The organism is Pedobacter sp. 01N310 (assembly GCF_056399805.1).
The window spans coordinates 57,672-115,342 of sequence record NZ_JBFTSB010000009.1 but is presented as its reverse complement, the minus strand read 5'-3'; the positions used below and the strand labels follow the sequence as shown (position 1 = coordinate 115,342).

Sequence of the window (57,671 nt, the reverse complement as noted above, 5' to 3'; positions counted from 1 at the left end):
TATCATGGTATCATCCCCCCTACTTTACATTGTGATGAACCTGTAGCACAACTGGCCGAAACCCGTTTTTCTGCCGTGCAAAAAGCGATAGACTGGAACCAATCGGGTTTGCCAAAACTGGCAGCTGTAAATGCATTCGGTTTTGGTGGAATAAATGCCCATGTGGTATTAACCGCTTATGATACGCCTAAAAAAGATGAAGTATTGGTCATCGCAAGGCCAAGTCATGATGCCTTGATCGAATCGCTCGAAAATGGAGATTATAGCATTGGGAATGGGAATTTCCGTTTAGTGTTATTTAATCCAAGTCCCGAAAGGTTCAAAAAAGCCTTAAAAATTGTGGCTAAAAATTCTCCCTGGAGAAATAAACAGGACATTTGGTACACCAATGCGCCACTATTGGCGAACGATGGAAAAATAGCATTTGTTTTTCCGGGTTTAGATGGACTTGCAGGTGGCGAAATCAAATCGGTAGCCGATTATTTCAACATCAGTATCGACGAAAACGAAAAACAGGACGGTCTTTTAAGCGAGGCCCTGAACACACTCAATAAAAGCAGTGTTTTAGATCAGGCTTTAAAACAATTGGGCATTAAATCTGATATGAATGCAGGGCACAGCCTTGGCGAATGGCTTGCAGCAAGATCTTCAGAACTGGCAGAAGAAAGTTCGGTAATGAATTTACTGAATGTGCTTAACCCCGAAACTTTTGAACTGAAAGATTCGCGTTTTATTGCCGTGGGCTGCGGTTTAGACACCCTTCAACCCATAATCGAAAGCATTCCCGATTTATATCTTTCTAACGATAATTGCCCGCAACAGGTCATCCTTTGCGGCAGCAAAATAGCACTCGATGAACTGGTTCCGATATTAAAGGTCAAACAGATCTTTCATCAAGTTTTGCCTTTCCAATCGGGTTTCCATTCTCCATTTGTAGCCGATAAACTGGGTTTGATCCTCGAGGGTATGCAGGATATGCAGTTCCGAAAAACTACTACACCGCTTTGGTCGGCCACTACTTTAGAAACTTATCCCGAAGGCTTTGAAGCCATCCGTCAGTTAAGTGCCGAACACCTGATTAAGCCGGTGCGTTTCCGCGAGCTTACCGAAAAGTTATATGCAGAGGGTGCGCGTGTTTTTATTCAGGTGGGTTCTGGTGGTTTGGTCGGCTTTATCGACGATACTTTAAGGGGAAAAGAAATCAGTACCATTAGTGCTAATGTGCCGATCCGTTCAGGCATTACGCAGTTACAAAGGGTTTTGGCAGCACTTTTTATTGAAGGAAAAGAAATTGGCCTTAATTATCTGGGCAATATCAAATCAACCCCACCGCAAAAAAATAAAGGCATTAAACTCGAACTGGGTTCGCCGATTATCCATAACCTGCAAACACTTAAAGGTTTAACCATTAAACAAGCCCAACCAACACCATCTAAAAGTTTTGTGAAGGCAAAACATCCGGTTTTACAGGCTTTTAATGAGAATGTGATGGAAATGATCAACATGCAGAGCGAAATGATCGAACTGTTCGAAAATGCAGCGTTACAAGTCGATCAGCCGAGCAACTGGGCACCCGCCAAACCAATAAAACCCGTAAGGCAATCTTTTAGCCAAAAACTTGATGTGAGCCTTGAGAACTGCCCTTACCTGATCGATCACTCCTTATTAAGGCAACCAAAAGGCTGGCCAACAATAGAAGATATGGATCCGGTAATTCCAATGACCATGATTTTTGAAGTGTTTGCTGAAATAGCCAACGCACAATCGCCCGAAGAAAAGGTACAGAAAATCATGAATATGCGGGTTTTCCAATGGATGAACGTGGTTAAACCTTTTCAGGAAACCGTAACGGGCGAATGGAAAGACGAGCAAAGGGTGTACCTCAATTTAGAACGTTTTGCCAATGCAGAAGTGCAATTAGCGACACACTTAAACCCTGTTCCAAACAGAACTTTCGATATTGGAAAACTACTGGATATTGATCGTACTGCTGCACAGATTTACGATGCGCACATGTTCCACGGACCGGATTACCAGGGCATTAAAAAACTAACTGCAGTTGGCGAAAAAGGAATTACAGGAATCATCGAAGCCTCAGGCGGAAAAGGCTCACTGCTTGATAATGCCGGTCAGCTGTTTGGCTTATGGCTTCAACTCACTTTAGAAAAAGATAGGATTGCTTTCCCTGTTAAAATTCAGGAAATAGAATTTTTCGGCGATATGGCCGATCAGAAAGGACAATTCGAATGTACCTGCGTACTTACAGAAATAAACGATGAATTTGCCACTGCCGATATCGTGATGAAAAGAGATGGCATCACCTGGCTCATTATATCAGGCTGGCAGAACCGCAGATTGGAAATAGACGAACCGCTTTGGAACGTGTCGATGTCGCCACTCCACAACCGTTTATCGGAAGAGGTTGCACCTGGCGTTTTCCTTTTCGGCAATGCTTATTCACGAGTGGTATCATGGGATTTTATCCTGAAGAGATATTTCAACCAGACGGAGAAAAAGCACCACCAAAACCTCTTACCCAATAAAAGAAGAACCTGGATGATCAGTCGTGTGGCGGCGAAAGATGCCGTTCGGAATTTATTGAATACACAGAAAAACCAGGCCTGTTACCCCATCACCTTCGAAATCTATTCGGATGAATTCCGCAAACCTTATGTTAAAGGTGGTTTAACAGATAACATCAATATCTCGATTGCACATAAAGGTACCGATGCCGTCGGCATAGCACGTTTTAACGAACCCGTTGGTATCGACATCGAACATATTGAAGAACGGAGCGCCGGTTTCTTCGATCTTGTGTTTAACGATCACGAAATGGCACTGCTCGAAAGCCGCGACAAAACAGAATGGGCAACCCGGTTCTGGGTAGCCAAAGAAGCTTATGGGAAATACCTGGGCAAAGGTTTACAAGGCAATCCCAAAGCCTATACTGTTGAGGTAATCAATGGCGAAGAACTATGCATCAATAACATCACAATCAAAACAATCAAACATAAAAACTATATCATCGGATGGACACTATAACTACGAAATTAAGCAGCGAAGAAATCTTCAACCTCATGAAACAATTTATCACCGAAGTAATCGGCGAAGAATTTGTTGAAGAAATGGATATCACCCCTGAAAGTTCTTTCACCAAAGATCTGGAAATGGATAGCATCGAAATTGTATCTTTTTCCGAAAAAATCAAAGCGCATTTTGGCGAACAGATCGATTTTACGGGCTGGTTATCTTCAATGGATTTAGATCAGCTGATCAACTTAAACTTAGGCATGATCATCTCTTATATCGAAGAATGCCAATCATAACGGTTAACGGCAAATCGGTTCACATTCAGGAGCTCAATAAAGGGGCTACTGAAACCATCGTCCTGGTTCATGGGATGTTTAGCAACCTGTCTGTCTATTATTTTAATATCGCGCCGCTATTGGCCACAAAATATCATGTGGTACTATATGACTTAAAAAGTCATGGCATGAGCGAAAAGGCTTTGGAGGGATACGATCTGGAGAGCATGACCAATGATCTGCTTGCATTAATGGAGATTTTAAACCTTCAAAAAGTGCATTTAGGTGGTTACAGTTTCGGTGGATTGATTGCTTTAAAAATGGCCATCCGCTTTCCAGAACGCATTAATAAACTGGCAATAATTGAAGCACCAGATCCGAACGACGATAAAACAAGGGGGATTATTGATGAGTACAGCCGCGAATTTTTAGAACATTACGTTGAAAATTTCACTGATACCACAAAAGTAAAAATGGGTAAAAGGCAGATGGAGCGCAACCACCGCATGTACGAGTACCTTTTTTATCAAACTTCGATTAAAACCGACATGGAACTCGAAAAAGACTTTTTTGGCAGCCCTGCAATCGAAACCATAAAACAGTCTACCCTATTGCTGTATGGCACCGATTCCAATTGCCTTAACGCAGGTAAACATTTAGACGGAATGATTAAAAATGCCTCGTTAATTGCTGTGCCGGGAGATCATAATATCCCGATACAACAACCATTGGTAATCGCCGAAGCATTGTTAAACTTCTTTCAGGAAATATAAAATTAAACACACATGGCAAAATTTGTATTTGTTGTTCCTCCGCTAACTGGCCACATTAACCCTACGCTAAGTATGGGTACAGCCTTGCTTGAAAGAGGCCACCGTGTAGGATGGATTACTTTAGATGAATCATTAAGCGATAAACTTCCTGCAGGAGGTGAGTTGTTGTTGATCAGTTACAACCAAAACGACCAACAGAAAAAAGATTCAGAAAAATACCTCGATATCATCACCAAAAAAATTGTTTACGGTATCGATAGCATCAAATTTCTGTACGAGGAAGTATTGATTCCGCTTAACAGGCACAGTTATGACGGCATTGCCGATTTACTCGATCAGTTCAAACCCGATGTGGTGATAACCGATCATCAAATGTTTGCCGGGGCAATTGCCGCAAGCAATAAAAACTATCCTTATGTTACATCTGTTACCGCACCTGCAGCCATAAAAGTAATGGACGAGCTGCCCAAAGTGCACGAATGGGAAGTAAATCAGATTGTAGCCCTGCAAAAAGAATTCGGTATAAATACCACAGATTCTATTGCCTGCTCTGATCTTGCCACTTTGGTATTTACCTCCAGAGATTTTTTTGGAGAGATGGATTTACCAGAGCATTTTAAATTTGTAGGCCCGGTTTTTAACCGTCGCAAAACTACAATTCCTTTCCACTGGGAAGCATTTCATACCAGCAAACCAAAAATACTGGTCAGCATTGGCACCACCTTCGATCATGAGCATAAAAAAGCCTTTTTTGCCAAGGTAATCGAGGCTTTCGCTAATGAAGACTTACATGTAGTTGTCGTTTCAGATCCTGCTTTATTTGAGGAATGGCCAGCCAATTTTACGGTGCAGCGCCAGGTACCACAATTAGAACTTTTGCCTCACCTCGATGCCGTGGTTTGCCATGGCGGACACAATACCGTTTGCGAAACCCTGATGAATGGCCTGCCCATGGTGGTTATTCCTATAGCATACGATCAAAGCCATGTTGCCGGACGTGTTTTCAGGGTAGGTGCCGGAGAGCGTTTAAACTTTAACCGTTTTAAAGCCAATCACCTTAAAGAAGCGGTACACAAAGTGCTGCAGAACGAAAGTTATAAAATCGCTGCAGAACGGATTAAACAATCTTTTATCCAGGCTGGCGGAACAGAAAGTGCCGCCGATTTATTGGAAGCTTTAAGCAACAAAACATCAAACGTATTCATCAGTTAAATTATACATTATGTCAAAATTCCTTTTCGTTGTCCCGCCTTTTTTTGGCCATATCAGTCCAACTTTAAGCATTGGCGCAAGTTTATTGGCCCGTGGCCATGAAGTAAAATGGCTGGGTATTACCCCACTTGCAAAGGTACATTTACCTGAAGGCGGCGAATTTATTTACCCTGAAGAAGATCTGGCTGAGCATGCTGATGAAATACGACGCATTTTAAAACGTCAGGATGATGGCCCTGCATGTTCTGGTCCGGAGGTGATGAAGCTTGCCCTCGAAGAAACCTATGTTCCTTTTGCCAAAATGATGATGAAAGGGCTGAACAACTTTGTTGATGCCTGGAAACCTGATGTAATTATTAATGACTGCATTACCTTTGCTGGTGCATTAAGTGCACATTTAAAAGGCATACCATCTGTTACCACTACCCCGGTGCCACCAGATGTGATGGGTGATACGGCTAACAGTGCACCCAAAATATTCGAATGGCAACAAAACTTAATTAAAGGTTTACAAAGAGAAGTAGGCATATATAGCGATGATATTCACATCCATTCGCACCAATTAAATATGGTTTTCACTTCACAGGCATTTGCAGGTTTTGAAGAAAAACCACCGCACATGCATTTTGTTGGTCCGGTAAAAGGCAGGCCAAATTTAGCGCCATTTGATTGGGAACGTTTAAGTCAGGCCACCACTCCTAAAGTTTTTGTTTCGTTAGGTACTTTGCTGGTTGATATTCGTAAAGAATTTTTCCAGAAACTGATTACTGCTTTCGAAAACCAGCCTGTAACAATCGTGGCGGCAACCAATCCTGATATTTTTGAACAATGGCCTGATAATTTTATCGTAAACGGTTTTGTTCCGCAATCTGAGCTGATGCCACACATGGATGCGGTAATCTGCCATGGTGGTTTTAATACGGTAAATGATACCTTCACCAATGGTTTACCAATGTTGATTACGCCTATTGCCTACGATCATTTTCATACTGCTAAACTAATTGAGCAAGCAGGTTGTGGAGTAAGCATCCGCTACAAAAGGTTACGCATCAGCGAATTAAGAGATACCGTTTTCGAGCTTTTAGAAAACCCGAAATACCGCCAGGCCGCACTAAAAATAAGAGAAACATTTATCGAAGCTGGCGGGAATGACAAGGCGGTGCAATTGTTGGAAGATTTTGCAAAAACAGCACAGGTTGTTGAAACGGTTTAATGATTCGTTGCCCTCACGCGATCGTCATTTCGAGCGGAGTGCAACGCAGTCGAGAAATCTAACTAACATAGATCTCTCTCCCGAAAATTCGGGACTACGCTTCAGTCGAGATGACGCCTCCCGTACGATCGTCACCCTGAATTTATTTCAGGGCCTTAATAGCAGGAGAGATGCTGACCACGTAGTAGCTACAAGACAACTGAAAACACTATTTACACTTGTAAAACGAGTTCAGCATGACGGAACGCTTAAATTCGGGATGACGAACCCCATATAATACTAAAAAATGAAAAGAAAACTATTATTTGGCGAAAGGATGTTATACGGAGATGGAAACAGTCCGTTTAACATTGTAATACCTTTCAAAATCAGGGGAGAAATTAAGGAAGATGATTTAAAGTTTGCCTTATTCAAAATCCAAAAAAAACACCCCTGGTTAACCGCCGCAATACGTTTTGATGAAGATAAAAGGCCCTGGTTTGTAACCAATCTTACCGAAACCTTTAGCATTCCAGTTCGCATTGTAGATAGATTAAACGATGAGCATTGGGAGGAGGAATCTACCTATGAATGGAAAACCGTTTTTGATGCTTCAATTGCACCACTTTGCCGCATTACATGGGTTAAAGGTAAAGACGTATCCGAATTTTTGATGGTATATCACCATTGTCTTTGCGATGGCACTTCGGCACTTTCTATTTTAACAGAATTGCTTCAGCTTTTGGATGACCCCGACACCAATATTGGGAAAGAGGTTCCAATTATGGATATAAAAGATGTGATTCCGAAAAAGGTATTAAATAGCTACCGCAACAGGGCCAAAAACGGATTAATCGGCAAAATTGCCACTTTAGCACTTTGGATCATCCCAATAAAAAAGGTAGCGGTAGAACGTAAAAAGGATTTTATGCTCCGATGGAAATTTGATCAGGAACTTACCAAGCAGATTATCCAGTTTTGCAAAGCCAATCAATTCACCGTAAATACTTTGTTGAGCGCTGCTGTTTTAACGGCATTTAAAGCGGTGAGAAAAGAAAAAGCATTTAATAAAATATCATTACCGGTTGATATCAGAAACTTTAACCCAATTATTAAAAAAGACCACATTTTTGCCTTCGGATTAATGATTGTACTTTCCCTGCTGCCAGAAAAAGACTTTATTGATAATGTTAAGGCCTTACAAAAAGATGTAAACGATAAATCAGCCAAACTTAATCCTTACAGCTTGATGATGATGATGGAAGCCTGTCACCCTGCGTTAAACAACTTCACCAATTTCTTAAAATATGGAAAATCGAGTAACGATTGTATGTTTTCCAACCTGGGAAAAATAGACATCGATTACCAATATCGAAACTTCGAAGTAGAAACCATATTCAGCCCTTCGGTAATGGGCCCCTTAGGTAACACCACCACCATGATTGCCTCCACCTACCGTAATCAAATGGATTTTACCTTTGTGGCTAGCGAAGGTTATGTTCCTTTTGTAGAAGCAGAAGCCATAAAAGAAAAAGTAATAGCTATCCTTAAAGAACAGGTTGAAAAACCAATCGAGATTTTAACTGCAACCGCATGAAAAGAAGATTAATTTTAGGCGAAAGAATAATGCATGTAGATGCCAAAACACCATTAAACTGTGTTTTTGGCGCCAAAATTTCGGGTAAAATCAGTGAAGAAAATTTGCACAGGGCACTGTTTAAAATCCAGCAGAAACATCCACTGCTGCAAATGGATATCGATGCTACAGGCAATACACCATATTTTGTACGAAACGAAAACATCAGAAAAATACCCGTTAGGATTGCTGATCGCCCAACAGATCAAAGCTGGTTGGCTCAATCAAAAATAGAGTGGTATAAACTTTTTGACACCTCAAACGAGCCATTAGCCAGGTTAGTTTGGTTAAAAGGCGAAACCGAATCAGACCTTTTGCTCGTACTTCCACACTGTATTTGCGATGGAACTACCATTTTAAATTTAATGCGGGAACTGATGACTTTGATTGATAATCCTGAGCAAAATCTGGCTCCATATCCTTCATTTCTTTCTGTTCGCGACCTGTTACCAGAAGATTTTGTAATCAGTAAGGCGGGCCATTTTAAAGGGAAAATTTTTGCAGCGCTTGGCCGTTTGTTTTTCTTTTTTAAATCTACTTCAAACAATAACATAGACAGGAGCAATTACGCCGTTCATTGGAAAATCAGTGCAGAAGACACCAAAAACCTATTAATTAAGTGTAAGGAAGAAAACACAACCGTGCACGCAGCCATCTGCGTGGCCTTTATGGAAGCTTTTAAACATGTACAAGGAACTAAAGCCCATGGCAAAGTGATCTGCCCGGTTGATATCAGGCGGTTTGTAGAAGCCATAAAACAAGATACCATGTTTGCCTTTGCACCCATTGTAGAGTTAAAATTAGCGCAAGGCGAAAATGATTTCTGGACAAAAACCAGAGCCTTAAAAACCGATCTGGAAGCAAAAGTAGCAGAAATGAAAGTCCACGACCTGTTAAACATGAGCGAGTATTTCCATTCATCAGTAAATAAAATGATTGGTTTTTTGAAAACAACGAAGGGCACACACGATGTGACGCTCAGCAACATGGGACTTTTAAACATCCCGAAGGATTATCAGCATTTTTCGATTGAAACCATTTATAGTCCTACGGTTGCTTTCCCATGGAAAAATGCCAACACTTTAGTATGCAGCACTTTTAACGGACAGCTGGATTTCTCTTTTATGTCAAACGAATCATTTCTTCGGGAATTTGAAGCCTGGCAGATCAAAGACAGGGTAATGGAACTGATTAAGGAAAATTTAAACGAATTGGCCAATGTCTGATAAAGTGGAATACGATGAGCGGGCAAAAGTGTCGAACTGGCGAAAGTTTGTGCGCAAAAACCTGCTGATACACCTTATCCCAAACACGGCATTGAATACTATAGTGCCATATTTTGCTTTTAAAGCGCAAAATTCGGTGCATTTATTTAGTGGAGAGCAAAATCTGGCCAGGTTTTTATTGCCAATGTCGTTGCTCCTGCCCTTCATGATTACCCTTGATATTTTAAAAAAAATAAAATTACTGCAACACTCTGGCGCCATTAACTATAAGATAGACGAAAAAATTACAGGTTATCCTTTTATATTGAAAAAAGCAGGTTTAAATGGCTTGTACAGCATTTTGGTGGTATTTGCATTGATGCTCACACTGCACTTCTCTTTTCCTAAAAATCACGATTTCGGAATTACACCATCTGCTGTATGTGCGGGATTGTTGGCAGGTTTATATTCCATTACCTTTTTTTATCTCGCTATTAGAAGGTTTAGAATTGATGCAGTAACGCAATATCATTTTGAAAACGGCTGTCATTCTGAACGCAGTGAAGAATCTGCCCAATAATGGGATTACTATTCAATGTATATATTAAATCCTTACTTTACAATATAAATATCTAGTAAAATGATAGCTTTCAGCAAACTGCAAAGATTCTTATCGATAACAGATTCTAAAAATCGGTCGTCATCTCGACCGAAGCAACGCGTAATGGAGAGATCTTTGGACTATATTAAAAGATCTCTCCACTACGGTCGAGATGACGATTCTTCGCGGGCCTATCAATACGTTAAAATCCCTCATTCATGTTGGTTTTACACAATAAATTAACCCTCAGAAAGACAGTAAAACTACTCTAACCAAACCATTTGTGTAAAAGCACCATTGGTTGCAACATCCCATGCCTCTACCCTTACCCAATGCCGGCCTTTTAAATTAACTGCCCAACTGTAATCCTTTTTGCCGAAAGCCTGGGTATCGTTTAAATTAATACGGTTGCGATAAACCTTCGTTCCATCACCCGATACAATTTCGACAGAGCTTAAGGGGAATGTCCAGTTGAGTTGCATATTTATCTTTGCTTTTCCACTATTATCAATCTTCAAAGTCTCTCCCGCTCCTTTTCCATTAACATTAAAACTCGGGATCAATACCTCACCTGTCGATACAAAAAACTTCCCTTTCCGCATTACATCTAAAACAGGCTGCCAGCCATCGGCATAATTAGGTACCTTATCCAACTGCAAATAATTCACGTTTAAATGTGCATACATTTCATTTTGCTCAGTAATGGTAAAGATATCAGCCTCTGAAATAATGTGTTTTTTCAAACCCCAGTTGGCCATATCATCCATCAGGTTCAATACCCGTTTACTCAACGTTGGCAACGAAAGATCCCCTGGAATGGCCTTCCAGGCTGCGCCCATAAAAGTCTCCGATTTAAAAAAGTCTTCTTCTTTATATTTATCTGGATAACCTGTCGAAGCCTTTGTTCGGGCATGGGCAGTCCAGGCTAAGCCATGTTCTTGTTCCAATAGTTTAAGCATTTCTGCTTTATCATTAATGCGGTAAACTTTACCATATTTAGGATCGTGGGTTTCGAAAGGCTGATCGCTTTTTCTCGACATAATCCAATAAATTGGTTTAGGAAAAAATGCCAGCCAATGTCCACCATAAAAATTATTGGCTTCTTCTCCTGGTAACAATAAAAAATTTGGATCAGATAACCTTTTGGTTTGTTTAAACAAGGCATCTAGTTCTTTTAAACGTACCGAATCTGGTCCTTTAGGGTGGCCTGGTCCGTGAAATTCGGCAAGCTTAACAATATTTAAACCCGCCTTTTTCAATACCTCAACAAATTCGGGCTTTTCCGGAACGGCTTTTCCACTCAGCACTACGTCCGAAATAAACTCATTATGGAAATGGCTAGCCATTGTTTTATAACCTGCCAAGGGCACATAAGTATCATTGTGCGTAAACTTTTTAACTTCATCCAATGCTGCTCCTGCCTTCCCAGTGCTCAATAAACAGAAAAAATTAAGACGCTGTTGGGTATTTGGTGGTGCATTAAACCAGGGCACATAACGTTTATCGCCCAATGGATCCTGCCTGATCCCAATACCAAAGTCGGGGATTAAGTTTAAATAGTTGCTTCCTTTCCAGGTAAATTTAAGGTTAAAAGCTTCATCTAAGGGATAGAAGTATTGATGCGGAGCAGGAAAAACGGCCAAACTTCCACCATTATTTTCGCCGATAACGGTACGGTATTTTACTTCCAAGTTTTTACTTGGATCTGCTTGTGCTGCCTTTTCGCGCTGAAGATTTCCTTTTACATCAGACCAAGCGATATTAGACCAGATATCTTTTTTGCTAAGCAATCCGGCATCGTATAAAATGGCTGTAGAATCTTTTGGGGTTGATACAACTGCAGCCACATTAAACAAAGGGCTTCCATTGTAAAGTGTTATTTCTAAAGCACCGCTAAAGTTTTCGCATTGAACTCCATTTATTCGCACCACAGTTTGCGAGCCCTTCGTAGAAACACTGGCTGCCCCTTTTTTGAATTTTACAACGTTTGTGGTATATGGTCTGGTTGGAACCCGGTCGAAAAAAACATCCCAGCCCCCACTGGTTGGACTTAAAGTGCGTTTACCTATTCTCAGCACAAATCCAGGGTCAAGATGAGCAGCAACTTCTTTTAAGGCGCCTTGCTTACCTAACAGCAAACTTTTAAACAATGGTTTGGTACGATCAAGATCTAAAATCATTTTACCTAGGGTTCCTTTACCAGCTGGCCAGGTGAGCATGAGTTCTTTTTGACTGGAAGAAACTGTTGCACCGTTGGTTTTAAATGATTTTAGGTTTACCTGGCTTTGCGCATAGCATGCTGAAAAGCATATTATCAATAATATAGAAATACTGTTTCTCATACAACTTAATCGTTTTAGTATAGATATAACGCAAGATAACAATTAAGTGCAAAACATAAAATATTCGCTAATCAGCAATGCATTGTGTTCATTATTTATTTTTTAAGAAAAACATAAATAACATTGCTTAACTTAAGTAAGAATTTTAAACCAAATATCTTGCATCCTATTCTCATCAGAAACAACGTTAAAATCCTTGGCGAAGGTAGTCAGGTAATTGTATTTGCCCATGGCTTTGGCTGTGCGCAAAGTTCTTGGAAATTTATTACAGATGCTTTTCTCAATGACTACAAAGTAATACTATTTGATTATGTTGGATCTGGCGATTCAGACCTAAGCCAATACGACCAACGTAAATATGCTACACTCGAAGGATATGCCTGTGATGTAATCGATATTATAGAAGCGCTTGATTTAAACAACATTATTTTTGTTGGTCACTCGGTAAGCAGCATGATTGGCATGATTGCCGCATTACAGATGCCAGAAGCATTTAAAAAATTAGTTTTTATTGGTCCTTCGCCGAGGTACTTAAATGATCGTGATTATATAGGTGGATTTAATATTGAAGATATTGAAACTATATTTGAGCACATAGCAGATGATTATGTAGCCTGGAGCAAGCAATTGGCACCGGTAGTAATGAATACCCCCTTAAAACCCGAATTAGCTGACTTTTTACAGGAATGTTTTGAAGCTACCGACCCAAACGTGGCCCTGGCCTTTGCAATGGCAACTTTTAAGGCCGATTATAGAGACAAATTAAAAAACCTCGGTGTGCCAAGCCTTACCCTGCAAAGTTCGAACGATATTATGGCTCCTTTATCAGCCGGCGAATTTATCCATAAAAATACACCAGAGAATTTTTTGGTTGTAATGAAAGCCACAGGGCATTTTCCGCACATTAGCGAACCAGAAGAAACCATCAGGGAAATAAAAGACTTTATTGAAGATATCCGTTTAAAATCGGCATCTGATCACCTGTATGCCTCCTAATGAATTTCAACCGGCATAAACTAAAAATTTTTAGCAGAGACCGATTATTGTTTTAAAACACTTTTGCTTCTTTTTTATCCTTTTCGCGGATCATGGTAATCAGCCTTACCCATACTTATATTGATCTGCAAGTTAAACCATCATCCTCAATAGTCTGTAGGCGCGCGCTCAGTTTACGACCTAAACTCATTACATAAATGTTTGAAAGCATTTTATGTCAAACAAGTACATTCAGCAATCAATTTTTAAGCCGGATCAACCTGCAAAAGGCGGCTCACGATATATCTGGCGATTACATGATCATCAACTATTAAACGATTCATTACGATCAGATTATCGTTGCAATTAAAACTCAGCATAACCTGGAGAATATTTTCACAAATAAATAATGAACAAAATGAATAAAATATATATTTGTAAAAAATATACCCCATTTTCAAAGCGCGCACTACCCCAATCGTCTAATATTTTTGCCTTTCCACTGACTACATATAGTCAAAAAAACCATTCAGAAGTAAACTTATAATACACTAAAGAGAAATCATCAACCATAAAAAATAAAAAAAATAAAATGAACAACATTAAAACAATTGCATTCGCTGCATTAAGTATCTTATCGGTTTATAGTGCGAAAGCTCAAAACTTTAAAGAGCCTGTTAGCTATAAACTTAAGAATGGCATGAATATCATTATTTCAGAGAACGAACGTTCGCCAAAGGCATATTCTAGCTTTACATTAGATACTAAGGCTTTTCAGGGCAAAAAAGACGGCATAGTGGAGCTGTTAAACGCCGTGTTAAACGAAAACCTAAGTAAAAACTCAAATATTAGCTTTAAGGATAACAGCGGCAAGCTGGCTACATTAAATGCAGATCTTGAGAACGACCTGGCAACAATGGCCTCGGTAATTCAAAATGCAAGCTTCGACCAAAAAACTTTTAATACGGCTAAAGCTAAGTTAATTGCCAGTATAAAATTGCAGGATTACGATTATGACCAAACGGTAAATGAAAATTCGATTAATACATTAACCTTGGCAGATATTAAAAACTTTTACAGCCAGATTTCTCCAGAAAAAACATTTTTAACGATTGCCGGAGATGTTGAATTAAATACAGCCAAAGCTTCAGCTAAAAAAGCTTTCGGCAACTGGAACCGCACACAAGAACTTGCATTAACTGTGGCAAGGTAATATTAAAATTAAATTTGAGGCCCTTTGATTAATTTCAAAGGGTTTTTTTATGCCCAAAATGTTACAAGAGATTAGGTTTATACCGCCTGTATTCAAGGAATCATTCAATATATTCGTTTTTAAATAAAATCATTGTTTCTGAAAAAAACGACAGATGAAAAAAATCTACACTCTCCTACTTCTTGTTACTATAAGTTTATCTCTACAGGCACAGGTTGTGGTTAACCGAAATCAGGATATTGATAAAATGGTTAAAGCTGTAAATCAGGATTCGCTAAAATCATATATCAGTAAAATGGTTTCTTTCGGAACAAGAAATACGCTTAGTGATATTAAAAGTAAAACGAAAGGAATTGGGGCTGCCAGAAATTGGGTCGTAAATAAGTTTAATCAGTTTGCAAAGCAAAGTGATGGCAGGCTTACTGCATACCTGGATACCATTACATTTAAACCTGATGGCAAAAGAGTAGATCAGCCTACACTTTTAGGCAATGCTGTAGCCATATTAAAAGGCACTGATGCAAACGACAAACGTGTTTATGTGGTGAGCGGACACCTCGATAGCCGAGTTACCGATGTAATGAACAGAACCAGTGATGCACCTGGCGCCAATGATGATGGCAGTGGTGTTGCGGGCGTAATTGAGGCTGCAAGAATTATGAGTCAATTTAAATTTTCTGCCACCATAATTTTTGTAGCCGTAAGCGGTGAGGAACAATCGTTATTAGGCTCTGGTTTTATGGCTGCAAAAGCAAAAAAAGAAAACTGGAATGTAGATGCCATGTTAAACAATGATATGATTGGCAGCAACAACAGTAGCGAAACGCAAATCATCGACAATACCAGGCTCCGTGTATTTAGTGAGGGCTTACCCAGCTTTGATCTGGATAAAAATGCGAAGAGCATCCGTCAGTTTGGTTTAGAAAACGATGGCAAAAGCCGTCAGTTGGCACGGTATGTTAAAGAAATTGGCGAGCGTTATGTAGATCAGTTAGAAATTAAATTAATTTACAGGAACGACAGATTTCTCCGGGGTGGAGATCATACTCCATTCGTAGAAAATGGATTTACAGCGGTTCGCATAACCGAAATGAACGAAAACTTCGATCACCAGCACCAAGACCTTAGAACTGAGAAAGGCGTTAGGTATGGCGACCTTCAGGAATTTATGGATTTCGAATATTTACGTAAAAATACAGGTGTAAATATTGCGGTTTTGGCCAATCTGGCCAAAGCACCCTCAAGCCCTAGCGAAGTAAAAGTTGATGTAAAAAACCTGAGCAACTCTACCTTTTTATACTGGAAAGCACCTGTTAATGGCGCAGTAAAGGGCTATTATGTTTTAATGCGCGAAACCAGCAGCGCCATTTGGGAAAAGAAATTTTTCACTTCTGCCACCGAATTACGATTACCTTATAGTAAAGACAATTATTTATTTGCGGTACAAAGCATCGGAAATGACGACACTGAAAGCCTACCAATAGTGCCAGGAATTGGCAGGTAATAAAACTTTTGGGGTTTACCGTTGTTTAAACTCAAATTTAGCGCATGAAATTTAAACCTGTAGCTTTTCTTGTAAATATAGCCATCACACTGGGTGTTGGTGCTTTAGGAGGGTGGGCAACCGCTCAATCAGTTAAAACCTGGTACCCAACGTTAAACAAACCGTCCTTTAATCCACCAAACTGGCTTTTTGCACCTGTTTGGACTACACTATATATACTTATTGGTATTGCGGCTTATCTGGTGTGGATTAGACGCGATAAAATTGTTCATTTCCCGCGAACAGTTGCCATTTATTTAATCCAGTTAATTTTAAATTTGGGCTGGTCGTTTATTTTCTTTTACCTGCACGAGCTAGGTTTTGCCCTGGCCGAAATTATTTTACTGTTGATCATCATTGTCATCAATGCATCCATGTTCTATAAAATAAACAAATGGGCGGGTTTAATATTCATCCCCTACATCCTTTGGGTAAGTTTTGCATCATTTTTAACATACAACATTTTCATATTGAACTAATTTTAAAAGAAAACCCTATTTTTAAGGGTGGTAACTTTTAAAAGATTTTTGCTGATCCTCTTCGTTCTGTGCTGTAACCAATTGCAGGCGCAAAAGGTAGGTCTTGTGTTTAGCGGTGGTGGCGCAAAAGGATTGGCGCACATTGGCACATTAAAGGCTTTAGAAGAAAACCACATCCCTATCGATTACATTACAGGCACATCGATGGGTGGCATAGTTGGCGCCATGTATGCTGCAGGTTATAGCCCGGCGGAGATAGAAAAAATTGCACTAAGCAACGACTTCCAAAATTGGGTAAATGGGCGGTACACCAGCGATTACACCTTTTTCTTTCAGAAAAATGCGCCCAATGCCTCTATGCTTAGCGCAAAAGTGGCAATTGATACGGGTTTCCATTTTAGCTTCCGTTCTAACCTCATTAACGATATTCCATTAAATTTTGCCTTTCTTGAGCTTTTTGCCCAGGCTTCAGCCGTTTCTAAAGACAATTTCGATAATCTTTTTGTTCCCTATCGTTGTATGGTTGCAGATGTACTTTCGCAAAAAAGTATCACAGTGAGCAAGGGAAGTTTAGCAGAAGCAGTAAGGGCAACCATGACGGTTCCGATTATCTACCGGCCCATTAAACTAGATGGAAAATATGTTTTTGATGGGGGGCTTTACAATAATTTCCCTGCTGATGTAATGGAAAGAGACTTTAAGCCTGATTATGTGATCGGCGCCAATGTTTCTTCAAAAACCTATAACGAATACCCTAAAAACATCGACGATCGTTTAATGAACCGCTTTTTGGTATACATGTTTCTATCCAAATCAGATTCAACCATGATCGGAAAAAATGGCGTATACATCCAGCCCAATCTGGCTACTTATAGCGTAACTAATTTTGCTCCTGTAGAAGAGCTGATTAAAAAAGGCTATGATGCAACAATAGCCGATATGCCAAGGATTAAAGCTTTAATCAGCAAAAGAGTGAGCGATGAAGAACTGGCACAAAGAAGGGAAAAATTTAATGCGAGAAAGCCAGATCTAAAGTTCAGCAACATCATTGTAACCGGTGTAAACAGTCAGCAAAAAAAATATGTAGAAAGGCTTTTCAAAAGCGATAAAGTTACTTTTAACCTGCAGGATATTAAACGTGGGTATTATAAACTGGTTGCCGACCAAACTTTCGAAACCGTATTTCCTAAAATTTCATATCAGGCAGCAACAGACAGTTATACTTTTGAGGTGGTGGCACAGCCGAAAAAGAGCTTTAAACTCGAATTAGGCGGCAATATATCTACAAGGCCCATCAGCAATGTTTTTTTGGGTGCTCAGTACAATTACCTCAACCGAAAATCGTATACTTTTGGAACCAGCTTTTACTCTGGCCGCTTTTACGAATCGGTACAGGTTAATGGCCGGGTAGATTATCCAACCAGACTTCCCTTGTTTCTGGCCGCGGAGTTAACCTATAATCACTGGAATTTTTATAATACCAGCCAGATATTTATCGAAAACCCACGCCCCATTTACATCGAACAATCTGACCGTAAGATTGACCTTATGATGGGAATGCCTTTAAATTACAATACCAAAATTGTTCTTCATTCTACTTTTATAAATAATAATGATCGCTATAGCCCAAACAATACCTTTGCGGTAGGCGATCTGCTCGATCAAACTATTTTTAATGGGTTTAGGGGATCCTTAAATCTCGAAAAAAATTCGTTAAACCGGAAACAGTATGCCAGCAGAGGTCAAAGCTTTTCGCTAAGTTTCAATTACACCACAGGCCGCGAAAACTATAATCCCGGCAATATTTTCCGAACCACTCCGGGTTTTGTTAAAATTCCGGGCAGTAGTCATTTGCGTCAATGGGGAAGCATAAAACTTACCCAGGAAAACTACTTTTTACACATCAAAAAATATACATTGGGTTATATTGTGGAAGGCGTTTTCTCTAACCAACCTTTATTTAGCAATTATTACGCTACGCTTTTAACTGCTCCAGCCTTTTATCCTTTGCAAGATAGCAGATCGTTATTCCTGGATAAATTTAGGGCCACAACCTATGCTGCTGGCGGAATAAAAAACATTTATAATGTTAAAAAAAATCTCGATTTTAGATTGGAAGGTTATTTATTTTTACCCCATAAGGAGTTTGAGCTGAATAATTTTCAGGATGTAGATTATGCCAAAGCCATCACAAAAATACGCTATGCAGGTACTGCAGGTTTAGTTTACCATTCACCGCTCGGCCCTGTAAGCCTAAGTTATAATTTATATAATGATGCAGTTAAAAGAAATGGTGTATTATTGCATATCGGTTATTTAATTTACAATAAACGTTCTATCGAATGAAACGAATCTTACTCTTGCTTTCACTGTGTTTAATCGGGTTTTTCAGCCATGCACAAACCGCAGCAATCAATAATTTTCTGGTAAAAGAAAATTTGCTTAAAAACAACAAACTGGCCATTATAGCAGCCGATTCTTTAAACAACCCCAACGAAAACATAAACGGAATCTACACCTTTAGTGTAAGTGGTTTTACACAGGTATTAAAATTTAATGATGGCATAGCCGTGCTACCTTTACCCATCGATAAATCTACCTTCGTTTACATCAAACATCAAAACGACTCTGGCACCCACAGCAAACTGGTGTATGTATATAAAAAAGATACCGATTTAAGTCCGTATGCCATAAATAGTTTATGGCTTTTCATCATTCCGATTATACTGGTAATTATTGCCTTTGCCTTCCGCAAACTGATCATATTTGTGGTCATTGTTTTTCTGGTATTTGTGTATTTTAACCACAGCAATGGCTTAAACCTTTCTACCTTTTTCGAAAGTATATTCGATGGGTTAAAAAACCTCGTCTGATTTTCTAAATAAAATCGTCATCCGATAGCTATCGGATGCGAGGAGGAACGACAGCCTGTCCCGATTTTTCGGGAAAGCAATCTCATGCTATAAATTCTCTTATTCTTTTTAGAAAAGCAAGGCCTGTGGTGCTTCGGTTATACCAGTCCCGCCCTTTGCTTAATCCCGATAAAATTATAGCGATAAAAAAATCACTTAAATCGGGATAACGCTGTCGGTCGGGTTTATTTTACCACGGATAGCAGCAAGTTGTAGCCCCCTAAGCCCGATCGAAGCGAGATGCCGATTATTTCAATCGGCAGAAGCGGGAGCGGGACTACAGAGAACCAATAGCTTCTGCAAAGCCCTTCCCATAAAAAAGAAAATTAGTTATAACAGCAGTAAATTAACAATTTGTGCTCACGTTCGTTCCTAATAAGTGTGAAATAACAAATCGTTTAGCGTATAAGGTCTAATGCGAATTCTCTTTTTTTAGAAAAGCAAGGCCTGTGGTGCTTCGGTTATACCAGCCCCGCCCTTTGCTTAATCCCGATAAAATTATAACGATAAAAAAAAACCTTTAAATCGGGATAACGCTGTCGGTCGGGTTTATTTTACCACAGATAGCAGCACAGTTGTAGCCACCTAAGCCCGATCGAAGCGAGATGCCGATTATTTCAATCGGCAGTTTATCACGGTAGAAAATTAACAATTCATCATTACTTTTTTACTAAAATTTTTAGTAAATTTGATTTATGGAAAATCTATTTTTAGTGTGTTTAGTTCCTCCTGTTTCTGTTGTAGAAGACATAGATGAGATTAGAACATACATTTCAGAGAAATTTAATGTGTATGAATCATTAAAACGTCCGGCACACATCACCTTATACCCTCCGGTAAAGCTTTCAGCTTACGATGCAGAAAAAAGATTTTTTAAAGCTTTAGCAGATGCCGCTTTCAGTCAGCCATTTACACAGGTACTCCGAAACTTCAGTTCATTTCTGGAGCATACCTTTTATCTCGATGTTGAACAAAATGAGGGCTTAATGAGCCTGGAAAAACAGATTACTAAAGCATTACAACCTTTAAAACTGATAGCGAAAAAAGAAAAATTCAATCCACATTTAACTTTAGCGTTTAGAGATGTAAAACCACCCATTTTCAAACAGCTTTCTGCCGAATTTAAAGACCGGAAATTTAAACGAGAGTTCCCTGTTTCATCCTTTTCTGTTTACAAACACATGGATAAAAGATGGCAACCCTTTAAAGAATTTTCATTTAAAGATCCGGATACCAAACCCAAAATATTAAGCCTTTTCGGTTAATTAGAATGGCATACCAATACCAAAGTTATACTGTAGAAAACGATAGGTATCAGGCCCGTGTGTGGCGTTATAGCTATTTTTAAAATCCCTGGCCCCAGATAAAAATTTGCTGATTACCCACTGGTCTGATCCGATAAACTGAGGATCTTTAAGTTTTAGTCCCACATCAAACCTGAAAACAAAATACTGAACATCGTACCTTAAACCAACCCCAGTACCAATAGCAATTTGCTTAGCCAATTTACTAAGCTTAAACACGGTCAATTCATCCAACTCAGGGTATTCAAGCGTAATCGACTCCCCTCTGCGGATATTCCAGATATTACCGGCATCAACAAAGGCAGCCCCTTTCAAAGTAGCCCCGAAAAATTTCCGTGCAAGTGTAAACCGATATTCAAAATTAGTTTCTATCCGTAAAGTACCCAATTGATCCAGCCCAAAAACAGCCTTCCGTACTTCATCGCTGGCAAGTACTTGTCTATTATAATTACCTGGACCGATGGTTCTGGCCTGCCAAGCCCTTAAGCCGTTAGATCCACCGGCAAAAAATTGCTTTTCGAAAGGAATACCTGTTAAAATTGAATTACCATAAGCGTAGGCTAATCCGGTGTTTAAACGGGCAATAAATTGCCTTTCGCCACCCAAATGTTTATACCACCTAATATCTACCTCTGGCCTGGTGTACTGGTTAAAAGGCAAGCCTAATATCTTTGCCGGGTCGTTGTTTGCCGGATCATGCTTTGAACCTGTTAGTTTAGATATGCCTTGCAACATATTGCCTGCAATATCCATCCCTGCCCTTAAATAAACAAAGGTTCTCAGTTGGTTTAACTTATCCGAATTCAACGTGTAGGTATATTTCATACCCAGTGTTAAATCTTTACGATCGAGTAGTGAAGAATAATAAAGGTTGTTAAAGCGGGTAATTGCATCCACTTTTGATGTATCGAGGTTACCAAAACGGTACTCAAAATTTAATGGGGTAAAAGAGTGGAGTTTAGATTTGGTTTCAAACCAATCGTAAGTAATGGAGTTGATAAAAATCCTTCGTACCGAAACATCTTTTTGTAAGGCATAAATGTAACTGGTTGCAAAAGTAGTGTGCGGCATTCCGTTTCCACCTAAAACAGGGTTATAAAAAGGGATCATCAATCTCGGTACCGAAATACTCGCACTGATTGAGAAATCGCGCTGATAAATATCACTAAAAACCTTGGCACCGTTACCTATACGCGATTGCAAACCACCTTTCACCTGGAGTTCAAATCGTTCTGCTCCTCTAAAAATATTGTTGTTGGTATAAGTATTTCCGAGGGTAAAGCCAACGGTACCACCATTAAACGGAACCTCACCCTCCACGCGGTTACTCATTACCTTTTGAGGGGTGAGCAAAATGATTGCATTGATTTTATTTGAGGTACTGTCCCTTCTGAAATAATCGATCTTTACGTTTTTGAAAACATTTAGCTCATACAAGCGATCGTAAGTAAGATTTTCGTTCCGGATGTCATAAAGGTCACCTTGCTTCAGAAAATCGTAACGAACGATCGGATTACGCCTGTAACGCTTAGAGAAATCGGTATAAATAATCCCGTTCAAAGTATCTTTGCTTAATTTATATCTTGCCGAATCGGGCAAACCGTCAGGATTTGGCGCAATTAACAAATGTGTGTAACCAATATTAAACTGTTTATGCGGTCCATTTGCAGGATCTGTTACATTAAGGTTCAAATCGATTTTGTTAGTCTTAGAGCTGGGTTCAGCACCATATACATCAAAATTTACATAAGGTCTTAAAAAATAGAAATATCCATTTTCTTTCATAATGCGATAAATCTGCTCCCTTTCATAAGTTAAAGAGTCTTCATCGTACTGCATTCCCTTGTGTAAATGGGATATTTTAGCCTTATTCGATTCGTAAAGGTTCCTAATATTTGCATTTGGGATCGAATCAGAAAGTTTCTCAATAAAATAAGCAGGCCCAGGTTTTGCACTGAATACAATTTCGGCCTTTTTATCTGCAATCTTGATGGCAGAAGTTACTTCGGCCTGGCGGTAGCCCTTACTTTTTAAAAACTTCTGTATCTGTGTTCTGGAAATTTCGACCAATGTACTATCTAAAATAGCAGGGGGTGTACCAAACGGCTTAATATCGCTGGTTTTATACCGACCATCTTTTGTATTGAACAAATTGTACAAAGGCACATTGATACTCAGCTTAGATGCCGGCCTGATATCTTTCTGAACATAATTGTAAGCCTGTTCTTCAAATTTAGCATCAACACTATCAATAGTTACCTTTTTCACTATCGATTGATAGTCGGCAATGTATTTAGTTGATGAGCAGGCCTGAATTAAAACAATAATAAATAGTAATATTGCAGTGCTTTTCAGTTTAATATTTATTGAGTTTTGGTATGCTTTCAAAATCACAGATTAGTTTTATAAAGTCGTTACATCAAAAAAAATACCGTAAAGAACATGGTTTATTTATTGTTGAAGGTATAAAATCCATAAAAGAATTTTTTCAGTCAAGCTACCAGATCCATACTATATTTTACAACAGCGAACATTACAATTTGTTACCCAAATTGCCTGCAAATATAAACTTATTTGAAGTAAAGAACGCCGAATTAGATAAGATTAGTACGCTGCAAACCCCACAAGGCTTTTTAGCGCTCGTTCATATCCCAAAAAACAGAGAATTAGCGTTAACAGCGTTAAAAAATCAGTTCACTTTGGTTTTAGATGGTGTTCAGGATCCAGGTAATATGGGTACCATTATCAGAACGGCAGATTGGTTTGGCTTTAAAAACATCATCTGCTCTGCTGATTGTGTAGAAGTATTCAATCCAAAAACCGTACAGGCCACAATGGGTTCTTTGGCGCGGGTAAATATTTACGAAGCAGATCTGCCAGCCTTGTTAGCGGAAAATACCATCCCTGTATTTGGGGCGCTGTTAGATGGCGAATCGATTTACAAAACGCAATGGGGAGCAGAAGGATTGGTGATTTTGGGCAATGAAGGAAAGGGAATATCAGCAGAAGTGATCAAAAAAATAAATAAACCGGTAACCATTCCGAGAATTGGGGAGGCCGAATCATTAAACGTAGCAGTAAGTGCGGCAATCTTTTGTGCTGAGTTAGTGCGAGTTCGAAATTAAATTAAGATATTATTTGCGGGCTAACTAATAATTGCTATTTTTGCAGCCTTGAATTTAAGGGTCGAGTGGCCGAGTGGCTAGGCAGAGGTCTGCAAAACCTTCTACAGCGGTTCGAATCCGCTCTCGACCTCCATTTGTACAAATAAAATAATTAAAAGGTTATTACCATGGCAGTTACCAGATTAAAAAGAAAAGACAGAAGAAATAAAAATACAGCTCACCAAGAGGTAGCATTTTTAAAGAGAGCAACTAACATTGAGTTAGGAAGCCGCTCTGCACAACCTAAAAACGATCAATTAGCTAAAAACAATGCTGTTTTAGCTGCTTTGGCAAAATAGTTTTTAGAAATTTCTTCTTAAAGAATTTAAAGCATCCTTCTGATCAAAGGATGCTTTTTTTATTTGTAATTTTTATTTAAATTATTGACTTGCTAATTTGATTCTAGCCATGCAAATAAAATCTATTCTTTTTATCTCATTCTTATTTTTTCCATCTATGGCTTTTTGTCAAAGCAACATAGCATTAGAAAAAAAACTGTCAAATTCATTTCAAAAGATTTCAAATTGGTCTGCAGAAAAATACGGCAAAAACAGTTTCGATTCTCTGGAATTATTCAATGATAATTTTGAAAAACAAGCTCTATCAACATTAAATAGAAATCCAGAATCTTTAAAATCAAAGTTTGATCAACTCAATAAAATGGGACTAAAAATTACCAGTTCGAAAGATGGCTTTTTAAGAATCTATTCATGGGATGATCAAACTGGTGGCACACAAAGAAGATTCAGAAACATTTACCAGACACAAACTGCAGGCATCACAAAAGCATTCATAAAGAAAAATGATCCAGGTGTTACACCCCTTAAAATCTATGACCTGACCATCAACAAACAAAGATATTATATCTTAACAGAGCTTTTTATCGGAAGTAGCGCTCTATTTTATTTCAAGGTAAAATTATTAAGAGTAGAGAAAAATGTGTTAAACAATAATCTTAAACTGATTTCAACAAAATCAGGGTTAACGAACGAATTAAGCTATGAAATAGATTATTCTGCAAGAATAAACAAGGATAATGAACATAAGATTGAACACTTTTATCCTTACTATAATAGCGACGAAAAAGAAATATCTATCCCCCTAGTCCAAGCAGATGGAAAATTCACAAACAAAAGAATAACTTATAAATTGATCGGCGCATACTTTAAAAAAGTGATCTAAAGCCAAGGCTCTTTACTTCAATGTAAAGGAAATACCTAAATTTGGAAACAGCGAAAGGTAAAACCATGAATCTTACAGAAACTCTTTCAAAACTAGAATCGCTCGGCGAGGAGAAAGTCCGCGCCATGCATATTAAGAACGGCGCCAGAGAAAATATTTTTGGCGTTAAAATGGGCGACATCAGGGCCATAGCCAAAAAGATCAAAACCGATCATGAACTTGCACTTCAACTCTGGGAAACTGAAAATATTGATGCTCGATTGCTAGCCATCTTAATCCTTAAACCAAAAGCGCTGTCTGCAGAACAGATTGAGCAAATGGTAGCTTCAGAAAATTTTACCTGGGCAGCTGATTGGTTTTACAATTACATTGTTAAAGAATACCCTGATAAGGAACAATTCAGAGAAAAGTGGATGAATTCGGGAAATATTATGCTGGCCCGTGCAGGCTGGAGCTTAACCAGCGGACGCATAACCAGAGCACCTGAAGGAATAGATATCCCTTCAATTCTCGATCGGATTGAAAAAGAAATGCCTAAAGCAGCACCAGAAATCCAATGGACGATGAATACCGCATTGGCTCAGATTGGCATTAACCATCCTGATTATAGAGAAAGAGCCTTAGCCATCGGCGAAAAACTTGGTATTTACCGCGATTATCCTGTTTCTAAAGGCTGTACTTCTCCATTTGCACCAATCTGGATTAATGAAATGGTAAGCCGGCAGAAATAGTTATTTAGCCTATAACCCAATATGTTTTCAATTAGTAAAGGTCTCCGAAAGGCTATCAATGACAGATTCTAATAGATTGGCCGTCTTTCCCGCGCAGGCGTATCGTGTGGACACATCTTTTGTTAATTCTATATTTGTTTTTAGTGCACGTTCATTAGGGCGGTCGTCATGCTGAACTTGTTTCAGCATCTTTCCTGCAAGATAGACCCTGAAATAAATTACCTTCGGTGAGCTCGCTAAAGCTCGGTTCAGGGTGACGACTATCTTTAAACCAGCTCTTTACAGATGCTTTTGATCAACCCTGGTCCCTCATATATAAAACCAGTATACAATTGAACCAAACATGCGCCGGCATCTAATTTCTCTTTTGCATCTTTTGCCGAATGAATACCACCTACCCCGATAATTGGAAATGCTTTGTTCGATTTCTCCGAAAGATAACGGATTACTTCTGTAGCGCGTTCTTTAACAGGTTTACCGCTTAAACCACCGATTTGCGTAGTCAAGTCTTTTTCTGTAGCCAGATTTTCCCGGCTAATGGTTGTATTGGTGGCGATAATACCAGCAATTTTGGTTTCTGCAACAATCTCGATGATATCGTCCAGTTGCGCGTCAGTTAAATCGGGTGCAATCTTCAATAAAATCGGACGTGAAATATCGTTTTTACGATTTCGTTGCTGTAAAGTATTGAGGATTTTTTTTAACGGTTCTTTTTCCTGCAGCTCGCGTAAACCCGGGGTATTGGGCGAACTTACATTCACCACAAAATAATCAACCACATCAAAAAGGCGATCGAAACATTTAATATAGTCGTTTACTGCATCTTCATTTGGAGTAGCCTTGTTTTTACCGATGTTTCCACCAACCACAATATCAGGATGTTTATCTTTTAGCAAGCGCAAACGCTCAGCCATTACATCTACGCCCTTATTGTTAAAGCCCATCCGGTTAATTAAAGCTTCATCACTAGGTAAACGGAACATACGGGGTTTATCATTTCCGGGCTGTGGCATTGGCGTTACCGTACCCACTTCAATAAATCCGAAGCCTAAATTGCTAAGCGGCTCCACATATTCTCCATTTTTATCAAATCCGGCGGCCAACCCAACAGGATTTCTGAATTTTATGCCAAAAACCTCACGTTCTAAACCTTTAATGTGAACATCAAAGCTGCTCCGGATAATGGTTTTACCAAGCGGGAATTTATCATTAAACCATTTTAACCGCTTCACTACAAAATAATGTACGTTTTCAGGGTCAAATTTGAAGAATATTGGTTTAATAAGGCGATACATGGCACGAAGATAAGAACTTAATACTAATTATGAAAAAAGGTTAATTGGTTCATTAGTTCAATAGCCATTCGTTCATTAGTCTAAGTGTCCAAATCCAACCCTGATCCTAACGTTGGTTCATGGTCAATGGTTTTATGGCCATGATCGATAACCTAGCAAGCTTGTTGACCATGAACCATCAACCCTGGGCAATCTGCCGCCCACCAATGACCAATGAACTAATGACTAATGAACCAACTTCTCTAATACGCTGCCGTAAACTGCTCCTGGTGGTGTGCCTTATTTTCCAGCTCATCGGCAATAACGATTGCTAAATCTTCTACTGATAAAATAGAACGGCCTTCTTCATTAAAAACAGGGCTTGTTTTACCCAAGCGGTATTTCCCGGTACGGCCGGTGGTGATCCCCTGGTGCATTTCAATAGCCGGACTAAAAAATAACCAATCTAATTCCTTCTCTTGTTTTAGCGTATTAAAATAATCTCTTACTGCTGTTGCACCTGGCTTGTATTCTGCAGGGAAGTTCGGCCCGTCTACAATTTGGTGACCATCAATCTGYAAAGTACCCGCTCCGCCGATAAAAATGTAACGTTTAACGCCCGATGCTTTTACTGCAGCCTGAATAGCCTCTGCTCCCTGTACCGTATCGTTATATAAATTCGGATTGGTCCAACCTGCGTTAAAAGCACTTACCACTGCGTCGGCACCTTTTAAAACTGCTGCTAATTTTTCAGTATCCAAAACATCAACTGCGATTTTACTTACCTGATCATTGTTATTTTCAATTTTAGCGGTATCGCGTGCAATGGCGATCACTTCATTTCCACGACTTACCAGTTCGTTTAAAATGGCTTTGCCTACAAATCCAGAGGCTCCAATTAATGCTACTTTCATGTTATTTAATTTTTAAAATTTATTAATCTAATTTAAATTGTAACATTTTTTGTTACAGTTATGTTCAAAATTTTTTATTTAAAGCTTGCACTAAAATCTTTTAATGTTTTAGATGAAAGATTTTTAACCAAAGCGGTTTCGGCATCATCATATAAATCGTTTAAGTGTAGGGTAATCTGCCTCCCTACCGGACAATCGGGATTTGGTTCATTTTTGCTTTCGCCTAGCAAACTTTTTTGTTTAACAGCCCGGTATACATCGCCCAGATTAATATCGGCAGGATTTTTTGCCAATGTAGAGCCTCCGCCCTTCCCTTCTTTGCTCTGCACAAAACCATATTTATGTAGGTTGGCCAATTCCTTCCTTACCAAAACAGGATTACAGTTAATGCTTCCGGCAATGTATTCTGAATTCAATAGCTGCCCCTTTACCTGATCGAGCAGCGTAAGAATGTGGAGCGATATGGAGAAATGACTGCTATTCATACTGTAACTATTTTTATTACAGAACAAAGGTATAAATATATTTTATAATACAAAAATGTTAAATCTTTATTCCTAATTCATCTAAAGACTATCTTTGTCGCTGAACGTGCCCTTAAATTAAAATCTTGAAAAAGTTCCTAAAAATATTCGCGATTACGATCGTTTCCTTAATCGCCCTTCTAATTGTTATCCCCTATGTAATTCCGCAGACGGTTACCAAAGAAATTACACAGGTTATTAATAAAAACATAAAAGGCGAGGTAAAGTTTGAAAGTACCAACATTTCCTTTTTCAATCATTTCCCCTCATTAACTTTAAACCTGAATAACTTCTTATTAAAAGGTTCTGCACCGTTCCAACAGGATACGCTCATTTATACCAAAAAGTTAGCCCTGGGCATAAACCTGCTTTCGCTATTTTCTAAACAGGTTAAAATTGATCAGTTCTATTTAGATGATGCGCGCATCAATATCCTCAGCGATGAAAAAGGTCATGCGAATTATAATGTTTACGAAAGCAAAAAGGAAAACACTCCAAGTACCAGCGAAGGCAACACAGCTATAAAGATTGAAGGGATTTTCATCAACAACAGCAACCTTACTTACAGCGACCGTTCAATTCCTATGCTCATCAGAACCAAAGGACTTAATTACACAGGAAAAGGCGACCTCAGCAATGCGATATTTGACTTAAAAAGCAATCTTTCTATCAATGAAATGGATGTTTATTATGCCAATACCCCTTATTTAATCAAGAAAAAAATAAATGCCAATCTGATTACAAAAGTGAATACCAACTCCCTTAATTTGATTTTCGATGAGAACAATTTAATGATCAATTCGCTTCCGATTCGTTTTGTGGGACATTTTTCATTCTTAAAAGATGGTTACGATATCGATTTCAGAACCAGGGCGAAAGAAACAGATTTACAGAACATTTTCACTGCACTACCTTCAGAAATTGCCGATAAACTACAAAAAACAAAAGTTAAAGGTTATGCAGAGATTGATGCTTCTTTAATCGGGAAATACATTGCCGCCACGCACAGCATGCCTACGCTTTCGTTTAATATGAAAGTAAGAGATGGTTCAATTTCCAATCCAAATGCGCCAGAGCCGATCAGTAACCTATTTTTAAATTTAAAAACAAAACTTCCTGGCTTGAATACGGATAGCCTATTGATTAATATGGACAGTCTTTACTTCAATATCGGGAAAGATTACGTGGCCTCAGTTACAAAAATAAAGGGTTTTAAAGAACCCGAAATCTACACAGATACCCGCTCGAATATCGACTTAGAAAAATGGGCAAAAGTTGTTAACCTGGATGCCCTACAACTAAAAGGCAGATTAAATATGAACATTAATGCAGATGGAAAATACAGCAAAAAACTTGTCCACTCTGGCATAAGGCAGGTTGATACTGTAATTGCAACCGTACCCAAGTTTTCATTAAAAGTAGCCTTAAACAATGGTTATTTTAAATATTCGGCTTTGCCCATTGCTATCAATAAAATCAATTTTGATGTACTTGGTTCAAATACTGATGGAAATTACAAAAGCACTAAATTATCTATCGAGAACATCGATATCCAGGCCTTAAGGAATTATATCAAAGGGTATGCAAAATTGCAGACCGCAGAAAATATGCCTTTGACTGTTCAGCTTAAATCGGTAATCAATTTTGACGATCTGAAGAATATTTACCCGATAAAAGGTTACGAACTGAATGGCTTATTGAATATTGATCTGCAAAGCAATGGCCCTTTTAATAAAGCGAAAAAGCTTTTTCCTGTTACCACGGCATCCATTAAACTTAACAATGGTAGAATAGTGACAGGAAACTTTAATTATGCCATGGACAACATCCAGGTTGATGCCGATTTAACCAACAACGATGGCACTTTAAAAAACACCAAATTAAACATTAAACCCATTTCCTTTCGAATGGGCGGGCAGCCTTTTACACTGAAGGCCAATGTGCATAATTTCGAAAATATTGCTTATAGTGTTTCATCAAAAGGAACAATAGACATTGGCAAAATATATAAGCTATTCGGGGTAAAAGGTTATCAGGTTAACGGTTTAATTTTCACAGATGTTTTATTTAAAGGATTACAAAGTGATGCACTCGCCGGTAGATACAACAAATTACAAAATAGCGGCAGTTTAGGCATTAAAGACTTAAATCTTCAATCAGATTTATTCCCCAAAAGCTTTTTAATCAAAGACGGTGTATTTTCTTTTCATCAGGATAAAATGAATTTTGATAAATTCAATGCTACCTATGGGCAGTCTGATTTTCAACTGAATGGAAGCTTAAGCAATGTAATTAATTACGTTTTAAATGAAAAAGCCAAGCTTACAGGCGATTTTAAATTGATCAGTAAAAAAATATATGCGGATGAATTTATGGTTTATGCAGACAATACACCTAAAACAACTTCGACCACAGCAAAGGGTGTGATCATTATCCCCGATAATTTGAATGTTAATTTTGCTGCAAATGTTGCTGATGTTATTTATAACGGCCTAAATATTAAGAATGCAAAAGGAACAATGTCTTTAAATAATGGAACACTTGCCCTAAAACAAGCGGGTTTCAATATTGCGGGGGCACAGGTTGATATGGATGCGAATTACAAGAGCACAAGTACAAAAACAGGCTTATTCGATTTCCACCTTACCGCTAAAGAATTTGATATCGCAAGGGCCTACAAAGAAATTAAGCTGTTTAGAGAAATGGCCAGCTCGGCATCGAAAGTAAAAGGTGTCGTTGGCTTAGATTATCAACTCTCAGGAAAACTGAATGCAGAAATGTTTCCGGTATATCCATCGTTGAAAGGCGGAGGCGTACTGAGCTTGAAAAAAGTAAGTTTAATGGGCTTCAAAATGATGAATGCCGTGAGTAAAGAGACAAAAAGAGACAGTTTAACCAATCCTGATTTATCTGATGTTCAGATAAAATCGACCATCAAAAACAATATTATCACCATCGAACAGACCAAAATGAAGGTGGCAGGTTTCAGGCCACGTTTCGAAGGTCAGGTGAGCTTCGATGGCAGGTTAAACTTGAGCGGCCGCTTAGGCCTCCCTCCTTTTGGTTTATTTGGCATCCCATTGAGCGTAACAGGCACACAAGAAAAACCGATTGTGAAACTGAAAAGAAATAAAGAAGGCAAGCTGGAAGAAACGGGAGAAAATAAATAGCGCTATTAACAAAGGACAAGCCTTAAACGGTTGCTGTATTGCTTTTCCAAAAAGCTAAAGCAAAACCACTGGCTTATCCTATTTGATTTTCGACCTGAAAAAAGCCTTTAAATTTCGTACTTTTGCAGCCGAAATGATTTCAATAAATAATTTAACCTTCCTGATTGGCTCAAGGGCCTTGTACGATGACGCGAACTGGCACATTAAACCTGGCGACAGAGCTGGCTTAATCGGAGCCAATGGAACAGGAAAATCAACACTTTTAAAAATAATTGTAGGCGAATATGCACCGAGTTCGGGTACTGTTTCCATGTCTAAAGACCTGAAAATTGGCTACCTAAACCAGGATTTACTTTCTTACGATTCGCACCATAGCATTTTGCATGTGGCCATGGAAGCTTTTGAGCGCCAAAACCAATTGCATGATGAGATTGAGGAACTGCTTAAAAAAATCGAAACGGATTATAGCGAAGAGATTTTATTTAAATTAAGCGATAAACAGCAAGAGTTTGAAGCTTTAGATGGCTATAACATCGAATACAGGGCAAACGAAATTTTAGCTGGTTTAGGTTTTAGTACAGCAGACCAATTGCGCCCGTTAAATACCTTCTCGGGAGGTTGGCGTATGCGTGTAATGCTGGCTAAAATATTACTGCAAACTCCTGATATCCTATTGCTGGATGAGCCTACCAACCACATGGATTTACCTTCTATTAAATGGTTGGAAAACTATTTAATGGGTTTTGAAGGTGCCATTGTAATCGTATCTCACGATAGGTATTTCTTAGATAAAATTGTAAACCGTACAGTCGAATCGCGCAAAGGAAAATTAACCGTATATGCGGGTAACTATAGCTTCTATGTTGAAGAAAAAGCCTTACGTGGGGAAATTCAAAAGGGCGAATTTAAAAACCAACAGGCTAAAATAAAGCAGGAAGAGCGTTTAATTGAGCGTTTTAAAGCGAAGGCGAGTAAGGCTAAAATGGCACAATCGCGGATGAAAGCTTTAGATAAGATGGAGCGTATTGATGATGTAGATGATGATAATCCGACCGTAAATTTCGCTTTCAAATTTTCTAAACCATCAGGCAGGCACGTGGTGCGTATAGAGCACGCCAATAAGAGCTATCCAAATGTGCATATTTTAGATGATGCAGAAGGTGTAATTGAAAAAGGTGATAAAATTGCCTTGATCGGTGCAAACGGTAAGGGTAAATCTACTTTATTGAGAATGATTGCCGGAACCGAAAAATTCGAAGGTTTCTGTGAAACTGGTCATAATGTTACCACCACTTTCTTTGCGCAGCATCAATTAGAATCACTGCATTTAGAAAATTCGATTTTAGAAGAATTACAGGCATTTGCCCCAAAACATAGCGATACCGAATTACGTAGTATTTTAGGTTGTTTCCTTTTTACCGGCGATGATGTTTTCAAAAAAATCAAAGTGCTTTCGGGAGGAGAAAAATCGCGTGTGGCCCTGGCTAAATCATTAACAACAGATTCGAATTTCCTGATTCTGGATGAGCCTACCAACCACTTGGATATCCAATCGGTTAATATCCTGATTCAAGCATTAGAGCAGTTTGAAGGTACTTTTATTGCAGTATCTCACGATAGGTATTTCTTAGATAATGTGGCCAACAAAATCTGGTTTATCGAAGGCGGAAAAATTAAACAGTATCCTGGTACTTATGCCGAATATGAAGAATGGAATAGCAAAAGAATAATTCCTGTGGCTAAACCCATTCCGGTTAAAATGCCTGAGAAAAAGGAACAGCCAAAAGTTGTTACGCCAAATACAGCCAACCAATTAAAAAAGCTGAACGACGAACTGCAAAAAACAGAAAAGCTGATTACCGAACTGGAGCAGAACGTTAAAAATATTGAAGCAGAATTGGCTGATGAGAATGTTTATGCCAAAGCCGATAAATTAGCAGAAGCCAACAAACGTTATTTAGCGACAAAACAGGAGTTAGACAATAGCCAAAATAAATGGGAAAGTTTAGCTGCTGAGATTATGGAGCTGGAAGGATAGTTTTAGCCCCCTATTAAAGCATATTAAGGCCACAGAAATTCTGTGGCTTTTTTTGTTGCCACGGAAGCGCAGAAACACGGAAACAACATTTAAGACTATGTCATGCTGAGGCACGAAGCATCTGCAACCTAAGTATGCCAACGGATGTTACCATCTGGCTTTGTTTATGAAATTCATCATTTAGCGCCAGATAGTAATATCTGACACCACGGATAAGATTCCCGCCTGCGCGGGAATGACGATCGTGCTAATAGAGCCTCCGATGTTGAGCTTGACGAGGCACTGGAATCTTCCGTGTCCATCCGTGTTTCCGTGGCAACCATCTAATGTGCAGTCAGATGTTACCATCTGACTGATGGACAGATTAGCATTAAATAAATTGTTTATTCAGTTATCATTTAGTGTCAGATAAAAATATCTGACACCACGAATAAGCATAACAGTATATCCATTTTGCCACTTCCCAATAAAACTTTACTTTTAGCCATGCAGAAAATATTAATTCCGATTTTATTTTTCATTTCTACCCTGGCCTTCGCGCAAAACGACAAAACGTTTACCAACGGAAATAAAATTTATCTTCCAAATATTAAAACTGTACTTTGCTATAACAGCAATAAAGAGCAGAGCCTACCTGTAATTATGCTCAATTCTTCAGAAACGATAACTTTTTCGTTCGACGATTTACTTGCAGGCACCAAAAACTACTGGTATACCATTGAGCATTGTACCGCAGAATGGGAGACTTCGAAAATTTCGAGCATCGATTATCTAGGAAGTTTTAACGACGATCGCATCATCAATTATCGCTATTCTTCCAACACCACAAGAAAATATACCCATTACGAAATCAGTTTACCCAATACCCAAATACAGCCGAAAATTGGGGGTAATTATGTGTTAAAAGTTTATTTAGATGGCGATAAAAACCAACCTGTTATTTCGCAACGCTTCTACATCCTCGATAGTCAGGTTGCCGTAGCGGCAGAAGTAAACAATTCCATGCAGGTTGAAAACAGAAACTACAAGCAAAAAATCAATTTCACCATTAACCATGCTTTTCCCATCCCGAACCCCTACCAGGATATAAAAGCAGTAGTGATGCAAAACTTCAATGCCAATACGATCCAGGTTAACACGAAACCATCTTTTGTAAGACCAAACCAATTGGTTTATAACGATCTCAATACGAATGATTTTTGGGGAGACAACGAATTTAGAAAATTTGATACAAGGAGTTTGCGTTACAAGGCTGATAATGTTAAAGATATTTATCGCGATAATCAATCCGTAAACGTGATGCTTTTTCAGGATGCCCCCAGAACTGTTGGTGCATTTGCCAATCAGTACGATGAAAACGGAAACTTTTTTATCCGCAATACCGACGGACGTGACGATAAAACAGAAGCAGAATACATGAGTGTTTTATTTACATTAAATGCTCCGGCACCCAGCCCAAATGGCGATGCTTATGTTGTTGGCCGGTTTAATAATTACACCATGAGCAATGAAAATAAACTGTTATATGATGCCAACAGGAAACAGTTTTACGGTAATGTTATACTTAAACAGGGCCTATATGATTATGAGTTTGCCTGGTTTAATAAAGACACCAAGGTAATGGAAAGCAAACCTTTCGAAGGTGCATTCTTCCAGACCGAAAACAGCTATCAGATCTTTGTTTATTATCGCCGCCCCGGTGCGCGCTGGGATACATTGATTGGTTATACCAACCTGAGTAATAAAGTTACCGATAGGAGGTAACTCAGCTTGCAATGATGATGCATCAAAATGCAAAACAAACGATATAAGAAATATAAGCTTAAATGACCTTATATTCCTTATGTGCAAAAAAACCTTTCACCTATAATACTATTAACCTGAGTTCGATTAATAATGTGCTTTAATTTGGGTTATTTGGCGCCTTACATGAACGGTCGTCACCCTGAACTTGTTTCAGGGTCTTTATAGCAAGACGGTTTAACAGGAAAGATGCTGACCACGAAGTAGCTATTAGGCCTTTAAAACAATAAAAACTGCTAATAAAATAAATTCAGCATGACGAACGGCTAGCCAATTCGTCCTAATGAAGTACATTAATTTTTAAACATTAATCGAACTCAGGTTATTAGTCAAATAATTACAAGTGATATCGATTTAAAAGATCTTCGCCAATTAGATCCTGAAACAAGTTCAGGATGACGATAGCTTTAATTGTCAATTTGACTTTTAATGTTACATTTCTTACCTTTATTGTTACATAAGTTTTCTTTGTTTTAAATGTGGTTATTTACTTTAGCATTTCAGAAAGTAACCAGATAAACACCTAGAAAATAAGTGTGTCTAACCAAAAATTATGTTTAAAAAGTTAATTGCCGCAGCATTAATCTCCTATCCTTGTGCGCAGATTTCAGCACAAACTTCTAGTGACTCGTACACACAATCCATTAATGGAACAAAATTAAAATTCGACATGCAGGCTATACCAGCAGGCAAATTTAAGATGGGAAGTAAAACAGGGAAACCTGATGAACAACCCGTTCACGAGGTTAAACTCGATGCTTTCTGGATTGGAAAACATGAAGTAACCTGGGATATTTTCGAACCCTTTCTTTATCGCGATTACGAAAAACAAGCCAGCATAAGTGCTATTCCAGCCGAGGTGGATGCGGTAACCAGACCCACAAAACCTTATCTCGATATGACTTTTGGCATGGGTAAAGAGCATCAGCCAGCGGTAGCAATGACACAATATAATGCCATCCAGTTTTGCAAATGGCTTTATGTGCGTACAGGTATTTTCTACCGTTTACCAACAGAAGCCGAATGGGAATATGCCTGTAAAGCAGGTACAGAAACCAATTATTCTTTCGGCAATGATGCAACCAAATTAGGAGATTATGCCTGGTATAAAGACAATAGCGACAATAAAACTCATCAGGTAGGGCAAAAAAAACCAAATGCATGGGGATTATTTGATATGTACGGAAACGTTAGCGAATGGACTTACGACCAATATATCGCTGATTTCTATAGTCAAAGCAAGGATAAAACTGCAGAAAACCCTGTGGCAGTACCCGAAAAACTCTACCCAAATGTAGTTCGCGGTGGCTCTTATGATGAAATACCGAACAACCTGACATCAACAGTTAGGTTAGCGTCTGATCCATCATGGAAACAATTAGATCCACAGATTCCGAAAAGCAATTGGTGGTTCCCCGAAGCGCCATTTGTAGGCATGCGTTTAGTACGACCAGCTAAAACGCCATCAAAAGCCGAAATTGATGCTTATTATAATAAACAACCTATAAAAGACTTTTAACCGACACTATCTAACCAAAATAAAAACTAAACACATGAAAAAACCAATCAACCAACAAGATCGTCGCGATTTTTTAAAAGCGACAGCAATGCTCGCAGGTGGCGCAATGTTAAGCAGTATCCCATTGGCCGGCGCTTATGCTTCAGGATCAGATACGATTAAAATCGCCTTAATTGGCTGTGGCGACCGTGGAACAGGAGCCGCTTTCCAGGCCTTGAGCACTAAATTCAATATTAAGCTAGTGGCTATGGCCGATGCTTTTCAGGATCGCCTGGACAGCAGTTACCAATCGTTAAGTTCGAAATTTGGAGCAAAGATGGATGTTCCAAAAGAACGCCAGTTTGTAGGTTTCGATGCTTATTTAAAAGCCATCCCATTAGCAGATGTAGTGTTATTAACAACTCCTCCAGGCTTCCGCCCCATCCATTTCGAAGAAGCGGTTAAACAGAACAAACAAGTTTTCATGGAAAAACCTGTTGCTGTAGATGCACCGGGCATTAGAAAGGTATTGGCCGCAGCCGAAGAAGCCAAAAAGAAAAAATTAAATGTTGTAGTAGGTTTACAGCGCCGTTACCAGACCAACTATCGTGAGTCGATGAAACGCATTAACGATGGTGCCATTGGCGATATCATGTCGGGCCAGGTATACTGGAACAGTGGTGGCGTTTGGGTACGTCCGCGTAAAGCAAACCAAACCGAAATGGAATACCAAATGAGAAACTGGTATTATTTCAACTGGTTATGCGGCGATCATATCGTTGAGCAACATGTACATAATATCGATATTGCCAACTGGATAAAAAACGGACATCCAGTTTCGGTACAGGGAACAGGTAGCCGTGCCTGGAGAACAGGAAAAGATTACGGAGAGATTTACGATAACCACTCCATCGAATTAACATATGCAGATGGTGCGGTAATTAATAGCCAGTGCCGACATTTCGAGGGTATCAGTAATCGTGTGGATGAATCTTTTCAAGGTACCAAAGGCAAGATTTATCTTTCAGGCAGCAATCAGGCCATTATGAAAGATTACAGTGGCAAAGAGCTATATAACCACAATACCAAAGGAAACGCAAATCCTTACCAAACAGAACACGACGAACTGTTCGATGCGGTTTCTAAGGGAGAATATAAATTCAGTAATGTAGACTATGCTGCAACCAGCACATTCTCTGCAATTATCGGCCGTTATGCTACTTACTCTGGTCAAACCATTAAATGGGATGAGGCTTTAGCTTCGAACATCAGTTTAATGCCAGAGCGTTTTGCATGGGATGCGAACCCAAGGTTAATGCCTGATGAAAAAGGATTATACCCTATCGCCATGCCTGGACAAGCAAAGGTGATTTAAAACTAAACTGATGCGTTATAGGTTTTTGCTTTTCCTTTTACCACTGATTTTTGCTTTCTCCTTGAAAAAAGAAGTGAGGCAATACAAAATCAATGGTTATGCGCAGGGAACCGATTATGCTATAATGTACTATGCCACTGATAGTTTAGCCACTAAGGCAGGTATAGATAGTTTATTAAACGAAATTGATTTATCGATGTCGCTTTACAAAAAGGGATCATTGATAAATCAATTTAATGCTGCTAAAAAAGAAATCAAAACCGACCGTTTTATAAATGATGTGCTCAAAAGGAGTTTTGAGATCAATCGGGATACAAAAGGTGTTTTCGATATTACGGTTGCTCCATTGGTACAAGCCTGGGGTTTTGGGCCAAAAGAAGCTAAAAACGAGCCCGATCCAGCAGTCATTAAATCGATACTCGCCTGCGTAGGCATGAAAAACCTAAAATTAAAGAATGGTTTATTAAGCAAACTAAAGCCCTGTGTGCAGATCGATTTAAACGGAATTGCCCAGGGTTATAGTGTTGATTTAATTGCCGCTTATCTCGAAAAAAAAGGAATTAAACAGTATGTGGCCGAACTAGGGGGCGAAATTCGGATTTCAGGACCTAAACCCAATGGCGAAACCATGAAAATCGGTATTGAAGGCCCGGATAAGGATGGAACGCCTGTGATCAGGCATATCGCTGCGATAAATTCAGGAGCAATCACCACCTCTGGTAATTACCGTAAATTTCACCAGAGCGGAAAGAAAAAGATTTCACACCTGATCGATCCCAAAACAGGTTATCCGCTAGATAATGAAATGATCAGCGTAACAGTGTACGCTAATGATGCCATTACAGCCGATGGCTACGATAATGCCTTAATGGCCATGCACCTTAAAGATGCCATCGCCTTTGTAGAAAGCAGAAAAAACCTCGAAGCTTATTTTGTGTACCATCAAAAAGATGGCAAAGTGGCTGATACCTTAACTACAGGGTTCAAAAAATTAATTACACATTAATATCTATCCGTTTAAAACCAAACCGATGAAAAGAAGTGAATTTATAAGAAACAGCTTATTAACTGCTGGTGCAATAACTACAGGAGCCGGAATTACCAACACCTTTGCAGCTGAAAAGCAAAATACGTTAAGTGATAAGGTTTTTAACATGGATTATGCCCCACACCAGGGCATGTTCGAAAATCATGCGGGCAAGAGTTTTTTAGATCAGATCCAATTTATGTACGATAAAGGTTTCCGTTCTATCGAAGATAACGGCTACCTAAACCGTTCAGTAGAAGAACAGGAAAAAATTGGAAACCTCCTGGCGAAACTGGGTATGCGCATGGGCGTTTTTGTGGTAGATGGAGGCGATAACTGGAAAACCTCTTTAACCACTGGCAAAAAGGAATTTAAAGACAAATTTGTAGAAACCTGCAAAAAATCGGTTGAAGCCGCAAAACGTTGTAATGCAAAATGGCTTACCGTTGTACCTGGGTTTTATGAACGCAACCTGCCTTATGGCAATCAATTTGCTAACGTAATTGATGCCATGCGTGCCGGAGCAGAAATTTTCGAACCCCACGGTTTGATTATGGTTTTAGAAACCTTGAGCGATACCCCAGAGCTTTTCCTGCAAAAAACAAATGAAACCTATGCGGTTTGTAAAGCCGTTAAAAGTCCTTCGTGTAAAATCCTTTACGATATTTATCACATGCAACGTACAGAAGGCGACTTAATTAAAACCATCGACCGTTGCTGGGATGAAATTGCCTACATCCAGATTGGTGATAATCCGGGCCGAAAAGAACCTACAACCGGCGAAATCAATTATAAAAATCTATTTAAACACCTGCATAAAAAAGGTTATAAAGGTGTGATGGGCATGGAGCATGGCAATTCGAAAGGTGGAAAAGAAGGCGAATTGGCTGTTATTTCTGCTTACAGGGCTGAGGATAACTTTTTGTAGGTAATAAAAAATCGTCATTGCGAGAAGGCTTTTTCAGCCGACGACGCAATCTTACAACGATCGCTACCAGCGAGTGCATTAAGATTGCTTCGTGCCTCGCAATGACGATTTATTGAGCCCTACCCCCCTTTCAATACCCACACCGATACACTTCCCGCATTGCAATGAAACTCCGCCCAACCATTTTCATCAATGGTTACTTCTTGTTGTCTGTAACCTAAAGCATCAACAAAGGTTTTTCCGGCAAAGTGTTTACCGATTTCCATTTCTTTATACCCTTCTTCTCCCGTGCTTAACAATACTGCCAAGCCACTATTTTCATGTTCCTCATCACCAGCACGGGTCCATCCTACGCAAATGCCGTGGTCAAAATAATCGCGTTGCTCACCGTAGGCTAAGGCCGTACGAATTTTACTCATGGTTTCTACTGCAGGAATTGCGACCAGCTCCACATGTACCTCATCACCTTCTTTGTCTTTATCATCATAAATCCCTCCATACAGATCAGGAAAGAACAAACACGGAATACCCTGTACACGCAACAGAATGATAGCATAAGCCAAAGGTCTGAACCAAAAATCGACGTAAGATTCCAGTGCCTGCAAAGGTTGCGAATCATGATTATCAACAAATGTTACGGCCAGATCTGGCTTTACCTGAACCAGGGTTCCATCAAAAATCGTCCGCATATCAAATTCCTCGTCCTTACTCGCCAGGAAAAAATTATGGTGCAAAAGCGAATCAAATATTTGGGTCCGCCCACCTGTAATCTCAATATATTTTAATTGTCCTTCCCTATCCACCACATTCCAATCTTCGGCCACAATAAAAAATTCGCGGTTAAATTTTTGGTTCAGGTGATCGATCCACTCTACAATAAAATCCGGATTGATATGTTTAACTGCATCTAACCGAAAACCATCTACTTTGGTGGTTTCCACTATCCATTCGCCCCAGTACTTTAACTCTTCAACTACAGCCCTGTTGCGGTAATCGATATCGTTAAACATCAGATAATCATAATTGCCCAATTCGGTAGAAGGGACCTCTTCAAAACCTTCTCCTAAATAATTCTGGATCGAATAAATAGCCGTTTTTTGGAGGTCTTCGGCCCAGTCTACCCCACTAAAACACTCATGATTCCATATAAATTCAGAATATTTGCCCTGTCGGCCAGGAAAAGTAAACTTCGTCCAGGCCTCTATTTCGAAAACATCGCTGGTAAATTCGTTTCTATCTTCCGGATTTACAGTTCTAACGGCTATTTTTTCGAGTTCGTCGCCCCCGGCTTTGTGGTTAAAAACCGCATCGGCCAAAGCGCCAATTCCATTATGGTGCAGGGCTTCAATAGCTTTGATATATTCATCTTTGGAGCCATGTTTGGTATTCACACTTCCTTTCTGATCGAACTCGCCCAAATCGAACAGATCGTAAACCGCATACCCAACATCGTAAGCCGCATTGTTTGATTTATAGGCTGGAGGCAACCAAACAGCGGTTATGCCAATTTCTTTTAAATGACTCGCTTCGGCAGCTACTTTAGTCCACAAATTTTGTTCTTCGTTATAATACCAATGGAAAAATTGGATCAGGGTCTGGTTTTGCATTAAATTCGATTTTTTGTATGGATAACATGATTTTTTACGAATTGTTTTTTGGTTTTACAGGAACACCCCTACACAAGCTTTTCCCGCTGATTTCGCTGATGCCCGCAGAAAAACAACTTAAATCTACGAAAATCCATTTGATCTGCAGGAACCACCTTGCCTATGTCTTCCCGCTAATTGCGCAGATCACCGCAGAAAAACAAAATAATAAATCTGCGAAAATCTCTTGAATCTGCGGGAACAATTTTATGCGTGCTTTTCCTGCTAATTACGCATATCATCGTAGAAACAACTTCCAAATCCGCCAGAATCTAAGGAACCGCTTTTAAAACATAACGCCTATTCAAAAATTAATTAGCCGCCGAAACACAGAAATCACAGAGGAGATTAAAGTTTTTCCGTGTTTTTCGTGCTTCCGTGGCAAACATAATGCTCAGGTATGCGCAAAAAAGAGGATCTTTCCCGCTGATTTCGCAGAAAAACAAAATAATAAATCTGCGAAAATCCATTTGATCTGCGGGAACAACCTTGCCTATGTTTCCTGCTAATTACGCAGATCACCGCAGAAACAACTTCCAAATCCGCCAGAATCTATTTGCAATACCATTTTACCCACATTTTACTTACTTTTGCCATCAAATGAGTCTAAAAAAGAAATTTGCCAGAGAAAGTTTTACCATCATGAACGAATTGGTATTACCAAACGATACCAACACCTTAAACAACCTAATGGGTGGGCGTTTGCTCCATTGGATGGATATTGCAGCGGCAATTTCGGCTCAAAAACACTGTAACCGTATTGTGGTAACTGCTTCGGTTGATAACGTTTCTTTTAAGCAACCCATTAAATTAGGTGATGTAATTACCATTGAGGCCAAAGTGACGAGAGCTTTTAATACTTCAGTAGAAGTTCGATTAGATGTTTGGGCAGAGAATATTCCAAGTGGTGCACGCCAAAAAAGTAATGAGGCTTATTATACCTTTGTTGCGGTAGATCAGAGTGCCCGTACCATCCCTGTGCCAGAACTAATACCAGAAACACCCGAAGAAATTGACTTATTTGACGGGGCTTTACGCCGCAGGCAATTGCGTTTGGTTTTAGGTGGAAAAATGAACCCTGATGATGCCAGCGAGCTAAAGGCTCTTTTCTTTAAAGCATAATTTTTACATTAAATTTCTTTTTGCTTAGCATGATTGTTTTATTTTAGCGGTTTACCCTACGCTGAAAAATATGACAACTTATACCATCCTTATTATTTTAAGCGGATTAGTTATTTTCTCTTATCTGTTTGATTTAGTGGCAAGTAAAACCAAAGTACCATCGGTTTTATTGCTGCTCCTTCTAGGTATTGGTTTACGTTTGCTGGTCGATAACCTTAAGATACAAACCTTCAATTTCCTCTCCATTCTACCAACATTGGGTACCGTAGGCTTAATTTTAATTGTTTTTGAGGGTTCTCTCGAGCTTAAATACGACCGGCATAAAAACAAGGTTATACGCAGTGCTTTTTTCTCTGCCCTAAGCATTTTAATGGGAACTATTGTGGTAATAACCAGTATTATCTACCAGATTACTCACCACGATTTATATACCTGTATTGCAAATGCCATTCCCTTTAGCGTAATCAGCTCAGCTATTGCCATCCCTTCCGCAGCGGCATTAAACAATACCGATAAAGAATTTGTAATTTATGAATCTTCTTTCTCTGATATTTTAGGCATTATCATCTTCAATTTTGCCATTACCAACCATTCGATCAATACGTCTGCTTTTATTGGCTTAGGTTTAAGTACCTTCCTCATCCTTTTACTATCGGCCATTGCCTGTGTGGTGTTATTGTATGTAATGGGCCGATTGGTACACCACATTAAATTCTTCTTAATTATAGCCATACTGATACTGGTTTATGCCATTGGTCAGTCTTACCACTTATCCTCTCTGGTGTTGATTTTGAGCACAGGCCTGTTTCTGAATAATGCCGATACGATTGAGAATGCCTGGTTTAGAAGTGTCTTTTTATACAAAAATTTAACAGCCGATTTATCCCAGCTCTATCAGTTATCGGCCGAAAGTGCTTTTATTCTGCGTACTTTTTTCTTCGTTATTTTTGGCTTTACCATGAATATTGGCGACCTGAACAACAAAATTGTACTGGCCAACGGCTTTTTCATTTTAATATCGATTTACATTATCAGAGTGGTATTTCTCAAAATATTCAAAAAAGAAAACCTGAGTCCGATTTTATACATTGCACCCCGCGGCTTAATTAGCATTTTGCTTTATTTCAACCTGCCAGCTTCCTTAAAAATACCTGAGGTGGGTACGCCATTCCTGTTCCTGGTTGTACTGGGATCGAGTATTGTAATGACGTTGGGGATAACCTTAAGCAAGAGAAATAGTGCGGTTCATTAGTTCATTGGTTCATTGGTTCATTGGGTTGATCGTATAGATTCTAATAGAATGATCGTCATCTCGACTGTAGCGCAGTCCCGACATTAAGTCGGGAGAGAGATCTATCTAGACAGATATATCTTCATTTGTTTAAACCGGTTAATCCACTCCAAACGCCCAACGCCACACGCCAAACACCTAAGGTTTAAATGAAGATGAAATGCTTTTTAGCTGGTTCAGCTCGGCCAGCACATTGGGATTGGCCTGATAATAAATGGAATAATAACTGAGTTCGTTTAACTTATTTCTATCTATTTTATTAAAGTTAAAACGTGCTAAATTCGGATTAATGGCATGGATAGGCAGTGCAACAGCATTTGCCATTGCGGTAAAAACCACAGAGAATACAGTTGCCGCTGCGTCTTCCTTAAAAGTAGGTTCTTCCTTGCCCCATTTATCAACCATTTTACCAGCTGTATTCATTTTATATTCTTCTGCCCGATCTTCACCAATTTTAATAAAACTCATTCCTTCATAGCCCTTTTTAATCGTTCTGATCTGCACGGTTTTAATTTCATTAATCGGAACCTTAATAAATTCGCCATCATGATTTAGGATCGCATCTACTGAATCTACTTTGTATAAAATCCCTTTGTATTTTCCATTTTGGGTTTTTAGAATGGCAATGTAAGGTTTTATGCTTTGAGCATTCACTAAAGTAATGGAGAGGAAAAAGAGGAGCGTAAAATAGATGGTTTTCATGTTGAGGTATTAAGAGACAGTTAAATTTAATATAATATTTTAAATATTTAACATTTCTGTCACGGTGAGGGCTTAAAAATCAATACAAATGACAGATGATTTTTAGTGTAGTGATTTTTGAGCGGAATCGTCATTGCGAGAATGCTTTTTCAGCCGACGAAGCAATCTTACAACTATCGCTAGTAGCGACCGCATTAAGATTGCTTCGTCGTTCCTCCTCGCAATGACGATTCTTTTTATTGTAATCTGTTAATGGTCACAGAGTCGAAGTGCTAGAACAAATAGCTCCCGGTCTCTCGGATGAATCGGGGAAGAATTATACAGACGCTAAGGTTGATTTTAAACAATTAATTAACCCTACCATAGACAGAATCCATTAGCAGGTCGTCATTCCCGCGCATGCGGGAATCTTAAAGCGCTTGCATTACGATTATTCATAAGTTTTCCTTTTTTCAGAGGCATTCATGAGCACTCCGTGGTTCCCAATCGAGTTGGGAATGACGATCTCACGCAGCCTACTATTTTGCCAAAAAGATTTGTCTTTTATATTGATTTTATGAAACAATTACTCCTCAGGATGACAATTTCTCGCTTGAACCGACTTCATTGATTAATGATTAAAAGGTTAATTGTTTAAATCGGTTAACTGAATTCGAACTCGTAATCGACTAAAGACTGCAGACTCAAGACTTCGGACTAAGCCCCCATTTCCAAAATCTTATCAAATTCTTCTGCTTTTAATGGCATGACAGATAAACGACCCTGGCGCACCAATGAAATATCAACCAAACTCGGCTCAGCTTTGATCTGCTCTAAAGAAACCGGATTTTTCAGGCTTTCTACAGGCGATAAGTCAACCACTACCCAGTTGGCATCATCAGTAGTTGGATCCTGGTAAAACTCCCTTACTACTTTTGCAATACCCACTACATTTTTACCTTCGTTACTATGATAAAAAAGCACCAAATCTCCTTCTTGCATGGCTTTTAGGTTATTTCTGGCCTGATAATTACGCACACCATCCCAAAAGGTACGGCCATCCTGATTAAATTTTTCCCAACTGTATTTAAAAGGCTCTGATTTTACTAACCAATGATTCATTCTGCTTTTTATTTATTTCAATTATTTACCCTCAAAACTAACAAAATGGAATGGATTAGGAAATATAATGAAGAGATAAGTGATAACGTAAATAAGATGATATACTTACTTATGTGTAATTATGGTTTCCCGTATTGAGGATTAAGATTAAACTAATAATTTAGATAAACTAAATAAATTTTAAACTCTTCATCTTCTCTTTACAATAGATCATCTGAGTGTTAGCGCTTATAAACGTTTAACAAATACCAAAGTGTACAAATAATGAAGGTTTTTATGATTTTTTAGTACCGTATATTCGGGAGTTAGCCGTCATTATACAAACAACACCCTGCATTAAGAATGAACATAAAAACAATAGAGATAACGAACATTAAAGGCATTGGACACAAGCTGTTTACCCTTGACTTAGTTCCTGACAGACCGAACATATTAGTTGCTCCGAACGGGTTTGGAAAAAGCTCCTTCGCTATCGGATTTGATTCTTTAAGAAGCAACAAAATTGAATTAGACGACAAAAACTATTATCTAAAAGATGCTAACAATAGACCTATATTAACTCTCACTTTGACAACAGGGCAAACGCTTGTTGCAGACGATACTCAAAATACAATTTCGAATTACTTTGATGTGTTTGTTATAAATAATCAGACTGAGCCAAAATCTGTGGTACAGAAAATTCCCGGACGTTCAGCATTTGCAAAAACTTCTCTTGATATAATGCCAACTACGTTAATCCAAACTATACCTCCAAAAATTTCTTTTGATTATAATTCTTCTACCATGAAATCAACATTCGGTGCAAATGGTAGCAAATTGTTGAATAACATTTCAAACCTATTTAACTATGGACATCTCTTCTTCAGAATTGAAAGTGAAATTGACTTTACTCGCTTCAGCTTAAAACCATATCGACAAACTTTCGATTCTGCTTTTCCTGCTATCAATAGACAAAATGGAACAGGTAATTCTATTAAAGGATGGATTCAATCGAATATTTTACCATCATTTCAAGCTTTGGACGAGTTTAGAAAGTTAGTAGACATAATTACTTCATTTGGTTTCGTTGAGGTTAAGGATGAAGTGAACGCATATCTTACAGCATGGCAAATACTTTCGGTTAAAGATAGAATGGGGGGCAACTTCAAAAAAGCTTCTAAATATCTATATTATCTTGATGAAAAAGATGATTTTACTAAAACAATTGAATCCTTCAACCCAGTAAAGGATAGATTCGACATTAAACCAAAAGTTGAAGGAAACAGCCTTGTTGTAAGATGGCCAAAGGCACATGAAATATCGAATGGCCAAAGAGATATTTTAACTTTCATTGCCCTGCTTTTAAAATCAAGAAGGAATTTCAAGAAAAACGATTGCATACTTATAATAGATGAAATATTTGATTATATGGATGATGCAAATCTTATAACATTTCAATATTATGTTTCAACATTCATAGATGAAATGAAAAGACAGAAGCGTAGGATATTCCCCATTTTATTAACGCATCTTGACCCATTATTCTTCAACCATTTCTGTTTTAATGACACAAAAATTAAGGTAGGTTATTTGAAAGAGCCAAATGTAAAATCTAATCAAAACATATTAAAAATTATCTATAAGCGTGACGACTCAAGTATCAAAGTCCAAGTAGATGCATACTACTTTCACTATCATCCGGCAATCAATACGATTAATTTGGAACATGAGTTCAATGCACTTAAACTTAATGTAGATTGGGCTAAACCTGAAAAATTCTTTCAAAAAGTATTCAGAGAGGTACGAAGATACTTGTTTCAGAAGGATGTATTTGACCCATTAGCTATATGTTTTGGAGTTAGAGTTCAAATAGAAAAACTTGTTTATGATTTAATTCCAGACCCTGCAAATAAGACTAAGTTCATAAATACAAATGGGACCAAGAATAAGCTGCGTTTTGCCCAAAATATTGGGATACATATTCCCGAGACATATTTCTTATTAGGAATAATATACAATACATCTTTACATTTAACCGAGGGACATGACATTTCAAAACCGCTCGGACTAAAACTAGAGAACGGTACGATTAAACAAATGATAAAAAATTTATTTACATAAAACAAAAGGACTAGCGCCGTATTAGCAATAATAGAGTTGAAGATTGTAAATTCAACATTTGTAATTCCCCATACTAGCACAAATCTTATTGTCTAGGTTAACAAGCTGGATGACTTGTGCTTTTGATGAAGTAATTAATCGATAGTATTTTTTAGACACAAGTCAGGCCAATGTTTAAGGCAATGGGCACGAAGACTTGCTCTAGAAAGGGTATATTTAGCCGTCATCAAAAAAAGATTTCCACTTATATGATAGAAAAGAATGAGCACAACCAACATTAGAAGTTTATTTACCACGAGTTTAAATTTACTAATACTGAATTTAGGCACAAATGTTGGCACCATAATATCTATTCTATCACTATTTGGAATGGGGTTTACGGCGGGGATTTATTATAATGACTATAAAAAAAATATTGAAATATTAGACTTGAAGAAAAGTTCTTTTACAGAGTTAAAAGATTTAAGAGATAAAAGCCAGCTATTAATATTGGAAAAAAAAGAATTGGAAACAGACAAAAATCTGTTAGTGATTGAAGTTAAAGAATTACATATCAAACTTGAAAAAAATGAAAGAGAATCAAAAAAATAAATCTGTTTTTGACAATCTTTCTTTCATTAGGGAAGGTTTGATTGAGCTTAAGCAAGAAACAGCAGAAGACACAAATAAAAAAATTGATTCTTATGTAGATAAAATCGATTCCTTAACAACTTTTTTTAAGGGTTTCAACAAGTTATTTTTAATTTTAACTTCGTTTATAATCCTCTTGCTAATAATTCTAATCATTTCTCAGTTCTATGCCCCTAAAGTCATCAAGTTCAATAACGAAATCAACGACCTAAAAAATGATTCTTTAGTCAGGAAAATTTTGGAGATTAAGGAAATCAAAAAGAACGACTCAGTTACTACTACCACTTACAATTACTTAGTTAGAGACGAACAAGTTGTTACTTACAATATGCTTTCCAAAGAGAACGATAGCTTAAACCAACAATTAGAGACAAAGAACAAAGCTATTAATAACATTGAAAATAAGGTTAGCAATCTACAAACTAAGTTAAATCTAGTAACAAAATATTATAACATTAAATTCAAGGAAAGTAAAAGACAGATAAGCTTCGAATCTAAGCAACTTGATTCTGCTATGATATTATTAGACTATTATCGTGATAAGATGAAATATGATCCAGCTACTGATAAGTGGAATATTAAGCATTAACATTGACCATTTGCAAATCTCTCAAAATATCCAATTTCTAAAATTTGGCAATATACTTTGATTAATTATAATCAATTATGCTATAAAATATTTATCTTATGTTTTATAAGTAGGCGGATAATCAAATAAACACGAATGGCTACAATAAAAAGAGAATCGTATGAGTGGGCATTAATTCACCTAATAAAATTTTATGATAGCGACTTTTACCCAACTTTGTTTGAATTTAAAGCCATTAAACATGATTGGGACAGTGTATTAAAGTATCTGTTGACGATTGATGTAGATAAATATGCACCGAAAACACCATTTATATCTGCATCGCCAAAACCAAATGGAGCATATAGAGTGGTACATCAATTAGACCCAATTGACAGTTTAATTTATACTGCTTTGGCATTTGAAAATGCTTCTAAAATAGAGGAAGTTAGAATTCCTAAAGAACGTTACATTGCTTGCTCTTACAGGCTAAATCCTGATAACGACGGCTCTTTTTTTGATAAAGATAATAAAGGGTTTGAACATTTTCTTTCAAAGGCTGAAGAACTAGCTAACAAATTTGAAGATGGCTTTGTACTTATGACAGACCTTGTAGACTTCTATAACCAAATATATCTTCATAGAGTAAGTAATATTCTAGAAGAGTCCGGATCGACAAACAATAGTGATTTTGAGAGATTTTTATTAGGGCTTAACAATAATATTTCTAAAGGTATTCCTGTTGGACCAGTTCCAAGCATCATTGTTTCAGAAGCAATATTATCCGATATTGACAATAAAATCATTAGGCATACAGAGAATTTTACTAGATATGTTGATGACATAAATATCTTTTTTTCTAACAAAATTGAAGCTCAAAAACTTCTTCATGATTTGACTATTTATCTGCATTCAAACCATAGGTTAGTTCTTTCTTCAGACAAAACAAGAATTATAACTACAAAGGATTTTCTTGCAAATCATTTGAAAAATGAAGAAAGAATTGAAAAGCAAAAACTTCACAGCAAAATCAATGAAATAGAAATAGTTGAATACCCTTTCCCAGAAAAACAGACAGAGTTTGAAGAACTCGGTAGCGAAGAGAAATTTAAATTGAGAGCAGAAGCTTACAGCGAACTTTTTGTCCAATCGACTTCATTTGAAAAAGTCGATCTAGGATTAATGAGACATATTCTTAGGCAAGCGGGTCGATATAAGGTTAGAGGGATTATACCAATGATTTTTGAGCACTTTGACAATTTGCTTCCAGTCATAAGAGAAATTGTAATATATTTCTCTCGTGTGCTCAATGACAAAACTGCTAAAAGATATGAAGTCGAATTCGCAAAGCTTCTTGATAAATCGTATTTAAATGATACCTTTTTAAACATTTGGATCTTCACCCTATTCCAAAACCTTTCATTCAACAAGACTGATATTAAAATAGATTATTCAAAAATAATAAGAGTGAGAGAACAAGCTTTGATTGCGAGAAGATCAAATGATAAAACTTGGGTAAAAGAAATCAAAGACAATATTGATGCATTAGGCCCTTGGGATAAAAGAGCGGTTATTCATGCTGCAATTGTGTTATCTCGTGACGAATGTTCACATTGGCTAGGTTTAATTGCTTCTAAGGGCGAAATCATGGAGAAAGCTATCTGTTCAAAAACAATTACGGACAAAAAAGGAGAATAGTCCCCCCTAATCAGTCCATGCAAACCAGAGCAGCTAATTGCATTTATCATATTCTTAACTGCAAACTAAAAGCTGTTAACTGCAAACTAAAAGTAACCTACTTGTCCTCTCCTAAAAAAGCTTGACACATTTTGGCTTAAAAAAACTCAAAATGAATCAAGAGAAAAAAAGCAATGGATTTAGTATTTTAGTTTCCGATTCTTTCGACCGTACGGATGACCACAATGCTTATGAAGTTTCCTTCAGGCGATGGCTGGTATCTCAGTTGGAAGCAAGGGAAATGACAGTTAGCGAAGCGATCAGGAAGTTTAACATCAGTCCCTCAAGTGGACCAGAACTGATAAGAACCTGGCGCAAGAGGTATTCGGACGATATTATTTCAGAACCCATAGAAATGACCCAACAGGAAAGACAGGATCTGATTGCATTACAGAAGCAGATAAAAGCGATGGAAAAGCAGCTTGAGGATGCCAGGATGCACAATATTGCCCTCAATACACTAATAGATGTAGCTGAGGAAAAACTCAAGATCAACATCAGAAAAAAGCCTGGTGCCAAACAGTAACACTATTGATGCAGCTTTACGGTAGCTTTAGCCTAAGCTACTACTGCAGACTGTTTGGCAAGAGCCGTCAGGCCTGGTATGAACAAAAAACACAGCCAGCAATGCATATGCGCGATGCACTGGTCGTCAGATTGGTTACAGAGATTAGGGAACAGCTTCCATACTGCGGGGTCGATAAACTCTACCACATGCTGAAGGAAGATTTTACAGCCCATGGAATAAAACTGGGAAGGGATGGCCTTTATAGGCTTATGGGCAGTTATGGGATGCTCATCAGGCACCGTAGGAGAAAGCCCTACTGCACCATGTCCAATCATCATTACATGAAATACCCAAACCTGATCCGTGAAAAGGTGATCAATAACCCAGGGGTATTATGGGTAAGCGATATCACCTATATCCGGCAGGCTTCCGGTTTCAGCTACCTAAGCATTGTTACCGATGCCTATAGCCGAAAGATCGTAGGTCACAAACTTCACCCGACCCTGCATAGTGAAGGAGCTGTTGATGCACTGTTGATGGCAGCCAAGGACCTGAAAAGAACTTCAGGGCTTATCCATCACAGCGACAGAGGCATACAGTACTGCTGCAATGAATATGTTCGGGTAATAGACTATTTACATATACAGCTATCAATGACCGAAAAGGGGGATCCATATGAAAATGCCATTGCAGAAAGGATTAACGGGATACTGAAGTATGAACATGGGCTTAAAGAAACCTTTCCCTCTTTTGAAAAGGCAAAAGCAGCCGTAGATGATGCCGTAACCAAATATAACAGCATCAGGATACATGATAGCTGTGGCAGGCTCACCCCTATAATGGCGCACGAAAGAAATGGAACACTTAAGAAATACTGGAGGAAAAAGAATTACAAAACCAGTAATAAGGAAAGCAAACCCGTTGTTGTTCCGTAATTGGGATAAGAGGAAAAGAAATCCAAGGAATAAGGAAAACGGCAGGATATAAACCAGGAATAACCCCAAACAAAATAACCCTTAGAACTAATAAAAATTAAAAGTTATATTGTATTAGTAAATCAAGTAAATTGGTGTAAAAAGCCTTAGTAATTAATCACCAAAACTGTCAAGCTTTTTTAGGAAGGGTCAACTTCTCTAATAAAGTTGTTAACTGCGCTGGTAAAACCATCAACTGCAAACATAAACCTACCAACTGCAAGTATAATGTTGTTAACTGCGCTGATAGAACTATTAACTGCAAACATAAACCTGCCAACTGCAATTATAAAGTTTTTAACTGCGCTGATAGAACTACCAACTGCAAGTATAATGTTGTTAACTGCGTTGATAGAACTGTTAACTGCAAGTATAAACCTACCAACGGCAAGTCCTAAACCTCGAACTGCAAGTATGAAACTTCCTTGATTTATGCACCATTTGAGCAACAATATTTTGTAGATTAATTTATTGTATTTATCTTGCCTATGCTAAATGATAATTAACATATTTTACTAATCTTAACAAGGGAAGCAATTAAGTAAGCAATTCAATTTTTAACAATATTCCTGAGACGAGCGGTAGTCCCGCATCTATATTTTCTCTGTAAAGAGTTAATTGTCGTTTAGCAGCGTCTCAGGATCTTTTTATCAATGTTATGCTAAACGACAATTGTAAAAACCCAAACACACAGCTCCCAGATCAGGTAGCAGCTGTAACAGAATTCCGGAAACTGATTGAAACCTATTTCGATATGATTGGTTTATCGGATGTGAATCAATTCCTTACTGAAATGCTTAGCGCAGCTATCGGGCCTGATCCGCGCTCTGGCAAACACAAACCCATTACTATTGCCAACGCCCTTTATGATGTAAACAATATCATCAACCTGCTTACCAAAACAAAACTTTTGGCCAATGAAGAAACCTTTCAGCATTATGCCATAAACCTGGGTTATAACCTACAAGCTGTTGGCCAATTTGATGTGGAGCATCTCTCTGAACTATTATATGTTGGATTAAATGCCTACATCTTTCAAGAAGATGATTTTGAAGGCGCAACCTTAAAATTTTCTGCCGAAATTACTGCTGCATATAAAATGATTTATGATTGGTTGTCAGACTGCGATGCCTGGTGTAATGCTGTTGAGTGTTATGGATATAATGAAACTATCGGTTTAGCAGCTACACTATAACCGTTCAAATTTTAATTCGCCATTTAACTTATACAGCTATGAGGGAAAACTCCCCTCCTAATTTAGGAGGGGTGCCCAAAGGGCGGGGTGGTTAATCCATTACTAGCGCAAGTCTTAGGTTCTACGCTAGCGAGCTGGATGACTTGTGCTTAGTAGAGATTTAATTGATGGTTTAAAGCACAAGTCAGGCCCATACTTTGCCCAGGGGCGCTAAGACTTGCGCTAGATCTGGTGCTAGATATTTTAATAATTCATTTTTAAATCAAACAAAACCCTATTCGCCACGCGTTAACACCTCATCTATCATTCCAAATTCCTTTGCTTCGATGGCGGTCATCCAATAATCGCGACTGGCAATTTCATTTATCCGCTCATAACTTTGTCTACTATGTTTCGCCAAAATATGGTACAGATCCGACTGGACTTTTAACACCTCTCTGATCCTGATATCCATATCAATGGCGGTTCCTTCTGCCCCACCCGAGGTTTGATGAATCATGACCCTCGAGTGCTGAAGGGCCGAACGTTTACCGGCAGCTCCCGCACACAACAATACCGAACCCATAGAAAGTGCAATGCCCGTACAAATGGTGGCTACATCAGGCGCGATATACTGCATGGTGTCATAAATGCCGAAGCCTGCATACACCGATCCACCAGGCGAATTGATATACAATTGGATGTCGCTTTTGGTATCAACCGACTGCAAAAAAAGCAATTGTGCCTGTATCACATTTGCATTCCGCTCGTCAACGGCTTCCCCTAAAAAAATAATCCTGTCCATCATCAACCGCGAGAAAACATCCATTTGTGCCACATTCAGCTGGCGTTCTTCCGTAATATAGGGCGTCATGGCAAGAGGCATAGTATGAGCAGCTGTTCTGCCCATATACTGATCTACATAGAGGCCGTTTAAGCCTTGGTGTTTTACCGCATAAAGGTGGAATTCTTTGTTGATATCCATCATATTGATTTTAAATTTTAGGCATAGCAATGCCTGTGCCCGATAATAGGGCATGATTGATAAATTAAATTGATTGTTTATTTGCTGAACAAACGCATTACCTTTTGCCTGAAGCTTTGGTGCGCATCGGTATTAAACAACGTTTCGTGTATGTTTTCGATTTCATTTTTAAGCTGCTTCCGGCCGTAATCGCGCACCGTTTGATAGGTTTTGTTTTGCCAGTAAACCTGCTGCTTGAGTTCAGGCTGTAGGATCATTTTGGCTTCGAACAGGAAACTTTCTCCATCCTTACCGTCCGACAGCAGATAGTGCTCTATTAAACGGAGCTCATTCAACGATGTCTTCATATTTTAAGGATTTTGCTTTAACCGTTTCTTTTACTTTTTCGAGGCATTTAAATTTCTGAGCGGTTGCAGAACGTGCACCCGAAAAGCCAAACCGCTGTGCCAGTGTTTCCATATCCAGTTTTTCGTAATAGAAAGCACTGAGCAATTGCATACATTTCTGTCCGGCCTGCTCCAGTAAATGCATCAGTTTCCCCGAAGAAACTTCCTCATATCCGGTATCTGCCAAAACGATCTCTTCATTAAGAATGAGGCCAAGCTGATCAAAAGAAACATTCTTGTCGTTTTCTTTATAACGTTTGATCCATAAATATTTGGCAATCCCAAATAAATAGGCTTTCTCCTGATAGTTCAGCCTCAGCCCCGAAACCTGTACTTTCTCATAATATACCACCAGCGCATCCTGAAAAATATCTTTCGCTTCCTCAAATGATCCGCCCATCTTGCTTACGTGCCTTGCCACCAAAGGAAAAGCTTCTTTGTAGAGTTTCATAAAAAGTGCTTCGCGTTGGCTGGGCTGCTCTTTAGTGGATGTTGCTGTCATGATTACTATGCTTTTAATAGTATGTGGCTGTTTTTGATCAGATATCACCTAAAATTAACAATTATTTTTTTCTGTCCTTAAGCCTATCATGAAAACACATATTGTAAAAATTGTTTAGGCGTTATGCTAGCTTGCTTTGAAATAACACACAGCCCTTACCGAAGCACGCCAGTCAATCCCAAGAGCCGGGGAAATCAAAAAAACAGGTGCAGTTCAGGTAAATTGGCACTAACAAACCTGAAACGCAGTGGTTTTGTGTTCATAACGATGATTTAATTTTAAAAAATATTGAACACAAACCCCGAAGGGCTCAATCAGCCCATAGAAAACACAAACAAGAACTGATTAAACGAAGTGCCGCTGTTTTTTTGATGCGCATAGGATTGTGCAAAAGGCTCATTGCTGGATTGACGAAGCGCTTTGGGTACTTTGGCGCTCCAAAATGCGCCAGCATTCTTGAGCACAAATAAAAACAACTTGATCTGCGAAAAACTACCATGCCCCGCGGCATAGAGCGGAAGAAGAATCCACCCTGTACCACATTAATCAATTCCCATCTTAACCCTTCAACTTACCCGGTGTTAAGCTAAATTTCTTTCTGAAAGCATTGCTGAAGTGCTGTACCGATGAATAACCAAGCATAAATGCCACCGATTTTATGGGTAGACCTTCGAGCAGCAACTCTTTTGCATGGTTAAGCCTGTAATCACTCAAATAACCGAATATGCTGTTATCAAACAGGCCTTTAAAGCCTTGTTTAAGTTTAAATTCGTTAACGCCGCATATTTTAGCCAGTTCGGCAACCGATGGTGGCTGGTGGATATTGGCAATAAGGTAATCCCTTGCATGATAAAGACAATCCCTATCGTAGGCAGAGTGTAATGCGGCAGGCTGTTTTTGGTTAATGGCACGTTCAAAAGCTTCGGCCTGGAGTACAAGCAGCTCAATGCATTTCGATTCGATAAACATACGTTTCAGGCCTTCGGGGTAATCACAATCGAGAATATCGCGGATGCAGTGCTGCATGGCCCATGAAATGGGAAGGTTTTGCTCCGCCAGCTGCGTATAACGACCGGTATCGGCATAATCTGCCAAAACCTGCAATGCTTTGGTGGAATGTTCTGCCAGTTGCAAAAACTTTTCTTTGGCAAAATGTACCTCAAAAAAGCGGTAGCTATGGCCGGTATCATATTCGCCTGTACCATCAAGCTCAGGCATGTAAATAATATTCTGCTGGTTGGAATTAAAGATGTACTGCTGCTTATTTACCCGGTTAAAGATAGTGCCATTACCGGAGAGCGTAAAACGCAGTTTAACCATATCGGGCACATCGTAAGTGGGCCTGAAATACATCTGTTGCTGTTTAAACATGATATCGCCATATACGATATAAATGCCAGGGATATTGATCTGTACCAATTCGGCATCGCTAAAAGAAAAACTGTACTTCTCCTTTCTTTCTGTTACCAATCCATCCCGAACAGGAAGATCATCAAAGCTGCCCCCTACCTTTTTCCAGGCGCCGTAATCCTTACCAACATTGATTCCCATAAAGGCAATTATCACAAAAAAAGCCGAGCTAAAGTAATGGGGTTATCCACAATTCGGTTTTCTGTAAAAGAAAATCCTTTATATGTAAAAGCGTAAGCCTGCTATTTTTCAATTTTGCCCGAATTGCGAAATGCACCGCAAGAGACTAATAACGATACCATGGAGGAGCAAAAAGACCTAAACACATTAACGCAAGATCAAAAAATTGACGTTCTCCCACCCAAAAACACCCTAATTTTTAAACTCTTACAAGATTTACCGCTAAAAACGGATGAAAAAGTATTGGAAATCAGCCCAGCCGGCACCGAACACCTCCCTTATTTATTTCAAAAAGCAAAAAACATCAGTTATTCTGGCACCTACCCTAATGAACC

49 protein-coding genes and 1 tRNA gene (2 of these 50 cut by a window edge) are annotated in these 57,671 nt (G+C 38.6%); 37 read left to right on the top strand and 13 right to left on the bottom strand.

Translation table 11 applies throughout. The features are described from left to right. The 8 genes from AC1DNH_RS18110 to AC1DNH_RS18075 form a co-directional block, all read left to right on the top strand. Positions 1 to 3,042 carry the 3' portion of a beta-ketoacyl synthase N-terminal-like domain-containing protein gene (locus AC1DNH_RS18110; RefSeq protein WP_477625550.1) on the top strand. It extends 1,194 nt beyond the left edge of the window, so the window shows 3,042 of its 4,236 coding nt (coding positions 1,195–4,236); the start codon falls outside the window, past its left edge; the stop codon is at positions 3,040 to 3,042. A gap of 35 nt (positions 3,043 to 3,077) precedes the next feature. Further along, a complete protein-coding gene (locus AC1DNH_RS18105) occupies positions 3,078 to 3,326 on the top strand; it encodes a phosphopantetheine-binding protein (RefSeq protein ID WP_225876570.1) in 249 nt (82 codons plus the stop codon). Continuing rightward, positions 3,314 to 4,078, top strand: coding sequence for an alpha/beta fold hydrolase (locus AC1DNH_RS18100; protein WP_477580889.1), 765 nt, complete (start codon positions 3,314 to 3,316; stop codon positions 4,076 to 4,078). The genes AC1DNH_RS18105 and AC1DNH_RS18100 overlap by 13 nt, the downstream gene beginning before the upstream one ends. Positions 4,079 to 4,090: 12 nt before the next feature. Further along, on the top strand, positions 4,091 to 5,290 hold the full coding sequence (locus AC1DNH_RS18095) for a glycosyltransferase (protein ID WP_477580887.1): 1,200 nt from the start codon (positions 4,091 to 4,093) through the stop codon (positions 5,288 to 5,290). Between the two features lie 10 nt (positions 5,291 to 5,300). Further along, positions 5,301 to 6,503 carry a glycosyltransferase gene (locus AC1DNH_RS18090; RefSeq protein WP_477580885.1) on the top strand — a complete coding sequence of 401 codons (1,203 nt, stop codon included), beginning with the start codon at positions 5,301 to 5,303 and terminating at the stop codon, positions 6,501 to 6,503. A gap of 286 nt (positions 6,504 to 6,789) precedes the next feature. Further along, positions 6,790 to 8,079 (top strand): condensation domain-containing protein, encoded by a 1,290-nt coding sequence (locus tag AC1DNH_RS18085; RefSeq protein WP_477580883.1) that lies wholly within the window; start codon positions 6,790 to 6,792, stop codon positions 8,077 to 8,079. After that, a complete protein-coding gene (locus tag AC1DNH_RS18080; protein ID WP_477608544.1) occupies positions 8,076 to 9,344 on the top strand; it encodes a hypothetical protein in 1,269 nt (422 codons plus the stop codon). The genes AC1DNH_RS18085 and AC1DNH_RS18080 overlap by 4 nt, the downstream gene beginning before the upstream one ends. Further along, on the top strand, positions 9,337 to 9,903 hold the full coding sequence (locus AC1DNH_RS18075; RefSeq protein ID WP_477608543.1) for a hypothetical protein: 567 nt from the start codon (positions 9,337 to 9,339) through the stop codon (positions 9,901 to 9,903). Before AC1DNH_RS18080 ends, AC1DNH_RS18075 begins: the two co-directional genes overlap by 8 nt. A 284-nt stretch (positions 9,904 to 10,187) precedes the next feature. Here AC1DNH_RS18075 and AC1DNH_RS18070 read toward each other — a convergent pair whose 3' ends face one another. After that, positions 10,188 to 12,266 carry a CehA/McbA family metallohydrolase domain-containing protein gene (locus tag AC1DNH_RS18070; RefSeq protein WP_477625549.1) on the bottom strand — a complete coding sequence of 693 codons (2,079 nt, stop codon included), beginning with the start codon at positions 12,264 to 12,266 and terminating at the stop codon, positions 10,188 to 10,190. A 159-nt stretch (positions 12,267 to 12,425) separates the two neighbouring features. On the opposite strand from AC1DNH_RS18070, the gene AC1DNH_RS18065 reads away from it, so the two are divergent. The 7 genes from AC1DNH_RS18065 to AC1DNH_RS18035 all read left to right on the top strand — a co-directional run bounded on the left by AC1DNH_RS18065 (position 12,426) and on the right by AC1DNH_RS18035 (position 20,653). After that, the gene (locus AC1DNH_RS18065) at positions 12,426 to 13,262 is read left to right on the top strand and encodes an alpha/beta fold hydrolase (RefSeq protein WP_477580896.1); all 837 of its coding nucleotides are present in this window, start codon (positions 12,426 to 12,428) and stop codon (positions 13,260 to 13,262) included. Between the two features lie 571 nt (positions 13,263 to 13,833). Then, complete coding sequence (locus tag AC1DNH_RS18060; protein WP_477580898.1) at positions 13,834 to 14,454, top strand: peptidase M16 family protein; 621 nt, start codon at positions 13,834 to 13,836, stop codon at positions 14,452 to 14,454. A 154-nt stretch (positions 14,455 to 14,608) separates the two neighbouring features. Beyond that, positions 14,609 to 15,958: a M28 family metallopeptidase gene (locus tag AC1DNH_RS18055; protein ID WP_477625548.1), complete on the top strand. Its 1,350-nt coding sequence runs from the start codon at positions 14,609 to 14,611 to the stop codon at positions 15,956 to 15,958. A 44-nt stretch (positions 15,959 to 16,002) separates the two neighbouring features. Next, on the top strand, positions 16,003 to 16,476 hold the full coding sequence (locus tag AC1DNH_RS18050) for a TspO/MBR family protein (RefSeq protein WP_477580902.1): 474 nt from the start codon (positions 16,003 to 16,005) through the stop codon (positions 16,474 to 16,476). A 48-nt stretch (positions 16,477 to 16,524) separates the two neighbouring features. Next, on the top strand, positions 16,525 to 18,822 hold the full coding sequence (locus tag AC1DNH_RS18045; protein WP_477625547.1) for a patatin-like phospholipase family protein: 2,298 nt from the start codon (positions 16,525 to 16,527) through the stop codon (positions 18,820 to 18,822). Beyond that, on the top strand, positions 18,819 to 19,349 hold the full coding sequence (locus tag AC1DNH_RS18040) for a hypothetical protein (RefSeq protein ID WP_477580906.1): 531 nt from the start codon (positions 18,819 to 18,821) through the stop codon (positions 19,347 to 19,349). The genes AC1DNH_RS18045 and AC1DNH_RS18040 overlap by 4 nt, the downstream gene beginning before the upstream one ends. Positions 19,350 to 20,083: 734 nt before the next feature. Continuing rightward, positions 20,084 to 20,653 (top strand): 2'-5' RNA ligase family protein, encoded by a 570-nt coding sequence (locus tag AC1DNH_RS18035; protein ID WP_477580908.1) that lies wholly within the window; start codon positions 20,084 to 20,086, stop codon positions 20,651 to 20,653. On the opposite strand, the gene tamL is transcribed toward AC1DNH_RS18035, so the two are convergent. Beyond that, the gene (tamL, locus tag AC1DNH_RS18030) at positions 20,654 to 23,086 is read right to left on the bottom strand and encodes a translocation and assembly module lipoprotein TamL (RefSeq protein ID WP_477609917.1); all 2,433 of its coding nucleotides are present in this window, start codon (positions 23,084 to 23,086) and stop codon (positions 20,654 to 20,656) included. Between tamL and AC1DNH_RS18025 the strand changes: the two genes are divergently transcribed. The 5 genes from AC1DNH_RS18025 to AC1DNH_RS18005 all read left to right on the top strand — a co-directional run bounded on the left by AC1DNH_RS18025 (position 23,071) and on the right by AC1DNH_RS18005 (position 25,769). After that, positions 23,071 to 23,817 carry a TrmH family RNA methyltransferase gene (locus AC1DNH_RS18025; RefSeq protein ID WP_477580912.1) on the top strand — a complete coding sequence of 249 codons (747 nt, stop codon included), beginning with the start codon at positions 23,071 to 23,073 and terminating at the stop codon, positions 23,815 to 23,817. The two genes, tamL and AC1DNH_RS18025, sit on opposite strands and share 16 nt — an antisense overlap. Positions 23,818 to 23,876: 59 nt before the next feature. Continuing rightward, positions 23,877 to 23,950: transfer RNA gene (locus AC1DNH_RS18020), tRNA-Cys, on the top strand. Positions 23,951 to 23,984: 34 nt separating this feature from the next. Then, positions 23,985 to 24,155, top strand: a complete 171-nt coding sequence (locus tag AC1DNH_RS18015; RefSeq protein ID WP_029275070.1) for a hypothetical protein — start codon at positions 23,985 to 23,987, stop codon at positions 24,153 to 24,155. 109 nt (positions 24,156 to 24,264) lie between these two features. Beyond that, positions 24,265 to 25,038: a hypothetical protein gene (locus AC1DNH_RS18010; protein WP_477580915.1), complete on the top strand. Its 774-nt coding sequence runs from the start codon at positions 24,265 to 24,267 to the stop codon at positions 25,036 to 25,038. Positions 25,039 to 25,103: 65 nt separating this feature from the next. After that, entirely contained in the window at positions 25,104 to 25,769 is a 666-nt protein-coding gene (locus AC1DNH_RS18005) for a DNA alkylation repair protein (protein ID WP_477580917.1), read from the top strand. A 266-nt stretch (positions 25,770 to 26,035) separates the two neighbouring features. Here the strand turns inward: AC1DNH_RS18005 and AC1DNH_RS18000 are convergent, their stop codons facing one another. The 3 genes from AC1DNH_RS18000 to AC1DNH_RS17990 all read right to left on the bottom strand — a co-directional run bounded on the left by AC1DNH_RS18000 (position 26,036) and on the right by AC1DNH_RS17990 (position 28,442). Continuing rightward, positions 26,036 to 27,064 carry a quinone-dependent dihydroorotate dehydrogenase gene (locus AC1DNH_RS18000; RefSeq protein WP_477580919.1) on the bottom strand — a complete coding sequence of 343 codons (1,029 nt, stop codon included), beginning with the start codon at positions 27,062 to 27,064 and terminating at the stop codon, positions 26,036 to 26,038. Positions 27,065 to 27,306: 242 nt separating this feature from the next. Continuing rightward, positions 27,307 to 27,957, bottom strand: a complete 651-nt coding sequence (locus AC1DNH_RS17995) for an NAD(P)-dependent oxidoreductase (RefSeq protein ID WP_230144889.1) — start codon at positions 27,955 to 27,957, stop codon at positions 27,307 to 27,309. 74 nt (positions 27,958 to 28,031) lie between these two features. After that, entirely contained in the window at positions 28,032 to 28,442 is a 411-nt protein-coding gene (locus tag AC1DNH_RS17990; RefSeq protein WP_029275076.1) for an Rrf2 family transcriptional regulator, read from the bottom strand. Positions 28,443 to 28,567: 125 nt separating this feature from the next. On the opposite strand from AC1DNH_RS17990, the gene AC1DNH_RS17985 reads away from it, so the two are divergent. The 7 genes from AC1DNH_RS17985 to AC1DNH_RS17955 all read left to right on the top strand — a co-directional run bounded on the left by AC1DNH_RS17985 (position 28,568) and on the right by AC1DNH_RS17955 (position 40,320). Beyond that, entirely contained in the window at positions 28,568 to 31,651 is a 3,084-nt protein-coding gene (locus AC1DNH_RS17985; RefSeq protein WP_477625546.1) for an AsmA family protein, read from the top strand. Positions 31,652 to 31,784: 133 nt separating this feature from the next. Beyond that, entirely contained in the window at positions 31,785 to 33,689 is a 1,905-nt protein-coding gene (locus tag AC1DNH_RS17980; protein WP_477625545.1) for an ABC-F family ATP-binding cassette domain-containing protein, read from the top strand. A gap of 486 nt (positions 33,690 to 34,175) precedes the next feature. Continuing rightward, entirely contained in the window at positions 34,176 to 35,453 is a 1,278-nt protein-coding gene (locus AC1DNH_RS17975; protein ID WP_477582034.1) for a type IX secretion system plug protein, read from the top strand. Positions 35,454 to 36,045: 592 nt separating this feature from the next. Further along, positions 36,046 to 37,011: a formylglycine-generating enzyme family protein gene (locus AC1DNH_RS17970; protein ID WP_477582036.1), complete on the top strand. Its 966-nt coding sequence runs from the start codon at positions 36,046 to 36,048 to the stop codon at positions 37,009 to 37,011. 34 nt (positions 37,012 to 37,045) lie between these two features. Continuing rightward, entirely contained in the window at positions 37,046 to 38,365 is a 1,320-nt protein-coding gene (locus AC1DNH_RS17965; RefSeq protein ID WP_477582037.1) for a Gfo/Idh/MocA family oxidoreductase, read from the top strand. 10 nt (positions 38,366 to 38,375) lie between these two features. Further along, positions 38,376 to 39,371: an FAD:protein FMN transferase gene (locus AC1DNH_RS17960; protein ID WP_477582038.1), complete on the top strand. Its 996-nt coding sequence runs from the start codon at positions 38,376 to 38,378 to the stop codon at positions 39,369 to 39,371. A gap of 25 nt (positions 39,372 to 39,396) precedes the next feature. Continuing rightward, a complete protein-coding gene (locus AC1DNH_RS17955; RefSeq protein WP_477582039.1) occupies positions 39,397 to 40,320 on the top strand; it encodes a hydroxypyruvate isomerase family protein in 924 nt (307 codons plus the stop codon). Positions 40,321 to 40,439: 119 nt separating this feature from the next. On the opposite strand, the gene AC1DNH_RS17950 is transcribed toward AC1DNH_RS17955, so the two are convergent. Further along, a complete protein-coding gene (locus AC1DNH_RS17950; protein ID WP_477582040.1) occupies positions 40,440 to 41,927 on the bottom strand; it encodes an alpha-amylase in 1,488 nt (495 codons plus the stop codon). Between the two features lie 639 nt (positions 41,928 to 42,566). Here AC1DNH_RS17950 and AC1DNH_RS17945 point away from each other — a divergent pair. Next, positions 42,567 to 43,088, top strand: a complete 522-nt coding sequence (locus tag AC1DNH_RS17945; RefSeq protein ID WP_029275086.1) for an acyl-CoA thioesterase — start codon at positions 42,567 to 42,569, stop codon at positions 43,086 to 43,088. 70 nt (positions 43,089 to 43,158) lie between these two features. Beyond that, the gene (locus AC1DNH_RS17940) at positions 43,159 to 44,340 is read left to right on the top strand and encodes a cation:proton antiporter (protein ID WP_477582042.1); all 1,182 of its coding nucleotides are present in this window, start codon (positions 43,159 to 43,161) and stop codon (positions 44,338 to 44,340) included. Between the two features lie 177 nt (positions 44,341 to 44,517). On the opposite strand, the gene AC1DNH_RS17935 is transcribed toward AC1DNH_RS17940, so the two are convergent. Beyond that, a complete protein-coding gene (locus AC1DNH_RS17935; protein WP_477610245.1) occupies positions 44,518 to 45,081 on the bottom strand; it encodes a hypothetical protein in 564 nt (187 codons plus the stop codon). Positions 45,082 to 45,777: 696 nt separating this feature from the next. Further along, positions 45,778 to 46,182 carry an EVE domain-containing protein gene (locus tag AC1DNH_RS17930; protein WP_029275089.1) on the bottom strand — a complete coding sequence of 135 codons (405 nt, stop codon included), beginning with the start codon at positions 46,180 to 46,182 and terminating at the stop codon, positions 45,778 to 45,780. A gap of 342 nt (positions 46,183 to 46,524) precedes the next feature. Here AC1DNH_RS17930 and AC1DNH_RS17925 point away from each other — a divergent pair, with 342 nt between their 5' ends. The 6 genes from AC1DNH_RS17925 (at position 46,525) to AC1DNH_RS17900 (ending at position 52,660) form a co-directional block, all read left to right on the top strand. Beyond that, positions 46,525 to 48,282: a hypothetical protein gene (locus tag AC1DNH_RS17925; protein WP_477584952.1), complete on the top strand. Its 1,758-nt coding sequence runs from the start codon at positions 46,525 to 46,527 to the stop codon at positions 48,280 to 48,282. A 261-nt stretch (positions 48,283 to 48,543) separates the two neighbouring features. Beyond that, a complete protein-coding gene (locus AC1DNH_RS17920; protein ID WP_477625544.1) occupies positions 48,544 to 48,873 on the top strand; it encodes a hypothetical protein in 330 nt (109 codons plus the stop codon). Then, on the top strand, positions 48,851 to 49,501 hold the full coding sequence (locus AC1DNH_RS17915) for a hypothetical protein (RefSeq protein ID WP_477625543.1): 651 nt from the start codon (positions 48,851 to 48,853) through the stop codon (positions 49,499 to 49,501). Before AC1DNH_RS17920 ends, AC1DNH_RS17915 begins: the two co-directional genes overlap by 23 nt. A gap of 135 nt (positions 49,502 to 49,636) precedes the next feature. Beyond that, positions 49,637 to 51,178, top strand: a complete 1,542-nt coding sequence (locus tag AC1DNH_RS17910; protein WP_477625542.1) for an RNA-directed DNA polymerase — start codon at positions 49,637 to 49,639, stop codon at positions 51,176 to 51,178. A 151-nt stretch (positions 51,179 to 51,329) separates the two neighbouring features. Beyond that, complete coding sequence (locus AC1DNH_RS17905) at positions 51,330 to 51,743, top strand: transposase (RefSeq protein WP_477585429.1); 414 nt, start codon at positions 51,330 to 51,332, stop codon at positions 51,741 to 51,743. A gap of 8 nt (positions 51,744 to 51,751) precedes the next feature. After that, complete coding sequence (locus AC1DNH_RS17900) at positions 51,752 to 52,660, top strand: IS3 family transposase (RefSeq protein ID WP_477585433.1); 909 nt, start codon at positions 51,752 to 51,754, stop codon at positions 52,658 to 52,660. 179 nt (positions 52,661 to 52,839) lie between these two features. Here the strand turns inward: AC1DNH_RS17900 and AC1DNH_RS17895 are convergent, their stop codons facing one another. Beyond that, a complete protein-coding gene (locus AC1DNH_RS17895; RefSeq protein ID WP_477625541.1) occupies positions 52,840 to 53,151 on the bottom strand; it encodes a hypothetical protein in 312 nt (103 codons plus the stop codon). 206 nt (positions 53,152 to 53,357) lie between these two features. On the opposite strand from AC1DNH_RS17895, the gene AC1DNH_RS17890 reads away from it, so the two are divergent. After that, positions 53,358 to 53,894 (top strand): hypothetical protein, encoded by a 537-nt coding sequence (locus tag AC1DNH_RS17890; protein ID WP_477586047.1) that lies wholly within the window; start codon positions 53,358 to 53,360, stop codon positions 53,892 to 53,894. Positions 53,895 to 54,168: 274 nt separating this feature from the next. On the opposite strand, the gene AC1DNH_RS17885 is transcribed toward AC1DNH_RS17890, so the two are convergent. The 4 genes from AC1DNH_RS17885 to AC1DNH_RS17870 all read right to left on the bottom strand — a co-directional run bounded on the left by AC1DNH_RS17885 (position 54,169) and on the right by AC1DNH_RS17870 (position 57,297). After that, positions 54,169 to 54,858, bottom strand: coding sequence for an ATP-dependent Clp protease proteolytic subunit (locus AC1DNH_RS17885; protein WP_477611069.1), 690 nt, complete (start codon positions 54,856 to 54,858; stop codon positions 54,169 to 54,171). 77 nt (positions 54,859 to 54,935) lie between these two features. Further along, positions 54,936 to 55,205 carry a hypothetical protein gene (locus tag AC1DNH_RS17880; RefSeq protein WP_477582814.1) on the bottom strand — a complete coding sequence of 90 codons (270 nt, stop codon included), beginning with the start codon at positions 55,203 to 55,205 and terminating at the stop codon, positions 54,936 to 54,938. Further along, positions 55,186 to 55,746 carry an RNA polymerase sigma factor gene (locus tag AC1DNH_RS17875; RefSeq protein ID WP_477582813.1) on the bottom strand — a complete coding sequence of 187 codons (561 nt, stop codon included), beginning with the start codon at positions 55,744 to 55,746 and terminating at the stop codon, positions 55,186 to 55,188. The genes AC1DNH_RS17880 and AC1DNH_RS17875 overlap by 20 nt, the downstream gene beginning before the upstream one ends. Positions 55,747 to 56,304: 558 nt before the next feature. Continuing rightward, the gene (locus AC1DNH_RS17870; protein WP_477582811.1) at positions 56,305 to 57,297 is read right to left on the bottom strand and encodes a helix-turn-helix domain-containing protein; all 993 of its coding nucleotides are present in this window, start codon (positions 57,295 to 57,297) and stop codon (positions 56,305 to 56,307) included. Positions 57,298 to 57,456: 159 nt separating this feature from the next. On the opposite strand from AC1DNH_RS17870, the gene AC1DNH_RS17865 reads away from it, so the two are divergent. Next, on the top strand, positions 57,457 to 57,671 hold the 5' end (the start) of the coding sequence (locus tag AC1DNH_RS17865; protein WP_477582809.1) for a class I SAM-dependent methyltransferase. 403 nt of this gene lie beyond the right edge of the window; the window shows 215 of its 618 coding nt (coding positions 1–215); the start codon lies at positions 57,457 to 57,459; the stop codon falls past the right edge of the window.

Excerpts from the sequence above, each read along its gene's own strand:
- AC1DNH_RS17965 (WP_477582037.1), top strand. The coding sequence starts at position 37,046 with ATGAAAAAACCAATCAACCAACAAGATCGTCGCGATTTTTTAAAAGCG.
- AC1DNH_RS18085 (WP_477580883.1), top strand. The coding sequence starts at position 6,790 with ATGAAAAGAAAACTATTATTTGGCGAAAGGATGTTATACGGAGATGGA.
- AC1DNH_RS17990 (WP_029275076.1), bottom strand. The coding sequence starts at position 28,442 with ATGAATAGCAGTCATTTCTCCATATCGCTCCACATTCTTACGCTGCTC.
- AC1DNH_RS18005 (WP_477580917.1), top strand. The coding sequence starts at position 25,104 with ATGAATCTTACAGAAACTCTTTCAAAACTAGAATCGCTCGGCGAGGAG.
- AC1DNH_RS18010 (WP_477580915.1), top strand. The coding sequence starts at position 24,265 with ATGCAAATAAAATCTATTCTTTTTATCTCATTCTTATTTTTTCCATCT.
- AC1DNH_RS18095 (WP_477580887.1), top strand. The coding sequence starts at position 4,091 with ATGGCAAAATTTGTATTTGTTGTTCCTCCGCTAACTGGCCACATTAAC.
- AC1DNH_RS18050 (WP_477580902.1), top strand. The coding sequence starts at position 16,003 with ATGAAATTTAAACCTGTAGCTTTTCTTGTAAATATAGCCATCACACTG.
- AC1DNH_RS17880 (WP_477582814.1), bottom strand. The coding sequence starts at position 55,205 with ATGAAGACATCGTTGAATGAGCTCCGTTTAATAGAGCACTATCTGCTG.
- AC1DNH_RS18070 (WP_477625549.1), bottom strand. The coding sequence starts at position 12,266 with ATGAGAAACAGTATTTCTATATTATTGATAATATGCTTTTCAGCATGC.
- AC1DNH_RS18075 (WP_477608543.1), top strand. The coding sequence starts at position 9,337 with ATGTCTGATAAAGTGGAATACGATGAGCGGGCAAAAGTGTCGAACTGG.
- AC1DNH_RS17935 (WP_477610245.1), bottom strand. The coding sequence starts at position 45,081 with ATGAAAACCATCTATTTTACGCTCCTCTTTTTCCTCTCCATTACTTTA.
- AC1DNH_RS17955 (WP_477582039.1), top strand. The coding sequence starts at position 39,397 with ATGAAAAGAAGTGAATTTATAAGAAACAGCTTATTAACTGCTGGTGCA.
- AC1DNH_RS17885 (WP_477611069.1), bottom strand. The coding sequence starts at position 54,858 with ATGGATATCAACAAAGAATTCCACCTTTATGCGGTAAAACACCAAGGC.
- AC1DNH_RS17915 (WP_477625543.1), top strand. The coding sequence starts at position 48,851 with ATGAAAGAGAATCAAAAAAATAAATCTGTTTTTGACAATCTTTCTTTC.
- AC1DNH_RS17870 (WP_477582811.1), bottom strand. The coding sequence starts at position 57,297 with ATGGGAATCAATGTTGGTAAGGATTACGGCGCCTGGAAAAAGGTAGGG.
- AC1DNH_RS18090 (WP_477580885.1), top strand. The coding sequence starts at position 5,301 with ATGTCAAAATTCCTTTTCGTTGTCCCGCCTTTTTTTGGCCATATCAGT.
- AC1DNH_RS17940 (WP_477582042.1), top strand. The coding sequence starts at position 43,159 with ATGACAACTTATACCATCCTTATTATTTTAAGCGGATTAGTTATTTTC.
- AC1DNH_RS17900 (WP_477585433.1), top strand. The coding sequence starts at position 51,752 with ATGCAGCTTTACGGTAGCTTTAGCCTAAGCTACTACTGCAGACTGTTT.
- AC1DNH_RS18105 (WP_225876570.1), top strand. The coding sequence starts at position 3,078 with ATGAAACAATTTATCACCGAAGTAATCGGCGAAGAATTTGTTGAAGAA.
- AC1DNH_RS18035 (WP_477580908.1), top strand. The coding sequence starts at position 20,084 with ATGGAAAATCTATTTTTAGTGTGTTTAGTTCCTCCTGTTTCTGTTGTA.
- AC1DNH_RS17925 (WP_477584952.1), top strand. The coding sequence starts at position 46,525 with ATGAACATAAAAACAATAGAGATAACGAACATTAAAGGCATTGGACAC.
- AC1DNH_RS18100 (WP_477580889.1), top strand. The coding sequence starts at position 3,314 with ATGCCAATCATAACGGTTAACGGCAAATCGGTTCACATTCAGGAGCTC.
- AC1DNH_RS18000 (WP_477580919.1), bottom strand. The coding sequence starts at position 27,064 with ATGTATCGCCTTATTAAACCAATATTCTTCAAATTTGACCCTGAAAAC.
- AC1DNH_RS18080 (WP_477608544.1), top strand. The coding sequence starts at position 8,076 with ATGAAAAGAAGATTAATTTTAGGCGAAAGAATAATGCATGTAGATGCC.
- AC1DNH_RS18060 (WP_477580898.1), top strand. The coding sequence starts at position 13,834 with ATGAACAACATTAAAACAATTGCATTCGCTGCATTAAGTATCTTATCG.
- AC1DNH_RS18055 (WP_477625548.1), top strand. The coding sequence starts at position 14,609 with ATGAAAAAAATCTACACTCTCCTACTTCTTGTTACTATAAGTTTATCT.
- AC1DNH_RS17930 (WP_029275089.1), bottom strand. The coding sequence starts at position 46,182 with ATGAATCATTGGTTAGTAAAATCAGAGCCTTTTAAATACAGTTGGGAA.
- AC1DNH_RS17980 (WP_477625545.1), top strand. The coding sequence starts at position 31,785 with ATGATTTCAATAAATAATTTAACCTTCCTGATTGGCTCAAGGGCCTTG.
- AC1DNH_RS17875 (WP_477582813.1), bottom strand. The coding sequence starts at position 55,746 with ATGACAGCAACATCCACTAAAGAGCAGCCCAGCCAACGCGAAGCACTT.
- AC1DNH_RS18025 (WP_477580912.1), top strand. The coding sequence starts at position 23,071 with ATGCTTTCAAAATCACAGATTAGTTTTATAAAGTCGTTACATCAAAAA.
- AC1DNH_RS17910 (WP_477625542.1), top strand. The coding sequence starts at position 49,637 with ATGGCTACAATAAAAAGAGAATCGTATGAGTGGGCATTAATTCACCTA.
- AC1DNH_RS18040 (WP_477580906.1), top strand. The coding sequence starts at position 18,819 with ATGAAACGAATCTTACTCTTGCTTTCACTGTGTTTAATCGGGTTTTTC.
- AC1DNH_RS17960 (WP_477582038.1), top strand. The coding sequence starts at position 38,376 with ATGCGTTATAGGTTTTTGCTTTTCCTTTTACCACTGATTTTTGCTTTC.
- AC1DNH_RS17905 (WP_477585429.1), top strand. The coding sequence starts at position 51,330 with ATGAATCAAGAGAAAAAAAGCAATGGATTTAGTATTTTAGTTTCCGAT.
- AC1DNH_RS17920 (WP_477625544.1), top strand. The coding sequence starts at position 48,544 with ATGAGCACAACCAACATTAGAAGTTTATTTACCACGAGTTTAAATTTA.
- AC1DNH_RS17890 (WP_477586047.1), top strand. The coding sequence starts at position 53,358 with ATGCTAAACGACAATTGTAAAAACCCAAACACACAGCTCCCAGATCAG.
- AC1DNH_RS18015 (WP_029275070.1), top strand. The coding sequence starts at position 23,985 with ATGGCAGTTACCAGATTAAAAAGAAAAGACAGAAGAAATAAAAATACA.
- AC1DNH_RS17970 (WP_477582036.1), top strand. The coding sequence starts at position 36,046 with ATGTTTAAAAAGTTAATTGCCGCAGCATTAATCTCCTATCCTTGTGCG.
- AC1DNH_RS17975 (WP_477582034.1), top strand. The coding sequence starts at position 34,176 with ATGCAGAAAATATTAATTCCGATTTTATTTTTCATTTCTACCCTGGCC.
- AC1DNH_RS17950 (WP_477582040.1), bottom strand. The coding sequence starts at position 41,927 with ATGCAAAACCAGACCCTGATCCAATTTTTCCATTGGTATTATAACGAA.
- AC1DNH_RS17945 (WP_029275086.1), top strand. The coding sequence starts at position 42,567 with ATGAGTCTAAAAAAGAAATTTGCCAGAGAAAGTTTTACCATCATGAAC.